The organism is Lacticaseibacillus boliensis (assembly GCF_054784775.1).
This window is the reverse complement of the sequence record NZ_BAAIHN010000002.1, coordinates 114,847-170,499: the sequence shown is the minus strand read 5'-3', so window position 1 is coordinate 170,499 and position 55,653 is coordinate 114,847. Positions and strand designations below refer to the sequence as shown.

General features: G+C 55.0%; 58 protein-coding genes, 1 tRNA gene, 1 pseudogene and 1 other annotated feature (1 of these 61 only partly in view). Of the genes and pseudogenes, 53 read left to right on the top strand and 7 right to left on the bottom strand.

What is annotated here, in order from left to right; all coding sequences use genetic code 11:
- Positions 1-598, top strand: the 3' portion of a protein-coding gene (locus ACYVRB_RS01975; RefSeq protein WP_461213238.1) for a sensor histidine kinase. The gene continues 467 nt to the left of window position 1, outside the view; only the last 598 of its 1,065 coding nucleotides appear in the window; its start codon lies off the left edge, out of view; it ends in the stop codon at positions 596-598.
- Positions 591-1,241, top strand: coding sequence for a response regulator (locus ACYVRB_RS01970; RefSeq protein WP_461213221.1), 651 nt, complete (start codon positions 591-593; stop codon positions 1,239-1,241). Before ACYVRB_RS01975 ends, ACYVRB_RS01970 begins: the two co-directional genes overlap by 8 nt.
- A gap of 68 nt (positions 1,242-1,309) precedes the next feature.
- Here the strand turns inward: ACYVRB_RS01970 and ACYVRB_RS01965 are convergent, their stop codons facing one another.
- On the bottom strand, positions 1,310-3,922 hold the full coding sequence (locus ACYVRB_RS01965; protein ID WP_461213220.1) for a YfhO family protein: 2,613 nt from the start codon (positions 3,920-3,922) through the stop codon (positions 1,310-1,312).
- 163 nt (positions 3,923-4,085) lie between these two features.
- Here ACYVRB_RS01965 and ACYVRB_RS01960 point away from each other — a divergent pair, with 163 nt between their 5' ends.
- The 5 genes from ACYVRB_RS01960 (at position 4,086) to ACYVRB_RS01940 (ending at position 8,687) form a co-directional block, all read left to right on the top strand.
- Complete coding sequence (locus ACYVRB_RS01960; protein ID WP_461213219.1) at positions 4,086-6,209, top strand: peptidoglycan D,D-transpeptidase FtsI family protein; 2,124 nt, start codon at positions 4,086-4,088, stop codon at positions 6,207-6,209.
- Positions 6,210-6,381: 172 nt separating this feature from the next.
- Positions 6,382-7,059 (top strand): rhomboid family intramembrane serine protease, encoded by a 678-nt coding sequence (locus tag ACYVRB_RS01955; RefSeq protein WP_461213218.1) that lies wholly within the window; start codon positions 6,382-6,384, stop codon positions 7,057-7,059.
- Between the two features lie 18 nt (positions 7,060-7,077).
- Positions 7,078-7,284, top strand: coding sequence for a YqgQ family protein (locus ACYVRB_RS01950; RefSeq protein WP_461213237.1), 207 nt, complete (start codon positions 7,078-7,080; stop codon positions 7,282-7,284).
- 16 nt (positions 7,285-7,300) lie between these two features.
- Complete coding sequence (locus tag ACYVRB_RS01945; protein WP_461213217.1) at positions 7,301-8,260, top strand: ROK family glucokinase; 960 nt, start codon at positions 7,301-7,303, stop codon at positions 8,258-8,260.
- Between the two features lie 19 nt (positions 8,261-8,279).
- Positions 8,280-8,687: a rhodanese-like domain-containing protein gene (locus ACYVRB_RS01940; protein ID WP_461213236.1), complete on the top strand. Its 408-nt coding sequence runs from the start codon at positions 8,280-8,282 to the stop codon at positions 8,685-8,687.
- Between the two features lie 50 nt (positions 8,688-8,737).
- On the opposite strand, the gene ACYVRB_RS01935 is transcribed toward ACYVRB_RS01940, so the two are convergent.
- The gene (locus ACYVRB_RS01935; RefSeq protein WP_461213216.1) at positions 8,738-8,917 is read right to left on the bottom strand and encodes a DUF3042 family protein; all 180 of its coding nucleotides are present in this window, start codon (positions 8,915-8,917) and stop codon (positions 8,738-8,740) included.
- Between the two features lie 103 nt (positions 8,918-9,020).
- Between ACYVRB_RS01935 and miaA the strand changes: the two genes are divergently transcribed.
- From miaA to glnA, 4 genes are all read left to right on the top strand, one after another.
- Complete coding sequence (gene miaA, locus ACYVRB_RS01930) at positions 9,021-9,947, top strand: tRNA (adenosine(37)-N6)-dimethylallyltransferase MiaA (RefSeq protein ID WP_461213215.1); 927 nt, start codon at positions 9,021-9,023, stop codon at positions 9,945-9,947.
- A 2-nt stretch (positions 9,948-9,949) separates the two neighbouring features.
- A complete protein-coding gene (locus ACYVRB_RS01925; RefSeq protein ID WP_461213214.1) occupies positions 9,950-11,215 on the top strand; it encodes a methionine gamma-lyase family protein in 1,266 nt (421 codons plus the stop codon).
- A gap of 258 nt (positions 11,216-11,473) precedes the next feature.
- Positions 11,474-11,833 carry a MerR family transcriptional regulator gene (locus ACYVRB_RS01920; RefSeq protein WP_461213213.1) on the top strand — a complete coding sequence of 120 codons (360 nt, stop codon included), beginning with the start codon at positions 11,474-11,476 and terminating at the stop codon, positions 11,831-11,833.
- A 27-nt stretch (positions 11,834-11,860) separates the two neighbouring features.
- Positions 11,861-13,204: a type I glutamate--ammonia ligase gene (gene glnA, locus ACYVRB_RS01915; protein WP_461213212.1), complete on the top strand. Its 1,344-nt coding sequence runs from the start codon at positions 11,861-11,863 to the stop codon at positions 13,202-13,204.
- A 355-nt stretch (positions 13,205-13,559) separates the two neighbouring features.
- Here glnA and ACYVRB_RS01910 read toward each other — a convergent pair whose 3' ends face one another.
- Positions 13,560-15,941, bottom strand: coding sequence for a Xaa-Pro dipeptidyl-peptidase (locus ACYVRB_RS01910; RefSeq protein ID WP_461213211.1), 2,382 nt, complete (start codon positions 15,939-15,941; stop codon positions 13,560-13,562).
- 116 nt (positions 15,942-16,057) lie between these two features.
- Between ACYVRB_RS01910 and ACYVRB_RS01905 the strand changes: the two genes are divergently transcribed.
- From ACYVRB_RS01905 to ACYVRB_RS01885, 5 genes are all read left to right on the top strand, one after another.
- Positions 16,058-16,131, top strand: a tRNA-Arg gene (locus ACYVRB_RS01905).
- Positions 16,132-16,179: 48 nt separating this feature from the next.
- Positions 16,180-16,332, top strand: coding sequence for a hypothetical protein (locus ACYVRB_RS01900; protein WP_461213210.1), 153 nt, complete (start codon positions 16,180-16,182; stop codon positions 16,330-16,332).
- Between the two features lie 22 nt (positions 16,333-16,354).
- Positions 16,355-17,215 carry a phage scaffolding protein gene (locus ACYVRB_RS01895; protein ID WP_461213209.1) on the top strand — a complete coding sequence of 287 codons (861 nt, stop codon included), beginning with the start codon at positions 16,355-16,357 and terminating at the stop codon, positions 17,213-17,215.
- Positions 17,125-17,529 carry an SH3 domain-containing protein gene (locus ACYVRB_RS01890; RefSeq protein WP_461213208.1) on the top strand — a complete coding sequence of 135 codons (405 nt, stop codon included), beginning with the start codon at positions 17,125-17,127 and terminating at the stop codon, positions 17,527-17,529. Before ACYVRB_RS01895 ends, ACYVRB_RS01890 begins: the two co-directional genes overlap by 91 nt.
- 740 nt (positions 17,530-18,269) lie before the next feature.
- A complete protein-coding gene (locus tag ACYVRB_RS01885; RefSeq protein ID WP_461213207.1) occupies positions 18,270-18,392 on the top strand; it encodes a hypothetical protein in 123 nt (40 codons plus the stop codon).
- 116 nt (positions 18,393-18,508) lie between these two features.
- On the opposite strand, the gene ACYVRB_RS01880 is transcribed toward ACYVRB_RS01885, so the two are convergent.
- The gene (locus ACYVRB_RS01880; RefSeq protein ID WP_461213206.1) at positions 18,509-18,769 is read right to left on the bottom strand and encodes a hypothetical protein; all 261 of its coding nucleotides are present in this window, start codon (positions 18,767-18,769) and stop codon (positions 18,509-18,511) included.
- Between the two features lie 129 nt (positions 18,770-18,898).
- Positions 18,899-18,967, top strand: a sequence feature (ribosomal protein L21 leader region).
- 29 nt (positions 18,968-18,996) lie between these two features.
- On the opposite strand from ACYVRB_RS01880, the gene rplU reads away from it, so the two are divergent.
- The 13 genes from rplU to recN all read left to right on the top strand — a co-directional run bounded on the left by rplU (position 18,997) and on the right by recN (position 28,333).
- Entirely contained in the window at positions 18,997-19,308 is a 312-nt protein-coding gene (gene rplU, locus ACYVRB_RS01875; RefSeq protein ID WP_125750593.1) for a 50S ribosomal protein L21, read from the top strand.
- Between the two features lie 11 nt (positions 19,309-19,319).
- Positions 19,320-19,664: a ribosomal-processing cysteine protease Prp gene (locus ACYVRB_RS01870; RefSeq protein WP_461213205.1), complete on the top strand. Its 345-nt coding sequence runs from the start codon at positions 19,320-19,322 to the stop codon at positions 19,662-19,664.
- A gap of 23 nt (positions 19,665-19,687) precedes the next feature.
- Entirely contained in the window at positions 19,688-19,978 is a 291-nt protein-coding gene (rpmA, locus tag ACYVRB_RS01865; RefSeq protein ID WP_054713775.1) for a 50S ribosomal protein L27, read from the top strand.
- A gap of 379 nt (positions 19,979-20,357) precedes the next feature.
- Positions 20,358-20,915 carry an elongation factor P gene (efp, locus tag ACYVRB_RS01860; protein ID WP_461213204.1) on the top strand — a complete coding sequence of 186 codons (558 nt, stop codon included), beginning with the start codon at positions 20,358-20,360 and terminating at the stop codon, positions 20,913-20,915.
- Between the two features lie 33 nt (positions 20,916-20,948).
- Positions 20,949-21,392 carry an Asp23/Gls24 family envelope stress response protein gene (locus tag ACYVRB_RS01855; RefSeq protein WP_461213203.1) on the top strand — a complete coding sequence of 148 codons (444 nt, stop codon included), beginning with the start codon at positions 20,949-20,951 and terminating at the stop codon, positions 21,390-21,392.
- 1 nt (position 21,393) lies between these two features.
- A complete protein-coding gene (gene nusB / locus ACYVRB_RS01850; protein WP_461213202.1) occupies positions 21,394-21,795 on the top strand; it encodes a transcription antitermination factor NusB in 402 nt (133 codons plus the stop codon).
- Positions 21,796-21,918: 123 nt separating this feature from the next.
- The gene (folD, locus tag ACYVRB_RS01845) at positions 21,919-22,776 is read left to right on the top strand and encodes a bifunctional methylenetetrahydrofolate dehydrogenase/methenyltetrahydrofolate cyclohydrolase FolD (protein ID WP_461213201.1); all 858 of its coding nucleotides are present in this window, start codon (positions 21,919-21,921) and stop codon (positions 22,774-22,776) included.
- Entirely contained in the window at positions 22,763-24,100 is a 1,338-nt protein-coding gene (xseA, locus tag ACYVRB_RS01840; protein ID WP_461213199.1) for an exodeoxyribonuclease VII large subunit, read from the top strand. The genes folD and xseA overlap by 14 nt, the downstream gene beginning before the upstream one ends.
- Positions 24,101-24,103: 3 nt before the next feature.
- Entirely contained in the window at positions 24,104-24,328 is a 225-nt protein-coding gene (locus ACYVRB_RS01835) for an exodeoxyribonuclease VII small subunit (RefSeq protein ID WP_461213198.1), read from the top strand.
- Positions 24,321-25,178, top strand: a complete 858-nt coding sequence (locus ACYVRB_RS01830) for a polyprenyl synthetase family protein (RefSeq protein ID WP_461213197.1) — start codon at positions 24,321-24,323, stop codon at positions 25,176-25,178. Before ACYVRB_RS01835 ends, ACYVRB_RS01830 begins: the two co-directional genes overlap by 8 nt.
- A 13-nt stretch (positions 25,179-25,191) precedes the next feature.
- The gene (locus ACYVRB_RS01825) at positions 25,192-26,013 is read left to right on the top strand and encodes a TlyA family RNA methyltransferase (protein ID WP_461213196.1); all 822 of its coding nucleotides are present in this window, start codon (positions 25,192-25,194) and stop codon (positions 26,011-26,013) included.
- A 163-nt stretch (positions 26,014-26,176) separates the two neighbouring features.
- On the top strand, positions 26,177-26,629 hold the full coding sequence (locus ACYVRB_RS01820) for an arginine repressor (RefSeq protein ID WP_461213195.1): 453 nt from the start codon (positions 26,177-26,179) through the stop codon (positions 26,627-26,629).
- A 3-nt stretch (positions 26,630-26,632) separates the two neighbouring features.
- A complete protein-coding gene (recN, locus tag ACYVRB_RS01815) occupies positions 26,633-28,333 on the top strand; it encodes a DNA repair protein RecN (protein WP_461213194.1) in 1,701 nt (566 codons plus the stop codon).
- 67 nt (positions 28,334-28,400) lie between these two features.
- On the opposite strand, the gene ACYVRB_RS01810 is transcribed toward recN, so the two are convergent.
- Positions 28,401-28,700 (bottom strand): hypothetical protein, encoded by a 300-nt coding sequence (locus tag ACYVRB_RS01810; RefSeq protein WP_461213192.1) that lies wholly within the window; start codon positions 28,698-28,700, stop codon positions 28,401-28,403.
- 95 nt (positions 28,701-28,795) lie between these two features.
- On the opposite strand from ACYVRB_RS01810, the gene ACYVRB_RS01805 reads away from it, so the two are divergent.
- The 12 genes and pseudogenes from ACYVRB_RS01805 to ACYVRB_RS01750 all read left to right on the top strand — a co-directional run bounded on the left by ACYVRB_RS01805 (position 28,796) and on the right by ACYVRB_RS01750 (position 41,243).
- Positions 28,796-29,452, top strand: a complete 657-nt coding sequence (locus ACYVRB_RS01805) for a patatin-like phospholipase family protein (protein ID WP_461213191.1) — start codon at positions 28,796-28,798, stop codon at positions 29,450-29,452.
- 72 nt (positions 29,453-29,524) lie between these two features.
- On the top strand, positions 29,525-30,139 hold the full coding sequence (gene gmk / locus ACYVRB_RS01800) for a guanylate kinase (RefSeq protein WP_461213190.1): 615 nt from the start codon (positions 29,525-29,527) through the stop codon (positions 30,137-30,139).
- A 32-nt stretch (positions 30,140-30,171) separates the two neighbouring features.
- On the top strand, positions 30,172-30,411 hold the full coding sequence (gene rpoZ, locus ACYVRB_RS01795; RefSeq protein ID WP_461213189.1) for a DNA-directed RNA polymerase subunit omega: 240 nt from the start codon (positions 30,172-30,174) through the stop codon (positions 30,409-30,411).
- Positions 30,412-30,542: 131 nt separating this feature from the next.
- Complete coding sequence (gene coaBC / locus ACYVRB_RS01790; protein WP_461213187.1) at positions 30,543-31,730, top strand: bifunctional phosphopantothenoylcysteine decarboxylase/phosphopantothenate--cysteine ligase CoaBC; 1,188 nt, start codon at positions 30,543-30,545, stop codon at positions 31,728-31,730.
- 40 nt (positions 31,731-31,770) lie between these two features.
- Positions 31,771-34,134: a primosomal protein N' gene (gene priA, locus ACYVRB_RS01785; RefSeq protein ID WP_461213235.1), complete on the top strand. Its 2,364-nt coding sequence runs from the start codon at positions 31,771-31,773 to the stop codon at positions 34,132-34,134.
- Positions 34,135-34,156: 22 nt separating this feature from the next.
- Positions 34,157-35,104: a methionyl-tRNA formyltransferase gene (gene fmt, locus ACYVRB_RS01780; protein ID WP_461213186.1), complete on the top strand. Its 948-nt coding sequence runs from the start codon at positions 34,157-34,159 to the stop codon at positions 35,102-35,104.
- On the top strand, positions 35,091-36,434 hold the full coding sequence (gene rsmB / locus ACYVRB_RS01775; RefSeq protein WP_461213184.1) for a 16S rRNA (cytosine(967)-C(5))-methyltransferase RsmB: 1,344 nt from the start codon (positions 35,091-35,093) through the stop codon (positions 36,432-36,434). The genes fmt and rsmB overlap by 14 nt, the downstream gene beginning before the upstream one ends.
- 2 nt (positions 36,435-36,436) lie before the next feature.
- On the top strand, positions 36,437-37,180 hold the full coding sequence (locus tag ACYVRB_RS01770) for a Stp1/IreP family PP2C-type Ser/Thr phosphatase (RefSeq protein WP_461213183.1): 744 nt from the start codon (positions 36,437-36,439) through the stop codon (positions 37,178-37,180).
- A pseudogene (gene pknB, locus ACYVRB_RS01765) lies at positions 37,177-38,931 on the top strand (Stk1 family PASTA domain-containing Ser/Thr kinase); the annotation flags it as partial. The gene ACYVRB_RS01770 and the pseudogene pknB, both read left to right, overlap by 4 nt.
- Positions 38,932-38,966: 35 nt before the next feature.
- Positions 38,967-39,872: a ribosome small subunit-dependent GTPase A gene (gene rsgA, locus ACYVRB_RS01760; RefSeq protein ID WP_461213182.1), complete on the top strand. Its 906-nt coding sequence runs from the start codon at positions 38,967-38,969 to the stop codon at positions 39,870-39,872.
- A gap of 61 nt (positions 39,873-39,933) precedes the next feature.
- Positions 39,934-40,578, top strand: coding sequence for a ribulose-phosphate 3-epimerase (gene rpe, locus ACYVRB_RS01755; RefSeq protein WP_461213181.1), 645 nt, complete (start codon positions 39,934-39,936; stop codon positions 40,576-40,578).
- Entirely contained in the window at positions 40,578-41,243 is a 666-nt protein-coding gene (locus tag ACYVRB_RS01750) for a thiamine diphosphokinase (protein ID WP_461213180.1), read from the top strand. The genes rpe and ACYVRB_RS01750 overlap by 1 nt, the downstream gene beginning before the upstream one ends.
- Before the next feature lie 90 nt (positions 41,244-41,333).
- On the opposite strand, the gene rpmB is transcribed toward ACYVRB_RS01750, so the two are convergent.
- Positions 41,334-41,519, bottom strand: coding sequence for a 50S ribosomal protein L28 (rpmB, locus tag ACYVRB_RS01745; RefSeq protein ID WP_054713751.1), 186 nt, complete (start codon positions 41,517-41,519; stop codon positions 41,334-41,336).
- 192 nt (positions 41,520-41,711) lie between these two features.
- Here rpmB and ACYVRB_RS01740 point away from each other — a divergent pair, with 192 nt between their 5' ends.
- From ACYVRB_RS01740 to ACYVRB_RS01700, 9 genes are all read left to right on the top strand, one after another.
- Positions 41,712-42,074 carry an Asp23/Gls24 family envelope stress response protein gene (locus tag ACYVRB_RS01740; protein WP_461213178.1) on the top strand — a complete coding sequence of 121 codons (363 nt, stop codon included), beginning with the start codon at positions 41,712-41,714 and terminating at the stop codon, positions 42,072-42,074.
- 109 nt (positions 42,075-42,183) lie between these two features.
- Positions 42,184-43,815, top strand: coding sequence for a DAK2 domain-containing protein (locus ACYVRB_RS01735; protein ID WP_461213234.1), 1,632 nt, complete (start codon positions 42,184-42,186; stop codon positions 43,813-43,815).
- A gap of 98 nt (positions 43,816-43,913) precedes the next feature.
- Positions 43,914-45,953: an ATP-dependent DNA helicase RecG gene (gene recG, locus ACYVRB_RS01730; protein ID WP_461213177.1), complete on the top strand. Its 2,040-nt coding sequence runs from the start codon at positions 43,914-43,916 to the stop codon at positions 45,951-45,953.
- Between the two features lie 18 nt (positions 45,954-45,971).
- Positions 45,972-46,976: a phosphate acyltransferase PlsX gene (plsX, locus tag ACYVRB_RS01725; protein ID WP_461213176.1), complete on the top strand. Its 1,005-nt coding sequence runs from the start codon at positions 45,972-45,974 to the stop codon at positions 46,974-46,976.
- A 57-nt stretch (positions 46,977-47,033) separates the two neighbouring features.
- The gene (acpP, locus tag ACYVRB_RS01720) at positions 47,034-47,279 is read left to right on the top strand and encodes an acyl carrier protein (protein ID WP_461213175.1); all 246 of its coding nucleotides are present in this window, start codon (positions 47,034-47,036) and stop codon (positions 47,277-47,279) included.
- A gap of 153 nt (positions 47,280-47,432) precedes the next feature.
- Positions 47,433-48,137 carry a ribonuclease III gene (rnc, locus tag ACYVRB_RS01715; RefSeq protein ID WP_461213174.1) on the top strand — a complete coding sequence of 235 codons (705 nt, stop codon included), beginning with the start codon at positions 47,433-47,435 and terminating at the stop codon, positions 48,135-48,137.
- 11 nt (positions 48,138-48,148) lie between these two features.
- Complete coding sequence (gene smc / locus ACYVRB_RS01710; RefSeq protein ID WP_461213173.1) at positions 48,149-51,691, top strand: chromosome segregation protein SMC; 3,543 nt, start codon at positions 48,149-48,151, stop codon at positions 51,689-51,691.
- A 15-nt stretch (positions 51,692-51,706) separates the two neighbouring features.
- The gene (gene ftsY / locus ACYVRB_RS01705; protein WP_461213172.1) at positions 51,707-52,708 is read left to right on the top strand and encodes a signal recognition particle-docking protein FtsY; all 1,002 of its coding nucleotides are present in this window, start codon (positions 51,707-51,709) and stop codon (positions 52,706-52,708) included.
- Between the two features lie 21 nt (positions 52,709-52,729).
- Positions 52,730-52,930 (top strand): hypothetical protein, encoded by a 201-nt coding sequence (locus ACYVRB_RS01700; RefSeq protein WP_461213170.1) that lies wholly within the window; start codon positions 52,730-52,732, stop codon positions 52,928-52,930.
- Between the two features lie 54 nt (positions 52,931-52,984).
- On the opposite strand, the gene ACYVRB_RS01695 is transcribed toward ACYVRB_RS01700, so the two are convergent.
- A complete protein-coding gene (locus ACYVRB_RS01695; protein WP_461213168.1) occupies positions 52,985-53,305 on the bottom strand; it encodes a hypothetical protein in 321 nt (106 codons plus the stop codon).
- Positions 53,306-53,462: 157 nt separating this feature from the next.
- On the opposite strand from ACYVRB_RS01695, the gene ACYVRB_RS01690 reads away from it, so the two are divergent.
- The 3 genes from ACYVRB_RS01690 (at position 53,463) to rpsP (ending at position 55,649) form a co-directional block, all read left to right on the top strand.
- A complete protein-coding gene (locus tag ACYVRB_RS01690; protein ID WP_461213167.1) occupies positions 53,463-53,804 on the top strand; it encodes a putative DNA-binding protein in 342 nt (113 codons plus the stop codon).
- A gap of 19 nt (positions 53,805-53,823) precedes the next feature.
- Positions 53,824-55,263, top strand: a complete 1,440-nt coding sequence (ffh, locus tag ACYVRB_RS01685; RefSeq protein ID WP_461213166.1) for a signal recognition particle protein — start codon at positions 53,824-53,826, stop codon at positions 55,261-55,263.
- A gap of 110 nt (positions 55,264-55,373) precedes the next feature.
- The gene (gene rpsP / locus ACYVRB_RS01680; protein ID WP_461213164.1) at positions 55,374-55,649 is read left to right on the top strand and encodes a 30S ribosomal protein S16; all 276 of its coding nucleotides are present in this window, start codon (positions 55,374-55,376) and stop codon (positions 55,647-55,649) included.
- Positions 55,650-55,653: the final 4 nt, after the last annotated feature.

Genomic DNA, 55,653 nt, shown 5'->3' with positions numbered 1-55,653 from the left:
GGAGTTGCATGATTCGGTGTCGCAGCAGTTGTTTGCGGCGATGATGATGCTTTCGGCCGTGCGCAGTGTCATGACCACCCAAGATCCTGATAATCCCTTGTTGAAACAGGTCACCACCATCGAAGGGGTCGTCAATGAAGCCCAAGCCGAGATGCGGGCGCTGTTGTTGCACTTGCGGCCGACGACGCTGGAAGGCAAGTCGTTGAAAAACGGGATCATCGCCTTGTTGCAAGAGCTGCAAACGAAGATCAAAATCGAGATCTCCTGGGAGCTGGCCGATGTCAAATTGGGCGCGGCGATGGAAGATAACTTGTTTCGGATCGTCCAAGAGTTGCTTTCAAACACGTTGCGTCATGCCAAGGCCCAAACACTTGAGGTGTATCTGAAACAAGTGGCCAACAACGTGGTCTTGCGCGTGGTCGATGACGGTGTGGGGTTTGACCCGGCGACCGAAAATACGACCGGCAGCTACGGCTTGTCCAACATCAAAGAGCGGGCCGCAAGCCTCGGGGGCACGGCGAAAGTGATCAGTTTTCCAAATCAAGGGACCAGTGTCGAAGTGCGGGTGCCGATAACGAAGGAAGTAGCAGATGATTAAGGTATTGATTGTAGACGACCACGAAATGGTGCGGTTAGGCATCTCGACTTATCTTGGGGTCATGCCAGATCTTGAAGTTGTCGGTCAAGCGACCGATGGCAAACAAGGGCTGGATATGGCGCTTGAGCTACGTCCGGATGTGATCTTGATGGATCTGGTGATGCCGAATATGGATGGGATCGAAGCGACGCAAAAGATCCTCAAGGCATGGCCAAAAGCGCGGATCATTATCTTGACGAGTTTCATCGATGATGAAAAGGTGTATCCTGCCATCGAAGCCGGTGCCGCGTCTTACATATTAAAAACCGCAACGGCAGAAGAAATCGCCAACGCGATCCGGCAGACCGCCAAAGGCGAATCCGTGTTGGAGCCACAGGTGACGACCAAGATGATGAATCGCCTGACCCAAAAACAGCAACCGGCGTTGTACGATGACCTCACCAACCGCGAGCGCGAAGTGTTGCAACTGATCGCCCAAGGCAAGTCGAACCAAGAGATCGCCGACGCATTGTTCATCACGCTCAAGACGGTCAAGACCCATGTGTCTAACATCTTGGCCAAGCTTGAAGTGGACGACCGCACCCAAGCGGCGATCTATGCCTTCAAGCACGGCTTGGTCAAAGAAGACCCAGACAACAACTGACAATAAATAAACAGGCACCCGCTAAATCGATCATCGATCTAGCGGGTGCCTGTTTATTTTGTCTGGCGTCACGCCGGCACGTGCGACTTGGCGTGGCGGCCAGTCGGGGTGAGCAACCACCAAGTCGCGGTGATGAACCCAGCGATCAGTGTGATCAGCAGGCCCCACCAAAGATAAGGTGGCGTGTAGGTCATGCTGACGGTGTGTTGCCCGCGCGCCAGCGGGATCGCCATGAACAGACCTAACACCCGTTTGGGCTTGGCGGGTTGGCCGTCGACGGTGACTTGCCAGCCGGCAGCTTCGGGAATCGTTGTCATCAAGACCTGCCGGCGGTGTTCGATCGTGATGGTGCCGCTGAGATGGCGATCGGTGCGCGTTGTGATGTGCCACGGGCTTTGCGCGAGGGTCGCCAACTTGGCGGTAACGGCGGCTTGGTTGAGGCGATACAGCGTCAGCTGACCGAAGTCTGCCGAATTTTTAAGGAGTGTGAACGTCAGCGTCTGTTTTTGATGCGGGGCGCTAGGCGTGACGTTGAGCAACAAGGGGTCGCGGAACGTGTCGTAGATCGGTACGCTGTGGCCGTTTTGTGTGAGTGAAACGACGCTGTCGGTGAAAGTGGCCGGGATCTGCAGGTAATACGGTTCCGTGGAACTGGCACTGAAGGTGTAGGTCACCGTGGCGAGGTTGCCATGTTTTTTGACGGTGCTGCCCGACCAGGCCGCGCCTTTGAGCACCGGCTCGGACAGCTCGGCTTGATGGAACAAGGTATCGAAACTACCGCCGCTCAAGTCGCTCAACAGCAACTCTTGGTTGATCACCGGCATCCCGTCGATCAGCTTGGTTTTGAGGATCTTGTCGCTGGCGGCAAAGCCCAGCCCTAGCGCATACGGATTCGTGTAGATGGTGAGGGCTTTGGTGCTGCCGGAACGCCCGTAACGCAAAAGGTCCGGACGCTCGGAAACTTGGGGGATGAACGGCGTCGTTGATGACGTGTCGGTCTTGGGGTTCAACCAGTATTTGAGATCCAAGAAGGCGTCGGTGATGAAGGTGCCGTTGGTGTAAGCGACAAAGCCGTCGCCGGCAGATTGACCGAGCTGGCCGAAGAGTTTCGGAACGCTGGGCTCAAACATCGAGTTGAACTGGTCGGTGCCCATGTAATCGACTTGCATGGCATCGTTTTTGGTTCGCAGCATCGTTTTGCCGATCCGATAGGTGCCGCTGTGTGCGTGTTGAATTTTGTCGACGCCGGCCCGTAGCGTTTCCGTGTAGGTATGGTAGTCCGAATGGCTGACGTAGCTGATCTGATTGAGGGTCAGCGCGGCGTTGGTGGCACTTTCTGCCACCATGAACACCATAAAGACCAACGGCGTGAAGCGGCGGCTGTCGTTGCGAATGGTGAGCAACAGCAACGCGAACAAGGCAAAGCCGATGGAAGTCGCCAACAAGGTGTTGTTCAAAAACGGAAATTGTTTGGGATGTTGCCAGATGTAGCCGCCGACGCCGAGATAAGCGGCCAAGCCGATGATCAGCTCACCCCAGTTGATCCCGTTGCGTAATTCTGCCAGGCCGCGCGTCGCCAGCACAAGCAGCCAAAACACGACCACAAACGAGAAGCGATACGGGTACCACACCGGAAACTGCATGCCGTGCCAAAAGAGGTCTAGCGGCTCCAACATCAGGGATAAGGCCAGAAATGCCGTCCAGAAAAAGGCGAACAGGCGCTCACGCCAAGGAATGTGGCGGCAGACGAAGTAGAGTAAAAACCCGATCGTCGCGAGACTGCCGACGAAGATGTTGGCTTGGCCGCTGGGCATCTGATCGAAGTTGAAGGTGCCGAAGAAAAATTTGCCGAGCAGTTTAACAGGGGCGTACTCAAACCGCCAGTGGATCTTGGTGACGGTGTAAGTCCCCTTAGACTGCGTGATCTGATAAAGCGTCGGCAACAACACCACCGCGGCCATGGCGCCGGCCAATAGTGCCCCAACGGCAAAACGCCAGATTGCCCGCCAAGCCTGGCGGAAGTTGCGCCAATCGCGAACCAAGGCGTAGCCGAAGTAGCCGATGACGAAGAGACACAGCATGTAGCCCATGTAATAGTTCGTGACGATCCCGGCAAGTAGCCAGCCGATGAAGGCCCAAGGTTTGGCTTGCGTGACCAGCGTGTCGATCCCGGCGGCAACCAACGGCAAAATGATGACGACGTCAAACCACATCAAGTTAAGCTGATTGGCGAGCATCCAGCCGCTCAACGCATACACGGTGCCAAAGCCCGGAAGCCACCAGCCCTGCCAGCCATGTCGGCGTAGCCAGTAGGCGAAAGCCATGCTGGCACAGCCGTATTTGGCCAGGGTGATGACCGCGATGGCGACGTCGAGCATGGATTTAGGAAACAGGCAGACGATGAAGTTGAAGGGACTCAGCAGATAATAGGCGAAAACCCCATACATATCGCCGCCGAGGTCCTTGTTGAACGCATAAAAAAGCTGTCCGGGATGCCCCAGAACGGTTTGGCGAAAATAGCTATAAAAATCGATGTATTGTTGTCCCATATCGACCGTCAATAGGCTGCTGTTGCCGAATGGATAAACGCCACGGCCGATGAAATAGGCCCCCATGATGATGATCGGCAAAAGGCAAGCGACAAGCAGCGGATGGCGGGATAAGTTGCGGTAGATGCGCATACTTCCTCCAAGATCACAAAAATTCGGTTAAAATAACGGGTTGTGGTGTCTCAATTCGTAACTTTACTATATCATAGAAGCGAAGCCATGGCGTTGTGGGCGTGATTTTGCTACACTGACATGGATAGCCGCAAAGGCAAACGTTCACTAAGGAGCTTGATTCGTGAAATATATTCGCACTCCGAAACCGAAGCGTGCCAAGTCGCACATTCCGTTTCGATTGAACCTTTTGTTTTTCTTCGTTTTCCTGTTGCTGGCAGCCTTGGTCGGCCAACTGGCCTATCTGCAGATCGTCAACGGCGGCCATTTTGCCGCTGAAGTCGATCGTACCGATCAAAGGGTGGTCACCGGGGCCGTGCCGCGTGGGCTGATCTACGACAGTCAAGGGCGCGCGTTGGTTGAAAACAAAGCCAACAATGCGGTGACGTTCACCAAAAGCGTGAATGCGACATCGCAGTCGATGTATGATACCGCCAACCAGCTGGTTCGCTATTTGCGCGTTGATGCCAGTGGCTTGCAGAAGCGGGATTATGCCGATTACTATCTTGCCGACAGCAAAGCCGCCAAAGCGGTGGTGAAGTCGCTACCGAAGGCGCAACAAAAAGAAACTTCTGCCACCAAGCTGTACAAGTATGAAGTCGCCTACGTGCAAAAGCACCTCCCGACGTACACGGCCAAGCAGAAGCAGGCCGCCGCGGTTTACAAGATCATGAACGGCGCGACTCAGCTGACGACCGTTTACATCAAGAATACCGGTGTGACGACCGACGAAAGTGCCAAAGTCGGGGAGCATCTCACCGACATACCTGGCGTCAATCTCGGCACCGATTGGGAGCGGTCCTATCCTAACGGGGATTCGATGACCAGTGTGATCGGGACGGTCAGCTCGACAAAATCCGGCTTGCCTTCAGACGGGTTGAATGCCTATCTTGCCCAAGGCTATGCGCGCAACGATCGCGTCGGGATCTCATACCTCGAAAAGGCCTACGAAAGTGTCCTCAAAGGCGCGAAGTCGCGGACCCAAGTCGAGTTGGGGACGAACAACCAGATCGTCAAGCAGGTGCAGACCTTCAAAGGTGAGCAAGGGGCTAATCTCAATCTCACCATCGACTCTGCTTATCAAAACAAGGTCGAAGCGATTTTGAAGTCGACCTTCAATTCGGCGCTGTCCTCAGGGGATGCGGCGCATTCTGACGGGGCGTTTGCCGTGGCGATGAATCCTAAAACCGGCGCCATTTTGGCACTGGCAGGGGAATCCCACAACGTCAAGACCGGCAAGACTTCAGACGATGCCTTAGGGGTCTTGAATCGCTCCTTTGCGATGGGGTCTGCCGTCAAGCCGGCGATGGTGTTAGGGGCCTTGCAAGACGGTGTCATCACCGTCAACAACAACACCCAACCCGATGTGCCGATCTATCTGCCAAGCACGCCGGTGAAGAAGTCTGTTTATCCGGTCGGGACGTTCAGCTCGCTGAACGCAACCACCGCGTTGCAGGTTTCCAGTAACATCTACATGATGCGCTTGGCGATGAAGGAAGGTAACGCCAAGTATGTCCCTCGAGAAACGATGACCATGGACAATGGCGTCTTCAACAAGATGCGGCGATACTTCTCCGAGTTTGGTCTCGGCCAGACGACCGGCATTGATCTGCCGGGTGAGGTCAAAGGGGTCGAAGGCTCGACGATGCTGAACGGGTCACTGGCCGTCGGTTCTGCGCTTGACTTGTCTTATGGGAACTATGACACGTACACCTTGATGCAGATGGGGCAGTACGTTTCGACAATCGCCAACAACGGTTACCGGATGAAGCCGTACATCGTGAAGTCGATTTCGCAGACCCTCCCCAACGGGACCAACGGACCGACGATCGAGACGACCAGCCCGCAGGTACAGCTCAAGATTCCAAACACCCAAGCACAGATCAACTTGGTCAAGCAAGGGATGTGGCAAGTCGTTCACGGCACTAACGGCTGGACGACCGCCACGGCGCTGAACACCTTGAACCCTGGGGTCGCGGCTAAAACCGGGACGGCGCAGACCTTCACAAGAAGCGATCCGACGAACGACAGCTCCGAATTGTTGGAAACGACAACGCTGAGTTTTGTTGGGTTTGCCCCGGCGAAGGATCCGCAGATCGCCATCGCGGTCGTCGTGCCAAACTTGACGTCTGATTCAAGCAACTACAACTTGACGATCGGCAAGCAGATGATCAGCGACTATTACAGCATGCACAATATCAAGAAAGACAGCTCATACAGCGCCCACCAATCCAGCATCAACAACTAGGCAGACTGCTGAAAAAATGCTACACTGAATAAGTCTGTTGGCAAAGCCAACAAGGGTAGCAGGACTTGTTTGTGGACGTGGTCGAAGACAACAGGTTCGCCTGTTGTTTTTTTGTGAAACTGATTCATCTGAGTTGTACTCGGAATGAATAAGAACGGAAAGGAGCGCCCGAATGCGTAATCGATCTTGGCAAGACACGCCAATCGTGACCTATGCGCTGTTAGCGGTGACGGTCGCGATGTTCATCCTCGAAACCGTCGTTGGTGGTAGCCAAAATCCTTGGGTGCTACTCGAACTCGGCGCCCGTAGCAACCAGCTGATCATGGCAGGTCAATGGTGGCGGTTGATCACCCCAGTGTTTTTGCACATCGGGTTGGCTCACATCGTCATCAACGGGTTTTCACTGTATTATCTGGGCATGATCTGTGAGCGAATCTTTGGCCATTGGCGGTTTGCGGTGATTTATCTGGTTTCAGCGCTTACCGGGAATGTCGCCAGCTTCGTCTTTTCGTCATCGGCGCTTTCTGCCGGCGCCTCGACCGCTATTTTCGGTTTGATGGGCGCGTTTTTGATGCTCGGTGACACGTTTCGGCACAATCCTGTCATCAGCCAGCTGGCACGACAGTTTGCGCTGTTGGCCGGGATGAACCTGATCTTCAATCTTTTTGCGCCTGGGATCGATATTGCAGGGCATATCGGCGGTTTGGTCGGCGGCTTTTTGATCGCCGGTTTGGTCGGCGCCCCGCAACTAGGTAAAACCAGCCTCGCGCGGCGAACGGTGATGGGAGTCGTGTTGGTGGCGGCGGTCGTCGCCTTGATGGCGATGAGAATGACAGGACAGGTGGGCTAAATGCAACTATATCCGACGATGTATACATTCTATGATGTCTTACAGTTGCTGAAGCGCTTTGGGACCTATATTCATCTAGGCAACAGGCTGTGGGATATTGAAATGGCGGCATCAGAAGTTGATCGCCTGCACCAGTTGCGGTTGATCCCCAATGACACGTACGCGAACGCCAAAGTTGTCTTGCGCCATGTCCATGAACAAGAAAAAAAGCACCCATTAATTTAAACTACGGAGGAACACGATGACTGACAAGAAGTTATTAGGTGTCGACTTAGGCGGGACCACTGCAAAATTTGCGATCTTGACCCAAGACGGTGAGATCCAACAACGCTGGAGCATCGATACCAATATTATGGACGAAGGCGCCCACATTATCCCCGATATCATCTCATCGATTCAAGAGCACTTGAGCCTGTACAACATGACCGCAGATGATTTCCAAGGGATCGGGATGGGGACGCCTGGGACAGTCGATACCAAAGCCGGCACTGTGATCGGTGCGTACAACTTGAACTGGAAGACCCTCCAACATCCAAAACGTGACATCGAAGCGGCAACCGGGATTCCTTTTGCCATCGATAACGACGTCAACGTCGCTGCCATGGGTGAACAGTGGAAAGGCGCCGGCGAGGCTGCAGACAATGTGACCTTAGTTGCCTTAGGTACCGGGATTGGTGCCGGGATCATTTCCGACGGGCATTTGTTGCACGGTGTTGCCGGTTCTGCCGGTGAAGTCGGCCATGTCACCGTCGATCCTAACGGGTACATGTGCACCTGCGGCAAGCGTGGGTGTTTGGAAACCATCGCCAGCGCTACCGGTGTCGTGCGTGTCGCGCGTGACATGGCAGAAGAATTTGCCGGTGATTCCGCATTGAAGCAGACGCTTGATGACGGTGAAGAGATCTCCAGCAAGATCGTGTTCGACGCTGCCAAGGAAGGCGACAAGCTGGCCTTGATGGTCGTTGATCGCGTGGCATATTTCTTAGGCCTTGGGCTCGGCAACCTGGGGAACATGCTCAACCCTGAATACATCTTGATCGGTGGGGGCGTCAGCGCTGCCGGCGACTTCTTGTTGACACGGGTAGAACAATACTTCAAGCAATTCACATTCCCTAACGTTCGGGAGACAACCAAGTTACGTTTGGCCACACTCGGCAACACTGCCGGTGTGATCGGTGCTGCAAGCTTGGCTCGCCACTAAGGAGGCAATCATGCAGACCATTTTCGCTTATTTATTCATTCTGATCGGTGCCGGTTTGATCGGCTACGCCGGGAATTATCTCTGGCTGTGGTACCGCAAATCTCAGCTCAAATCGATCGGCGGAGAAATCGATCCGGCGGAATTTGAGGCGAACATGCGCAAAACGCAGATCATCGATCTTCGCGAGCGTAAAGACTTTGACGCTGGCCACATTTTAGGCGCGCGCAACATGCCTTATTCCGTGATCAAAGAGCGGATGACTGAGTTGCGCCCGGATTTGCCGGTGTATCTATACGATGCCGCCGGTGAGCTGTCGGTGCGTGCCGCAACGCGGCTGAAGAAGGCCGGTTTCACCGATGTGCACTGGCTGAAAAAAGGTTATCAAAACTGGTCTGGCAAGACCAAGAAAAAGAAATACGCCAACTAGGCCACTAAAAAACCCGCCAAGTGGCGGGTTTTTGTATGCGGCTGACCAAACTAGCCCATGTGTGCAGCGTGACGCTTGCGGTTAGCTTTGGCCCGGTTTTCGTTGATTTCTTCGACTTTGGTTTCGACAGGCTCGATGTAGCTCTTCTTAAATGCTAAGACACTGCCGGCAACGGCGGACACAGTCATGATCGTACCGAAAAAGAAACCTTTAGCAAATTTATGTTTCATAGATATCCCTCCAGTGATTCGTTTTTGTCTTGCTGACCTTATTATACTAAGAAAATCCGATACATGCCACTGAGGGCTATCGGAAGAAGGGGAGACGTTGAAGATGCAACCCAAGCTATTAATGATCGGCGGCCCGACCGCGGTTGGAAAAACAGACTTATCCCTTCGTCTGGCCAAAGCCTTCGATGGCGAGATCGTCAATGCAGATGCCTATCAAGTCTATCGTGGGATGGATATTGGTACGGCCAAAGCAACGCCTGAAGAGCGCGCAGGGATCCCCCATCACCTCTTGGATATCATCGCGCCGAACACACCGTTTTCTGTTGCGCAGTTCAAACGTCGTGCTGAAGCGGCGATCCAAGACATCACAAACCGCCAGAAGCTGCCGATCATCGTCGGTGGCACCGGCTTTTACATGAATGCCTTGCGGCTGGGCTTGCCGCTAGGGGGAGAAGCGCCGCCTAGTCCGTATCGCCAGACGTTACACGATGCCTTGGCCGCAAACGGACCAGAGTGGTTGTGGCATCAGCTGGCAGACAAGGACCCGGCGGCCGCCGCGGCCATTCCCGTTGGCAACAGCCGGCGGGTGATTCGGGCGCTGGAGGTGATCCACGAAACAGGGCGGTTATTTTCGCAGCAACCAGAACCAACGCCCCAATACGACACACTCGTCATTGGCCTCACCACCGAACGTTCTGTTTTGTACGCACGTATCAACGCGCGGGTGCAGTCAATGATCGCGGCCGGCTTGGTCGACGAGGTCAAGGACGTGGTTGCGATTGCCGGGCCGGATGCCCAGGCGCTTAAGGCGATCGGGTACAAAGAGTTGTTGCCTTATCTTGCGCATACTGCGTCGTTGGCAGATTGCGTCGCCGTCATTCAGCAGCACTCGCGCCAATACGCCAAGCGGCAGTTGACCTATTGGCGACATCAGATGCCGACCCACTGGTTTGATCTGATCGCCCACCCAGAGCAATATCAAGCAATACTCAGCCAGGTGACTGCCTGGCGCCAACAGGAGGAAATGTAAAATTGAGTTGGAAAGATGATTATGATCCAAAGCTCGTTGATGTCGTCGCCAAGGTAGACGCTAAGATTGCGCCGCGCCTGGCAGAAATCGATGAGCAGATCGTTGAAAACCAAGCAAAGGTGTTGAAAAGCTTCCAAGCCCACCACGTCGCCGAAAGCGATCTGTACGGCTCGACGGGTTATGGGCACAGCGACGAAGGCCGCGACAAACTCGAGGCGATCTACGCGGATGTGCTAGGCGGCGAAGACGCCTTAGTCCGGCCGCAGTTTGTTTCCGGCACCCATGCCATCGGTGTTGGGTTGCTGGGCCTGGTCCGGCCAGGAGATGAGATCTTATACATCACCGGCAAGCCATATGATACCTTACAAGAGGTGCTGGGCTTGGCCGGCAACGGTGTTGGATCACCAAAAGAATATGGCATCAACGTCGACTATGTGGATCTGCTGCCGAATGGTGAGGCTGATCTTCCTGCCATTCAAGCGCGCCTGCGGCCTGAAACTAAAGTCGTTGCGATCCAGCGCTCGCGCGGCTATGCGACAAGAGATTCGTTCACCGTTGCCAAAATCGCCGCGATGGTCAAGGCGGTCCGTGCGGTCATGCCAGACGTTTGGATCTTTGCTGACAACGCTTATGGTGAGTTCTCGGAAACGCAAGAGCCGTTACACGTCGGCGTCGACGTGATGGCAGGGAGCCTGTTCAAAAACGCCGGCGGTGGTTATGCCAAAACCGGTGGCTATATCGTTGGCCGCCAAGACTTGATCGAACGCATCAGCTATCGCTTTACTGTGCCTGGTTTAGGCGGTGCAGAAGGGGCGACCGTCGGCGCGTTACGCGACATGTATCAAGGGTTCTTCGTGTCGCCGCAAACCACCGGCAACGCGATCAAGGGCTCGATTTTCGAAGCCGCGTTGCTTGAAGAACTCGGCTTGACGGTTAGTCCGAAGTGGGATGCACCGCGAACCGATCTGATCCAGACGGTGAACTTCGGCAACCCAGACGACATGATCCGCTTCGCCGCGGCGGTGCAGGCCAATTCACCGGTCGATTCGTTCGTGACGCCGATTCCAGAAAAGATGGCAGGTTATGAAGATGAGGTCATCATGGCCGGCGGGTCGTTTGTCGCCGGGTCGACGACCGAATTTTCCGGTGACGGCCCGCTACGCCCACCTTACACGCTATACATGCAAGGTGGCCTGACGTATGCGCATGTCAAGATTGCCATCATCGGGGCGGCGCAGGCAACTTTTTTTAACAAGCAAACGAAGTAATGTTCGGCTTTTCGTTGTGACCCCGGATGGTTTATCATCCGGGGTTTTGTGATATAACGGTGAGAGTATCATGGGTGAATAATTGGTCAATTATGGCAATAGATTTGAGATAGTCCCGATAATCAAGGAAAATTCGGTCTAATCCAGGTAAAATTTTCACATTTTTTCGGATAGATGTCAATTATCCTGACATCTGCCATTGACGCCGGCCGGTCTAGTTGCTAGTATAAACCCTGTTATCGGAAGGAGGCCTTGTTGATGCCAGATATCGGCGATTTAAGAACACGGTGTGTCCTGCCCATTGGTACAGTGATTCAGTTGACTGATCTTACCGCGCGTCAGATTCGGTATTATGAGGCTCAGGATCTCGTTCATCCCGAACGTACGCCGGGCAACCATCGGATGTATTCGCTTAATCATATCGACACGTTGTTAGAAATCAAAAGCCAGTTGGCAGATGGTTTCACGTTGGCCGATATCAAGCAGCTGATGCATCCGCGGCATCGTGAAGCAAATAGCGATGAGGAAGTCCGCCAGATGTTGCGTGATGAGTTGATGAATCAGAGCCGCCTGAATCCAGGCGGCCATATCCGACAGGGATTTGGCTTTCGGCCGTAACAACAACTAAAAAGGAGTCCAACAAGAATGGCAAAGAAGACGATCACAGCCGACGAAATTCGGCAAAGTGTTAAAGAAGAAAATGTAAAGTTTCTCCGATTGATGTTCACTGACGTCAATGGGATCATCAAGAACGTCGAGGTGCCGATTTCTCAACTTGAAAAGGTACTGACTAACAAGATTGCGTTCGATGGCTCGTCCATCGATGGCTTTGTTCGGATTGAAGAAAGCGACATGCGCCTTTACCCAGACTTCAACACGTGGTTGTTGTTCCCATGGGGTAACGAACACGGCAAAGTCGCACGGCTGATCTGCTCCGTGCACAAGTCTGACGGGACGCCTTTTGCCGGCGACCCACGCAACAACTTGATCCGCGTGGTCGACAAGATGAAGAAGGCTGGCTTCTCTGCTTTCAACATCGGTCCCGAACCCGAATTCTTCTTGTTCAAACTCGATGAAAATGGCCAGCCAACGACGCACTTGAACGATAAGGGCTCCTACTTCGACTTCGCGCCACTGGATCTTGGCGAAAACTGCCGGCGTGACATCGTGCTTGAACTGGAACAAATGGGCTTTGAAGTGGAAGCTTCTCACCACGAAGTCGCACCTGGACAACACGAAATCGACTTCAAATACACTGATGCCTTGGATGCTGCCGATAGCATCCAGACCTTCAAGCTGGTTGTGAAGTCCATCGCCCGCAAGCATGGTCTGTACGCGACCTTCATGCCAAAGCCACTGCAAGGCATCAACGGCAGTGGGATGCACATCAACATGTCCTTGTTCGCAGACGACAAGACCAATGTCTTCTACGACGAAGCCGGCGAAGATCAACTCAGCATGACGGCTAAGCATTTCTTGGCTGGTTTACTGGAACACGCTCGTGGCTTGACCGCCATCAACAACCCAACGGTCAACTCCTACAAGCGTCTGGTCCCAGGCTTTGAAGCACCTGTTTACATTGCTTGGTCTGGTACCAACCGTAGCCCGTTGATCCGTGTGCCACAATCTCGCGGTTTGTCGACACGGCTGGAATTGCGTTCTGTTGACCCGACTGCTAACCCATACTTAGCGATCGCTGCCATCTTGGAAGCAGGGCTTGACGGGATTGGCAACGCCTTGACGCCTGAAGATGCGATCGATCGCAACATCTACCGTATGCAAGACGACGAGCGTAAAGCCAACCATATCCAAGATCTGCCATCGACCTTGCACAATGCTTTGAAGGCCTTGGCCGCAGATCCGATCGTCAAGGGCGCTTTAGGTGACCATTTGTATCAATCTTTCAAGGACTCCAAAGACCTCGAATGGGCAGCCTATCGTCAGTCTGTTTCCGAATGGGAACGTGATCAATACCTCGAATTATACTAATTCGAACACGAAGCTCTCGCTTACGCGGGAGCTTTTTTGATGCACACGGTGACGGTAAAGACTTTGCAATTTGCGAACGAAAAATCGTCGCGTTCCCGGGAAAATGGCATCCGACAAATTTTTCATTTGGTGCAAGCAAGCGGTGGATCGGCCAGTTGCGAATATAATTTTCATCGCACCAGCATGTGTGGCAAAATTGATGCCGCAGATGACCGGTCAAGTTTGGGGAGACGAGCGTGCCTTCTCAACAAAATGGCGCTGGCGCCAAACTGGACGAGAGGCTTGTGCGCTACGGCGAATCTCTCGTCAATAACAAATAAGGACCCAAGCTCAGCTTGGGTCCTTATTAGCGTTGTTACGCATCAGTTTCTGCCGGATGGCTTGGTAGCATCAATGTCGACGACGCGAGATCGAGGTGGTAGTTAACGACATCGACTGGCCGGATGGTTTGCGCCATGTCGGCGCCGTGGATGATCAAGCCGAGTTGCCGGCCGGCCGGTAGCAGGTAGTGCGTCGGTTGCAGGTCAAGATCGACGGCGAAAGGCTTGCCTGGAGTGATTTGTTGAACCTCGTAAGCGTTGTGGGGGTTTTGCAGATTTAAGTGGCCATAGCTGATCAGCTTGCTGGCTGTCGGTTTGTCGGCCTGCGTGAATTCGCGGATGTCGACGTGTTTGCCGTCATAGGCGAATTGGTAGGTCCCGCGGTCGACGATGGTCGCTACCGGATTGAAGCGCTTGGCTTCTCCCAGGTCGATCAGTCGCACGCTGAGGATTGCGGTGGGGGCATCGATCCACAGCTTAAGGTGTAGATGCGGCGTGCCTTCGATCACCATTGGTTCGGTTTGTGCGGCCGCGGTCAACCACAACCGACTGGCTTGATACGCGCTTTGAGGTTGAATGATCGCCTTTTCAAAACTGGCCGAGGTATCGCCGACGCGGTTGAACGTCGCGGTGCTGTCGTCGGCAAAGCTTGCGCGATTTGACGTGAAGTCTTTGGCGAGGTTGAAGGCACGCGTGACGCTGCCCTGGCCAAAATCGTCTGCGGTGTGCCACACTTCCGGGGTGATGTTGTCTTGAATGGTAACGTTGGGGAGTTGGTCATCGGCGCCGTTGTCAACGTCCAGGAGCTTGGCACTGAGCCAGAGATTCATCATGTCGGTGAAATCGAGTGAACGAATGTCGTTGAGGTAGACGTGTTGGCCTTGATGCAAAAAGAGTTTCTTGTGGATCGGCAGATCGCGCAAGCCTTCCCAGAAGCGGATAACATTGGCGGGTTTGACGTTGGTGTCGTTGAGGCCATGAACACAAACGACGTCGCAGCGGATATTTTTGATCTGGTTGCGATAGTTGCGTTCATCCCACCATGCGTTATAGTCGCCGGTTGTCCGATCTTGGGCGGCAGAGATCGCCGCAAGTGATCGTTCCCACTGGGAGTTGATGCTCAGCATGTCGCCGGCTTGTTGGAGTCGAGAAAAGGTATCAACGGCCAACACGTCGGCGTCTTCGCCTTGGAACCCACCGGGGGCGACCACTAACCCGTTTTCGCGGTAGTAATCGTACCAACTTGAGATGGCCGATTCGCTGATCACCGTTTTGAGACCTTCGACGCCACTGGTCGCCGCCGCGATGGCGAGGGTGCCAAGGTAAGACTTGCCGGTCATCGCGATTTTGTGGTTACACCACCACGCATCGATTGTCGTGGTGCGGGTGCGGTCGGTGAAAGCACGTCTGGATCCGGCTAGCCACTCGATCACCGCGGTGGCACTAGCGGTTTCGCTTCGCCCGCCGATGCTTCTGAGTCCATCTGAACCTTGCGTGCCAACGCCGCCAGAGTAGACGGTGGCGAATCCACGCGGTAAAAAGTAGTCGTTCAACGAATAGATGCCGTGTTCAGCACCGTAAACCGTAGCGGTATGGGTTGTCGCCTGCGCTTGAGGCTTGGGTAAGCTGACAGATGCTTGCGGCTGAAACGTGACTTCTTGGCGGGAATGCGAGGTGGTTTTTACCGCCAGATGTGATTCGGGCACATGCGTCGCGGCTTCGACTTGCGCGTCGTTAGTGCCGTGAAAATAAGGGTTGGCCGTGAACAGTGCTGGCATCTTAACGCCATTGGCGGTGGCTTGGGGGCGGAAAATGGTCGTTTCAAGCAGGTCGCGTTGGCCGTCGTGGTCGGTATCGAGGTCTGACTCGACCCACACCACCTCACGGATCAACTGCCGTGCGTCAAACACTGGCAGACTTTTACCGTTGAAGAAGCGATATTGTTCCGGAAGATCTTTGAGTAGGCCGCGGTTGGCGAGGTCATCGAGATAGTTGACCAGATTCGGCGTACGCGTGGTCAATAGCAGGTACAACGCCTCAAGCCATTCTTGGCTTGTGTGCAGATCATGGTCGATCACCGGCAACTTGGCGGCGCGCATCTGGGTGACTGCGTCTGTTAGCGTGGCTAGTTCAGGCTGGAAGCCGAGCAACTGTAGCGCAACGGCATAAAAAGCCGTTTGCGTCATCTGCGTCGGGGCCGTCGCAAGCCAATCGGCCAGGGTTTGATGCTGATCGACCGCAATCATTGCCAGTGTTTGGGCAACGGCGGCTTGGGTCGACGCCTCTGGGAAAAGGTGCGCGTAATTGGTCCGTACAACCTTGGCGAAGTCGCCGGTCGTGGTGAAGCCGAGGCTGGCCAGTTCTTCAAGCTGCGTGTCAGGCGTGACGGTGATGCGTCCATATTGGTTTAATTGCATATTGATCCCTCGTTTCGTGTAAAAGGCTACCTTCAGTGTAGCCATCTCGATCAAGCGGGGCAAGGATTCCAATTGACAGCCGAGTTGGCCTTTCCTATAATGAGTAAGTTAGTTATGCGTCAGTAGCTCAGTCGGATAGAGCAATGGTCTTCTAAACCATCGGTCGCGGGTTCGAATCTCGCCTGACGCATCATTGCCATTAATAAGCTATACGACGAAGGGAGGTTCAGCTACTACCATGAAGCATAAACTTGATTTCACCTTGCAAGATGATAGTCACAAGCCATCAAAGGCTGAGGAAGCAGAACTTCAGCGGCGTATTGCTGAGCGTGAGGCCCAACATCCGGAAATCAAGCGGATGGAAGAACGTGTGGCAAAGGAACTGCTATGAAATAGCACTCGCCATCAGGTGGGTGTTTTCTTTTACCCAAAATCATGAGCATTCGCCTAACAGCGGGCGTTTTTTCTATGCCCAAAATATCGCCTGTGATGGCATACAACTCACCGTCGCTGTGGCGCGCACAGCACAAATCCTTGAGTGCGGTCATCCCTCGTTACAAATTACGAGAGAGGTGTATCACATGAAACGTGAAGATTTGCAAAAGCTTGAGTTGATCGACGAACAGATCGACAAGGTCATGAAATTGCATGGCGTCGATATCCAAGAAGAACAAAAGGCCAAAGAGGCTTTGGAAATCTTAACCACAGAGCATTATGGGTTCAAAGAGCAGATCGCGCAGCGCGATAAGGACCTCAAGGCAATCAAGAAGAGTGCAGCGGATAGCGAAGAGCTGACCACTAAGCTCAACGACTTACAGTCCAAATACGACACCGACGCTGCAACCCTCAACCAGCAGTTGGAATCGACCAAGCTTAATGCGGCGTTGACAGCTGGCCTTGCTGGGTCTGGTGCTCGTGACATTGCCGACATTCAACGGTTTTTGAAGTCTGACGAGCTGAAGCTTGGGGTGCAGGCAACGTCAATCTCTATGCGCCGGTCCAGATCGAGCTTTGCAACTTCACTGACAAGGCGCGTGCGCTCAAGGCCTACTCCAATTACATTGAGCTCATCACTGAGATGCGCAAAAAGTACAACATCCCGGCGACGCTCGATGATGGCAACCGCACGGCTGGGGTCAAGACCCACAACTGGTGCAGTCGAAACTACGGCGGATCAGATTACGTGGATCCAATCGGTTACCTGGCAAGCCTTGGCATTTCGCAAGCGCAGTTCGCCGCTGACATCAAGCCCAGCAAGGCTAGCGCTAAGGTGACGACCAGCTCCAAGCCAGCCACTCAGTCCGTTGCCAAGTCTGCATCAAAGTCGTCCGGTCTGCCGGCAGGTGCCACTGCTGAATCTGGTACCTTCGTCAATGGGGACACCAAAATCATGAACCGGGTGGGCAAGCCATCCACGTCTGCACAAGAAGGCGGGTATCTGCCAGCTGGCGCGTCGTGGAAGTACGACGGCTTTATCAAGACTGGTGGCTACACGTGGATCACCCATGTCTATCAAGGGCAGCGGATCTATCTGCCAGTGCGGCAATGGAACGGTAATAGCTCGACCCCTTGGGGAACATTTAAATAGCATCATTCTAACCTGGTCGATTTCGACCAGGTTAGAATTGCCTCACTCTGCTAACGCAGCGTGGGGCTTTTTTATTTTACAATTCAATACAAAATAGTGTTGTAATTGCATACACTATAGTGTCCAAGGAGGTGATAAGAGATGTTGAAAAAGGGCAACAAAAGAAGCCCAAAGGACTGAGCAACAACACCACGTTGCCATTGGTAGCACTCATCACAGCACTTGGACCAATAGCCAACACATTCATCAAGTGGTTGCTTCGTCGATAGGACTTCTGGGGTAAGGGCTAAGGGGCCCTTACTCATAGTGTATCATCGCCCAGGCATCTCGTCATCATGAACAAGAAAACACAACGACGTGTCCTCTAAGTTGCCAAGTCACTCAAAAAGACACCGAGTACAGTGCTCGATGAGATGATTGTGCTTGAAGAAAAATAGCCCCTGACGCGATCGACGCCAGAGGCTACTTTTGTGGGCGGATTTTTTGGAGTGCCACGTCACCAGAAAAAAGGTAAGGTGATGAGTGAGGGTGTGGGGTGGCACCTCGATTTATTTTACCCAGGAATTTGGGCAGATAGGACTTAAGGCTGATGGTATTTATGTTGCCGTGTGTTAACATAATGTCTGATGTTAATTGACTAAACAATGTTGATAACACTTGACGAGCTTACTATTATATAGTATTATAATGACATCGCTACCCAAAGACCATTCACGTGTTATCGAATGGAGGTAATATTTATGACTTATCGAATTCAACTCGATATGACCACACAACAGTTCATCGCAATCGATACCAAAAACCAGAAGCATACTGGTGTTGGCCGGACGATCGAACAGGCTGTGGCACAATTAAAAGCTTAAACCAAATGACGCGTCGGACACTTGTCTGGCGCGTTTTTGTGGGTTACACTTAAGTTCCTTGGCAGGGGCAGGCGCGAGAACTTTTCGCGCCTTTTTCTATGAAAAAAGCCGCTAACTTAGCGGCGATGGGCAGACTTGCTACTACGAAGCCAAGCGCGGAAGCCAAAAAGGCCGCCGACGATGAGTAGCATCCATAATATGTAGAGAATCAAGAAGACGCTGGTCCAGCTGAACAAGGCCCCAGCAATGATAGCCAAGACAATACCAACCACGACGCCACAGACAATGTTTAACGGCGTCGGGATCCGGGCGATGATCGTGATCAATAGCCCGCCGGTGATCAGAAAGATTAAGATATCGATGAGTGCAATGAGCATGAGACACCTCCTCATGATGATAGTATACCGGTGAACTTAAGACTGGACAAGCACTGTCAAGAAGTTTTTCTTGTCGTGCTTGCACGCAAGGGGGATTTTTGATACAATCAGAGCGTTGTATTTGTCACCCCTCATCTGCAACCGCACAATGTCAGGTATCCAAGCATAGCACCTGACTTGGCGAGTCATCAGGGGAATCGCCTTAGGGCATACAGGAGGTGCACAAGATGTACGCAATTATCAAGACTGGCGGTAAGCAATATAAAGCTGAAGTCGGTGAAGCACTTTACGTCGAGAAACTCGATGCAGAACAAGGTGCGACCGTTACCTTTGACCAAGTAATTTTGGTTGCAGGTGAAGGCGACGCCAAGATCGGCACACCAACGATCGACGGCGCTACCGTTACCGGTAAGGTTGAGAAGCAAGGCCGTGAAAAAAAGGTTGTTACCTATAAATACAAGCCTAAGAAGCATTCTCACCAGAAGAAGGGTCACCGCCAACCTTACACCAAGGTTGTCATCGACGCGATCAACGCCTAAGAGGCCAACTCATGATCAAAGCACGCTTCACGCGCGATGCGCGGGGTAACATCAAACAATTTGCGATGACTGGTCACGCCGATTCCGGCGCGTATGGCCAAGATATTGTTTGTGCGGCGGTTTCCGCCGTATCGATCGGTGCGGTCAACGGGATCGAGGCCTTAGCCGGCTTTGAACCGACTGTCGACGCTGATGAGGTCAACGGTGGCCACATGGTAGTCACCGTTGAACAGGAATTGACGGGTGAACAGAGTCATATTGCCCAGATTTTGCTTGAAAACCTGATGTTGTCCATGCAGAGCATCGCCGAATCGTATGGCGATTATGTTCAGATCGAAACTTCTAATCAATCCTAACTCTACATTCGGAGGTGTAACTCATGTTAAAGATGAACTTGCAATTCTTCTCTCACCATAAGGGGGGCGGCTCGACTTCCAACGGCCGTAACTCCGCTGGTCGTCGTCTGGGCGCTAAGCGTGCCGATGGCCAAACCGTATTGGCTGGGAACATCTTGTACCGTCAACGCGGCACGAAGATCCATCCGGGTCTGAACGTCGGTATCGGCGGCGATGATACCCTTTTTGCTAAAGCTGATGGCGTCGTTAAATTCGAACGTCTTGGCCGCGACAAGAAGCAAGTATCCGTTTATCCAGCGGCACAAGCTGAATAATCAGAAACGCTCCGGCGACGGGGCGTTTTTTTGTCGGATGCCGCTAGCTGCTGGACGGCTACCAACGTTCCAGCAGTTGGTTGCACAGAATGGTGCGCGTTAAGTTTTTCCTATTCTGTGTTTTGTAAGCCCGCGCGTGTGGGGGTCAGGTGCCACACGCACCAAGCGATTGGGTAATATTGAAACTGTCTTGCCAAGCAATCTGTTGCTTGGTATTGGAGGTGTGCGTATCGAAGACTCGGTTTTGATCACAACAGACGATCCGATCGTCTTGACGTCACAAGCCCCGCCGACCCCAGAGGTCGTGCCGGTTTGACTTGCGCGCGAATCACCCGCTTGCTATAGTTAATCTAGTACGAGACAATAATGGAGGAAACACATGATTTCTGTTAACGATTTTAAGAACGGTTTGACCATTGAAGTCGATGGTAACCTGTGGCGTATCGTGGAATTCCAACACGTTAAGCCTGGTAAAGGTTCCGCCTTCGTGCGGTCGACCCTGAAGAACTTGCGTACCGGTGCGGTTCAAGAAATGACGTTCCGCTCAACTGAAAAAGTTGAAAAGGCGCAAATCGACACCAAAACCATGCAATATTTATATGCTGATGGCGACTCGTACGTCTTCATGGATATGGAAACCTACGAGCAATTGAGCTTGCCAGGCGACGAGATCCGTGAACAGCTGAAGTATATGAAGGAAAACATGGAAGTCAAGATCATCATGCACGGTGCCGAAACCCTTGGTGTTGAAGTGCCAAATACGGTGGATCTTGAGGTCAAAGCAACCGAACCCGGCATCCGTGGGAACACTTCTTCAGGTGGTTCCAAGCCTGCAACCATGGAAACTGGCTTAGTGGTTCAGGTGCCGTTCTTTGTTAACGAAGGTGATGTGTTGACCATCAACACGCAAGACGGTACGTACATTTCCCGAGCATAGATGTTGGGACAATAATTTCAAGGAGGCTGTCACATGGCTGAAGAATCGAATATCATCCTCGCCAACCGGACGGATGCAGAAGGATCGATCGAGATCGTTCCAGAAGTGTTAGAGGTGATTCTAGGAATCGCAGCGGGGCAAGTGGATGGGGTCTACCAGATGCGTGGCAGTCTAGCGTCCACAATCAACGCTTGGTTTGGCCGGGCTAATCACGGCAAAGGCGTTGAATTGACTGTCGATGGCGATAAGCTTGAAGCAGACGTGTATGTGTATTTGAATTATGGTGTCGCTGTGCCAAAGGTGGCGATGGCGATGCAAGAATCTTTGCGCGAGCAGTTGCTTTATATGACAGATTTGACGCTCGACACGGTCAATGTGCACGTGGTTGGTGTGGTGCCTGAAAAGGCCACTCAAGTCGACCCTAATGATCTGTTCAAAGACGACGATGATGACAATGAAACCGAGGAAGACGACTAACATGCTAGGCAGACACGAAAGCCGCGAAGCAGCCTTCAAGGCGTTATTCGCATTAAACGCAAATCCTGAAGCCGAACGCGAGGCCGTCTATGCAGATGTGCTTCCAGAAGGTGAAGCCGTTCCTGCCTACATGGTCGAATTGGTTGACGGTGTCTTGGCGCATCAAGAGGCACTGGATACGACCATCGCCGGTAAGCTCAAAACAGGCTGGCGCATTGAACGGTTGACGAAAACAGATTTGATCTTGTTGCGACTCGGATTGTATGAATTGCAATATGAAGAGATCGCAGACAAGGTCGCCATCGATGAAGCCATCGAATTGGCGAAGAAGTACAACGATGATGCGTCGGCCAAGTTTATCAATGGGATCTTGGCGCACTTCGTTACCAATGATCAGCAATGATCGTGAAGCCGGGACGCTAACGCGTCGCCGGCTTTTCGTATTTTTGCCCGAAACACTAGATTTTTCATAACGACTAATAGCATAATTAATGGCATGGGTTTACCCCTTTCGGAGGAGATTAAATTGACGATCGTACTTGATGGCAAGAAAACTGCCGATGCACTGATGACCGATTTACAAGCAACCGTGAGTGACCTAGAAGCACAAGGGGTGACACCAGGCCTAGCCGTGATTTTGGTCGGCGAAGATCCTGCCAGCGCGATTTATGTGCGCAACAAGCATCGCCGCGCCAAAGCGTTGGGAATCCGCTCGATTCAGATCACTTTGCCAAAAACCGCCAGCCAAGAAGAAGTCTTGGCGGCGATCGCCAAACTGAATGCAGATCCGACCATCGATGGGATCTTGGTGCAGCTGCCGCTGCCTGAGGGCATCGACGAGCAGGCAGTGATTGCGGCAATTTCGCCAGATAAAGATGTCGACGGGTTTCATCCCGTCAACGTCGGCAAGCTTTGGAACAACATGCCATCGGTGGTCGCATCGACGCCGTATGGTATCATGGCACTATTGAAGCATTATGATATCGATGTTACCGGAATGAACGCAGTGATTATCGGGCGTTCTAACATCGTTGGTCGGCCGATGGCGGCATTGCTGTTGAATCACCATGCGACCGTGACGATCGCGCACAGCCGCACCAAGGATTTGGCGGCAACTGCGCGTAACGCTGATTTGTTGGTCGTGGCGACCGGACGTGCGGAAATGGTGACTGCGGCGATGGTCAAACCAGGGGCTATCGTGATCGATGTTGGGATGGACCGCAACGCCGCAGGTAAGCTGGTCGGGGATGTCGATTATGCCAGCGTGGCGCCGATCGCCGGTGCGATCACCCCAGTGCCTGGCGGTGTCGGCCCGATGACGATCGCCAGCTTGATGTTACAAACAGTTGAATTAGCAAAGAGGCGAGTACATGCCAACGCATGATTATCTCAGTGTGACGACGCTGACGGCGTATCTCAAACGTAAATTTGATCAAGATCCTTATCTCGGTCGGGTGTATTTGACCGGTGAGCTGTCGAATTTTCGATTGCGACCGGGCCACCAATATTTTTCTCTAAAAGATGACCACGCCAAGATCAGTGCGGTCATGTTCAAGACTGCGTTTGCCAAGTTGAAGTTCCAGCCCGAAGAAGGGATGAAGGTGATGGTTGTCGGCCGCGTGACGATGTACGCGGCTTCCGGCCAATATCAAATCGTCATCGAGCACATGGAACCAGACGGCGTCGGCCAGTTCTATCAAGCCTATGAGCAGTTACGCAAGAAGCTTGATCAAGAAGGTTTGTTTGCCAAAAACCAGCGGCCGCTGCGGCAGTTTCCGAAGCGGGTCGCGGTGATTACCAGTCCCAGTGGCGCGGTGATCCAAGACATCCGCACGACGGTGGCGCGGCGTTATCCCGTGTTGCAACTGGTGCTTTTCCCCGCCCTTGTGCAAGGCGATGCTGCCGCAGATTCGCTGGTGAAGCAGTTGCGACGGGTCGAAGCAATGGGGGACTTCGATGCCCTCATCATCGGCCGCGGCGGTGGGTCGATCGAAGACTTATGGCCGTTCAACGAAGAAGTCGTCGCCCGGGCGTTGGCTGAGATGTCAATGCCGGTGGTCAGCTCTGTCGGCCATGAAACCGATACGACGATTGTCGACTTTGTCGCCGACCGGCGCGCGGCGACACCGACGGCTGCTGCTGAGTTGGTGACGCCGGTCACGCTGGTGGATGCGCTCAACGGCATTGCCCAATATCGCCAGCGCGCGACTGCGGCGATGCAAAACCGCCTGGCGACGGCGCGCCAGCGTGTCGAACGGGTCAGCAACAGCGTCGTGTTGACCCAGCCCAGCCGGTTGTATGACCAATACGCCCAGACTGTCGATCAATTGCACAACCGACTGGAGCAGGCAATCACGACGAAGCTGGCGGATTGGCGGCATCGCTTGTCACTCTGTCAGCTGTCGTTGTCACCGCGGGGCTTGCAACAGCGCGTCAGTGCAGATCGCCACACGGTCGTCACCGACCAAGAGCGGCTGAACAACGCGATGGCCACGTTAGTCGCCCAGCGGCGCGCTCGCGTGCAAACCGCAGAAGGGGCGCTTGATCACCTCAGCCCGTTGAAGATCCTCGGACGAGGCTACACATATGTGACTGACGATGCGGGAAAGATGTTGAAGCAAAAAGCCGATTATCATCCCGCAATGGCGGCAACAATTCACACGGTCGATGGCGAAGTGCCGGTTGTGGTACAGCCAGAAAGGAAGTAAACGATGGCGGAACCAACTTTTGAAGAAAATCTCGCGCACTTAGAAAAAATCGTGGCGCAACTGGAACAAGGGGATGTCCCTTTGGAACAGGCCCTCGCGCAGTTTAAAACTGGCGTGCAGCTGAGTCAGAAACTCGAGAAGACGCTCAAAGAAGCCGAACAGGCAGTGACTTTGGAAGTCACCGACGACGGTGAGACTAAGCGCTTGGACACGAAAACCGATGCTTAACGCTAGGACGCAAGCCTTCGTCGCGCCTGTGATGGCGACAATCGAAGCCCATCTTAAGACGATCACGACCGCACCGCTTCAAGAGGCAATGCGGTATTCGCTAGAAGCAGGCGGCAAGCGCCTACGCCCGCTGCTGTTGTTGGCGGTCGTCGACAGCTATCAAGGCGACGTCGCCGCGGCCTTGCCGGCGGCCGCGGCGCTGGAGTGTTTGCACACTTATTCGTTGATCCACGACGACTTACCAGCGATGGATAACGACGATCTGCGGCGCGGTAAGCCGACCAACCACAAGCGCTTTGGTGAGGCCTTGGCGATCCTTGCAGGTGATGCCTTGCAGGCGTCTGCCTTCACGCTGTTAGGCCAGACGGCAACCACGCCGGCACAACTGGCGGAATGTCTGCGGTTGTTTGCTCAGGCGGTCGGGGCCCAAGGCATGGTCGGCGGGCAGGTGTTGGATATTGAAGGCGAACAGCAACACCTCGATCTGCCAGCACTGCGGCATCTGCATGCGTTGAAGACTGGGGCTTTGATCGAGGCTGCGGTCAATCTCGGGGCCGTGTTGGCGGCGGTACCGGCGGCTGATCAAAAGGCCTTGGCGCAGTTTGCCTCGGCGTTTGGAATCGCGTTTCAGATTCAAGATGATATCAACGATGTGACAAAAACAAGCGCGGAGTTAGGGAAAACCGCCAACAAAGATGTTGCGGAACACAAGAACACCTATCCGGAACTGTTGGGTCTGGCCGGTGCGCAAACCGCACTGGCTGAACAAGTGGCCACAGCCCGGACCGCGCTGATGTCGTTGTCGCGGCCGGTACCACAGCTGGTGGCGTTTTTAACCTATTTCGGGTAATTCAGGAGGATGCATGAGTAAAGAGCGAGTCGATGTCTTATTGGTCGAGCAGGGGTTGTTTCTTTCCCGGGAGCAGGCCAAGCGCGCGGTGATGGCCGGCGAAGTGTATGATCAAAACAACGAGCGGTTGGATAAGCCCGGCGTCAAGATCGCAGACGATAGCGTCTTGCATGTCAAAGGCAAAAAGATGCCGTATGTTTCCCGCGGTGGGTTGAAGCTCGCCAAGGCACTGGATGTGTTCGGGATCGATCTGGCCGGTAAGACCGTTTTGGACATCGGGGCATCGACCGGTGGCTTTACCGACGTTGCGTTGCAGGCCGGCGCGAAGATGAGTTACGCCTTAGACGTCGGCTATAACCAGCTCGCCTGGAAGTTGCGCGAAGACCCCCGGGTGGACGTGATGGAGCGGGTGAACTTCCGGTACAGCAAACCCGAAGACTTCACCAAAGGGCCGGTTGAATTTGCGATGACCGATGTCTCTTTCATCTCCTTGAAGCTGATCTTGCCGCCGCTGAAGGCGATTTTGATCCCTGAAGGTCACGCGGTCGCCTTGATCAAGCCCCAGTTTGAAGCCGGACCGGCGAACGTGGGCAAAAAAGGGATCGTCCGCGATCCTGCGGTGCACAAGGCGGTGTTGACCATGATCGTTGAGTTCGCCTTGGCACACGGCTACAACGTTCTCGGCCTCGACTTTTCCCCAATCAAAGGTGGCGAAGGTAACATCGAGTTTTTGATCCACCTTCAAAACGGCGGTGAAACCGGCATTAAAGCGCCGAACGTCGATGTCGATACGACGCTCGCGGCCGCATACGCAGAATTAAAGCCTAAACATTAACCTGACACCCCTGCCGTTGTGCAGGGGTGTTGGCGTCTGGATCGTTAATAACCCTGTGAATAACTATGCATAAGCTAGCCAAACATTTGTTTTTGCGTTAAGCTTAAGTGAGCATCACCTCGCCACTCAACGGTGAGCGCAAATTCGTTAAGCAGGTGACATTATGCAAAAAAATGAACGTCAGGCGTATATCCGCCAGTTGATCAAAGAACAGATTATTGAACGTCAAAGTGACTTTGTGACGGCACTGGAAGCGCGTGGGGTGCCGGTGACGCAGGCGACGATTTCACGCGATATCAAAGACATGCAGCTCGTGAAGGTACCGACTGCTGATGGGCGCTATCGCTATAGCATGCCGCTGGAAAAACAACTTTCACCGTTGGATAAGCTGCAGCGGACCTTGGCGGCAGCCTATCGTAGTGGTGATCAGATGGATCAATTCATTCATCTCGAGATGAATCCTGGAACTGCACCGGCGGTCGCGACGCTGATCGATCAGCTCGGCGATCGGCGGATCTTTGCTTCGATCCCCGGCGACGCGGCAATCTTGATCGTTTGTCGCGGAACGGCGCAGGCCAAAGAAGTGCTTGAGATGATTGAAGCCATGGTGGGGTAGCCAATGTTACAAGAACTTGTGATCCATGATTTTGCTATCATTGAGCATCTGGAACTCAGCTTTGACACCGGGATGACGGCCTTGACCGGGGAAACCGGCGCCGGCAAGTCGATCATCATCGATGCCGTCAGCTTGCTGGCAGGCGGTCGCGGAAGCGCGGATTTTGTGCGCACCGGCACGGCTAAAGCTGAGCTACAAGGCCTGTTTGACGCGACCAGCAACCCGAAAACTGAAGCGGTGTTGGCCAAGTACGACCTGACCAGCGACGATGACGCCGTGTTGTTGCAGCGAGATATCTATGCCAGTGGTCGCAACTTGTGTCGGGTGAACGGGCACCTGGTGAACACTGCCACGCTACGCGAAGTCGGTGAGACGTTGGTCGACATTCATGGCCAAAATGAGCATCAACAACTCATCCATCCCGAGTCCCACCTAGGCCTCTTAGATCAGTTCGGAGCGGCGACGATCGCCCCATTGCGTGCAGATTACGCAGCGACTTACGCGGCTTACCAACAGGCGGCCAGTGCGTTGAAAAAGAAGCAGACCAACGAGCAAGAATGGGCCCAACGGCTGGATATGTTGCAGTTTCAGGTGCAAGAGATCCAAGCCGCCGATCTGCATGCCGGTGAAGAAGATGAACTGATGGCCGAGCGGGATCGACTCGCCAATTTTCAGAAGATCTCTGAGGCGTTGAACGCCAGCGCCGCGGTGTTAGGCGACGAAGACGTCAACCCCTTGGATCAAGTCGCAGAAGCAATGCGCAACATGCAAGACATCGCCGATCTCGATGACGCCTTTGCCGGTATCGCCAGCGAGCTGGAGTCAGCCTATTACAGTCTGCAAGACGTGCAAGGCGATCTGGCGCGTCAAGTCGATGATCTATCATGGGATGAAGGCCGCTTGGATGCGGTCGAAAAACGCCTCGAGCTGTTTTTGCAGTTGGAACGCAAGTATGGCGATTCGCTGGACGCTGTGATTGCGTATGGTAAGCAAGCCGCTAAAGAGCTTGCTTCGATGCAAGCAACCGAGGCCGACGCTTCTGGGCTGGAGAATCGCGTCGCGACGCTGCATGAGCAGTTGCTAACGATCGGCGGCAAGCTCACCCAAGCGCGCAAGCAGGCGGCAGGCGAGCTGGTCGAAGCGATCCATCAACAGCTGGCGGCGTTATATATGGCCAAAACGGTTTTTTCGGTGCAGTTCTCACCAGCACACACCCTGCGGCCAGATGGCGTGGATGTCGTCGAATTTTATATTCAAACCAATCCCGGCGAAGCCGCGAAACCATTGGCAAAAATCGCCAGCGGCGGTGAATTGTCACGGATCATGTTGGCGCTCAAGACAATTTTTGCCAAATCTGATGGCGTCACCAGCATTATCTTTGATGAAGTCGATATCGGTGTGTCCGGCCGGGTCGCCCAGGCGATCGCCAACAAGATCTCGGTGATCTCGCAGCGCTCACAGGTGCTGTGCATCACGCACTTGCCGCAAGTCGCAGCGATGAGCGATCATGAGTACCTGATTCAAAAAGACGTCGTTGGCGGCCGCACCAAAACCGTCGTGACGCCACTTGACCAGACGCAACGGGTCAGCGAAATTGCGCGGATGCTTGCCGGCGAAGAGGTCACGACGCTGGCCATCGAGCATGCGCGCGAACTGTTGGCGATGGCCGCCAAGACGCGCAAAGGGCTCAACACCGAGTCTTGAGACACAAATAAGCCGCCCAGATCATTGACCAAAATGATGTGGACGGCTTTGATTTATATCCTTAAGCTCAGACGCGCTTGAGGTAGGTGAGCTGATCGAGGCTGATGACCCGGTACAGATTACTCTGGTAGGCGGTCAACAGATAGCGGTCAGCATCTAAGCGCCGAGTGATTGTCCCGACCAAGGCGTTAGGCGTGTCTTTGAAGAAAACCGCGACGCGGTAATGGCGAGTCAGGCTTTGTTCAATGAACAGGCGGCGCTGGGAGACAGGCATGGTGAGCACCGGTGCTTCCAAGGCGAAGAATTGCCGATATGATGCAATGAGGTTTTGTTTGACGGCTGAGAAAGTCTGGGCTGTGTTTTCCATGATGAGTCCTCCCGAACACTTGTTTGATTTAACAAATTCATTATACGAACGTCTGTTCCAAATTGCAACCCCCAAAAAATAAGGCAGGTGATTGGATGACTTTGGCAGTGGTTTTTGGCGGCGGTGGGGCGCGTGGTGCATTTCAGGCCGGCGTCTGGGCGACTATCGCTAAGTATGTGAACCCGAGGTTTGTGATCGGCAGCTCCATCGGCGCGATCAATGGCTGGGCGACGACGCGTTTGACACCGGAAGCATTGGTCAGCTGGTGGCTGACACAAGCGCCAAGCGCCTTGCCGCCGTACCGGCTGGCGGGATTGCGGCCGGTTTTGACCGACCTGCTTGCCTTGCCCCAAACTGCCTCTTGGCCTGCGTTGGCCGTGTGCACGCCAGTCGGCCAGCGCTTGCCGCATGTCGTCACCTTGACGCCTGACAACGGTTTGGCGTGGCTTCTGGCCAGCAGCGCGTTGCCTGGCTGGTATGCGCCGCGGCGCATCGGGCAGCAGTGGTATGTGGATGGCGGGGTCAAAAACGACCTGCCAGTCGCGATCGCGCGCGAACTCGGGGCGACCAAAGTCATCGCCATCAGTGCAGCAGGCCTAGGTCCCAAGCCTGCAATTGGCGACGCCACAGTGATCTCGCCTTCTGAGAAGTTGACCAGCATGTTGGATTTTTCGCTGGTTAATCGGCGCGCATTGGTCGCTCAAGGTCGCCGCGCCGGAGTGGCTTGGTTGCGTCGTGAGCGTTTTGCCTAAGTAGCGGTTGAAATATCGGTGAAAAGAGTGCAGAATGGAAAATAACACTATAAGGATGAAAGAGGTTAAAGCATGCAGGAACGGGGAATGCTGATCGTATTGTCGGGCCCAAGCGGGGTTGGCAAGGGGACAGTTCGGCAAGCCATGCTCGCAGGGGATTATCGCGACTTCCAATATTCGGTTTCGATGACCACCCGCAAGATGCGGCCTGGCGAAGTTGACGGCGTTGATTATTACTTCCGGACAAAAGAAGAGTTCGAACACGAGATCGCCACAGGCGGGATGCTCGAATACGCCCAGTATGTCGGCAACTATTACGGTACACCGTTGAAGTATGTGAACCAGACGTTAGACTCAGGCCGCGATGTGTTGTTGGAAATCGAGGTCAAAGGGGCGATGCAGGTTCGTGAAAAGTGTCCAGACGGCGTGTTCATTTTCCTCACACCGCCTGATCTCAGCGAGCTGAAGCACCGGCTGACCGGTCGCGGCACAGACTCAGCCGAGGTGATCGAAAAGCGGATCACGCAAGCTGCTGACGAAATTCAGATGATGGAAAACTATGATTATGCCGTCGTCAATGATAAAGTAGACTTAGCTGTGCGCCGCATCGAGCGCATTATCGAAAGCGAACATCTGCGTGTACCGCGAGTGATCGATCGGTACAAGACGATGCTCGCCAATGCCTGAGTCAATCGCAATCAATCAAAGGAGCGTTAAGCATGATTATCTATCCATCAATCGATAAGTTGTTAGACAAGGTGCCTTCTCGTTATTCGCTGGCAGTCTTGGCCGCAAAGCGTGCGCATGAATTGGAAAGCAATGGCATTAAGACGCTGCCTTCCTACAAATCATATAAGACAGTTGGCCAAGCCCTTGAAGAAGTTGCCGCCGGTGATGTGATCATCGACCCTTCTTCCAAGCTCAAGGAACGCGAAGCCGAGAAACTCGACCACGAATAAACTGTTTCCAATGCCAAGCCGCAATAGTGGTTTGGCTTTTTTTGTGGCCGGGCAATCCGCTACCCGTTCTTTGCGCGCGCCCACGCCGGGTTCATCTTTGGTATAATGAAGGTTCGAAGGGAGTCGTTGAGATGACACAGCAAAAGATCGGGATATTTGTGACCGGTGGTATTGCCGCATACAAAATACCGCTACTGGTACGGCAGCTGGTGCGGGCGGGTCACGAGGTGCGTGTGGTGATGACGCCTGCCGCTAAGACGTTCGTGACGGCGCAGACATTGGAAACGGTATCTAAACACCCTGTGCTGACAGATGAAACCGAGTTTGCCCAGCCGGCACATGTGGCGCATGTTGAACTGGCGCACTGGCTGGATCTGGCGGTGGTGGTGCCGGCAACGGCCAATACGATCGCAAAGCTTGCCGTCGGGCTGGCGGACAATGTGGTCACGACCACGCTGTTGGCGTTCAACGGCCCGAAGCTGGTGGTGCCGGCGATGAACGATCAGATGTGGCTGAACGCCCAGACGCAAGCAAATGTTGCGCACTTGGTGGCCCAAGGTTTTCACGTCTTGCCGCCGGCGACAGGCTTTTTGGCAGAAGGCTATCAGGCGGTCGGGCGGTTGCCTGAACTCGACGTGATCGCGGCGTTCATCCGGTGTTTCCAGGCCACGCCGTTTCTTTCTGGCAAGCGCCTGGTGATTACCGCCGGAGGCACTAAGGAACGAATCGATCCTGTGCGGTACATCGGCAACGACTCGTCCGGGAAAATGGGCACGGCCTTGGCCAATGTCGCCGCGGCGGCGGGGGCGTCTGTGACGCTGGTCACCACCGCAACGCTGCCGACGCTTCCTCAAGTTCGCGTTCAGCAGGTGCAAACGGCGACGCAAATGCAAGCGGCGGTGTTTGACGCCTTTGACGATTGCGATGCCGTCATCATGGCCGCGGCGGTGGCAGACTATCGCGTCGCCACGCCGAGTGCGCACAAGCTTAAGAAGACCAGCACGACCAGCGGCTTGACGCTGGACATGGTCCAAAATCCCGACATCTTGGCGACTTTAGGGGCGAAGAAAACGCACCAGCTGGTGGTCGGGTTTGCGGCAGAGACCAACGATTTGTTGGCCAACGCCCAAAAGAAGTTGGCTAAGAAGCGTGCGGATCTGCTGGTCGCTAATGTGGTCGGTAACGGCCATGGCTTTAATCAAGAAACCAATGCGGTGTGGCTATTGCGGCCGGATCAACAACCAAAAGCGGTACCTGAAGCCAGCAAAGAAGACATCGCGACGGTGATCCTTACCGCGGTGCAGCAGATGATGGGGTGATGCGGTGCAAGTGGCAAAAGTAATCGTTGATGTCCCGACGATGCAAACAGATCGACCGTTTGACTACTTGGTGCCAGCGGCCTTAGAAGATACGATTCAACCGGGCATGCGTGTTTGGGTGCAATTCGGCAAAGGCGCGCGCAAAGTCATGGGCATGGTGGTTGCACTCAGCACCACGCCCAGCTTCGAAGGCACCCTGAAACCGATCTTGGCGCTGCTTGATGCCACCCCGGTGCTGAACGCCGAGCTCTTGGCACTGTCACATTGGTTGGCGAAGAGCACGTATGCGTTTTGGATCACGTGCATTCAAACCATGTTGCCTGCACAGCTGAAAGCGGAGGCGGATAAGTTCTTCCATCCCGTCACGGCTGCAGGCAAGGCGCTGCTCGCCGGCCAAGACAGCTTGGCGATGGCAGATGTTTCAGAAACCGCGCTGGCGCCGTTACTCAAGGCGGTGCAACACGATGATCTCGAGGTGGAATACCGCCTTCATGACCGGGCGCGGGTGAAGACCATCAACCACGTGGTGCCTATCCTCGATGATGACGGCTATGCCGCAGAAATAGCGGCGTTGAACCCGTGCGCCAAGCAACAAGCCCACCTGCTAAAACAATTGCGGCAGTGGCACCAACTCGGCCAGACCCCAGCGTTGCCCGCCGTCTTGGCTGAGATCCCGCGGACGCAGATCACCCACGGCAAGAAAAAGGGCTGGTTGAAACTGGTCGCCAAAGAAGTCTATCGCGATCCTTATCCGCAGATGGCAGGCGCGGCATTGACCAAGCCGTTGACTCTGACGGCTGAACAGGCGCCGGTGGTGGCGGCAGTGACCGATGCCATCGCTACGCAAAAAGCGCGCACCTTCTTGCTTGAAGGGGTGACAGGCTCGGGGAAAACCGAGGTCTATCTGCAGATCATCGCCAAAGCCTTGGCGGCAGGCCGCACAGCACTAATGCTGGTGCCGGAAATCGCGTTGACACCGCAGATGGTGCAGCGCGTGCGTGGTCGGTTTGGCAGCCAGGTGGCGGTGTTGCATTCAGGACTGTCCGATGGTGAGAAATTCGATGAATGGCGGCGGATCCAGCGCGGTGAAGCCCAGGTGGTTGTCGGTGCGCGCTCGGCGGCGTTTGCCCCGTTACAAAATCTCGGGGTCTGTATCATCGATGAGGAACACGAGTCGAGCTACAAACAAGACGACGCGCCGCGTTACCATGCGCGAGATGTCGTGTTGCACCGTACGGCCAGCGCACAAGCGCCAGTCGTGTTGGGCTCGGCGACGCCAAGCCTGGAGTCGCGGGCGCGGGCGGAGAAAGGGGTATATACCCTGTTGCGCCTGCCGCATCGGGTGAATCAACAGCCGTTGCCGGCAGTGCAGTTGATCGACATGCGGACCGCCTATCAAGACGGTGGACGTGATGATTTTTCCAAACCGCTGCTCGATGCGTTGCAGGTGCGGCTTGAGCGCCACGAGCAAAGCGTGTTGTTGTTGAATCGGCGTGGATTTTCGTCATTTGTCATGTGCCGCGAATGCGGCTACAAGGTGCAGTGTCCCAATTGTGATATTTCGTTGACGTTGCACATGGACACCCATTCGTTGAAGTGTCATTATTGTGGGCATGAGGAGCCGATCCCGCATGTTTGTCCGCAGTGCGGCTCCAAGAAGATTCGCTATTATGGCACCGGCACGCAGAAGGTTGAAGCAAGCCTCGCGCAGTTGTTGCCCCAAGCGCGGGTGTTGCGCATGGATGTCGATACCACCCGCAAAAAAGGCGGCCACGCCAAGATTCTCAAGGCGTTTGGCGAGCATCAAGCCGACATTTTGTTGGGGACGCAGATGATCGCCAAAGGGCTGGATTTTCCCGATGTGACGCTTGTCGGGGTGATCAACGCTGACACCAGCCTGGGGTTGCCGGATTTTCGGGCCAGCGAGCGCACGTTTCAGTTGTTGACCCAAGTTTCTGGCCGTGCCGGCCGCGCAGATAAGCCCGGCGAGGTGTTCATTCAAACGTTCAACCCGGAACACTATGCGATCCGCTTCGCCCAGGCGCATGATTATGAAGGCTTCTTCTACGCGGAGATGGCGGTGCGGCATCGTGGCGACTATCCGCCGTATTACTTTACGATGAAGCTCACTGTCAGCCACCAAGACGAAGGCGAAGCGGCCAAGGCAATCTACAGTTTGGCCGCGCAACTGAATCAGGCGCTGTCAGATTCTGCGCGGGTCTTGGGGCCAACACCCGGGGCAATCGCGCGCTTGAAGAACCGTTATTATTATCAGATGGTGATTAAATACAAAAAAGAACCTGCACTGGCGTCGACGCTGACGCGGATCCTTGATGAAACGCAAGCGAGCGTTCGCCAAGGCTTCCAAGTCGCCATCGACCGTGAACCACAATCGTTCATGTGAGTGCAGGACAATGGAGGAACCCATGACATCAGTGATTTTTCTCGGCACCCCGGCATTTGCGGTGCCGATCCTAGAGGCATTGCACGCAGACTATGACGTCAAGCTGGTCATCACCCAGCCTGATCGCCGGGTCGGGCGCAAGCAGGTCTTGCACCAAAGTCCGGTGAAGCAGGCCGCAGAGGCATTGCACTTGCCGGTGTTACAGCCGGAGAAGCTGTCTGGCAGCCCGGAGCTTGATGAGGCGATCGCCTTGGCGCCGGATCTGCTGATCACGGCCGCTTACGGGCAGTTTTTGCCTGACCGTTTTTTGGCGGCGGCCAAGATCGCCGCGCTGAATGTTCACGGCTCGCTATTGCCCAAGTATCGCGGCGGCGCCCCGATTCAATACAGCATCATCAACGGGGATGCCGAAACTGGCGTGACGATCATGGAGATGGTCCACGCCATGGATGCCGGCGACATGTACGCGCAAGCGACGCTGCCGCTGACACGAGCCGACGATACCGGCACCGTGTTTGACAAGCTGAGCCTGCTCGGGCGCGACTTGTTGCTGAAGACGCTGCCTGCTATTATCGCCGGGACGGCTACCAAGACGCCACAAGATCCGGCACGCGTAACGTTTTCACCAACGTTGACCAAGGCCCAAGAGCATCTGGACATCACGCTGTCGGCCACGGCCTTAGACCAATGGGTGCGCGGCTTGCGCCCGGCGATCGGCGGCTGGGTGTTGCTTGATGGCGTGCGCACCAAGCTCTGGGCGATCACCCCGCAAACCACGACGACGACCCAACCCGCCGGCACGGTGGTGTTGCGTGAGAAGAAGCAACTGCATGTCGCGGCCGGCAACGGGACGGTGTTTGCGATCGATGAACTGCAACCAGCCGGTAAGGCCAAACAGCCGATCGCGGCGTTTTTGAACGGTGCTGGCAAGAAGATACAAGAAGGAGACCACATCATTGGCGAAGCCTAAACCTCGTGAACTAGCCGTTGACATTCTCGAAAAAGTCATGAAAAACGGTAGCTATTCTAACCTGACGCTCGATGCCACCTTGAAGGCAAACGATCTCGAAGCCAGAGACGCGCACCTGTTGACGAACATCGTGTACGGCGTGATCCAGCATCAACTGACGCTGGATTATGACCTGCAACCGTTCGTCGGCAAGCGCAAGCTCGATCCTTGGGTCCGCGTGTTGCTGCAAGGGGCGGTTTACCAGATGGTCTATCTGGACAAGATCCCGACGCGCGCGATTTTTTATGACGCGACCGAAATCGCCAAGCGCCGCGGCCACGCCGGGGTTGCTAAATTTGTCACCGCCGTGTTGCGCAACATGCAGCGCCAAGGGGTGCCGAGCGTGGCAGACATCAAAGACCCGGTCGAGCGCCTGAGCATCAGCGCCAGCACCCCGCGGTGGTTGGTTGAAAAACTGATCGATCAGCTCGGTCAGGCCAAAACCGAATCTATCTTGGCAGTAATCAACCAACCGGCTAACGCCTCGATCCGGGTCAACACGACCAAGATTTCTGTCGCTGAGTTGCAAAGCCAACTTGCCGAGCGCTTCGAGGCGATCCAGCCATCAGCCGTGTCGCCGGTTGGCTTAGTCGCACCAGGCGGCTTTTTCGCCGGAGCGCCAGAATATGATTATGGGATGTTCACGGTGCAAGACGAAAGCTCGATGCTCGTGGCACCAAGCCTTGAAGTCAAACCCGGCGATCAGGTGTTAGACGCCTGTGCCGCGCCAGGGGGCAAGACGACCCACATCGCGCAATACCTGGATCCTGAAGCCGGTGGCAAGGTAACTGCGCTTGACCTCCATCCGCACAAGGTCCGCTTGATTGCCAAAAATGCGGCACGCTTGGGCTTGGCCGATCGGGTCGAGGCCTACGCGATGGATGCCCGCCAGGCACAAGACCAGTTTGCGCCTGAAAGCTTCGATCGCGTGCTGGTCGATGCGCCTTGTTCAGGCCTGGGGTTGATCCGTCGCAAGCCTGAAATCAAATACGACAAAAAGCCTGCCGATCTCGAGCATCTGCCGGAGATCCAACTGGCGATTTTAAACAGCGTTGCCGCCTTGGTCAAAGATGGTGGCCGCTTGACCTATAGCACCTGCACGATGGCCCGCGAAGAAAATCAAGACGTGGTGGCGGCATTTTTGGCCGCCCATCCCGATTTTGAACAGGTGCCAACGCCAGGGCGTGAACGGCTGACCAAGGCGCATTCGGCGCCGGCTTTGCAACTATTCCCTGATGATTATGGGACCGACGGGTTCTTCATCGCGACGATGACCCGGCATGAGGATTAACCATGGAGTATGCATACCGAACAGATATCGGACGCAAGCGCCCGAATAACGAAGATTACGTGGGCGTTTTTGCCAACCAAAGCGATGCCACCTTGGCAATCGTTGCCGACGGGATGGGCGGCCACCTCGGCGGGGATGTGGCCAGTGAAATGGCAGTGTCTCATATCGGCTACGCCTTTGAGAAGACGACCACCGGCGATATTGAAAAAATCGTCCGCTGGCTGGTGTTTGAGTTGCAACGCGAAAACAGCCTGATTCTCGAAAAAGCGCACAAATACACAGATCTGACGGGAATGGGGACGACTCTGGTGGCCGTGATCATTTCCGGCACGCGGTTTGTGGTCGCCAACATCGGCGACTCTCGCGGTTACTTATATCGCAACGGGCATCTCGTGCAGATCACCGAAGACCACAGCCTCGTCAACGAGCTGGTGAAAACCGGCGAGCTAACGCCGGAAGAAGCCAAACGCTTCCCGCAACGCAACGTGATCACCCGCAGCCTCGGGGTGTCAGACGACGTAGATGCGGACGTGACGATCTACGACATGGAATATGATGACTATCTGCTGTTGTGTTCCGACGGGTTGACCAATCAGGTGCCAGACGCGCAGATCGCCACCGTGATCGCTACGGCCTTGCCTTTAGGGGACAAGGCCCAGCAGTTGATCGATATGGCCAATGCCGCGGGCGGCCCGGATAACATCACCGCTTTGATCATTCACCAAGATAGGAGGGAAGCGGATTGATTGAGCCAGGTTTCACGCTGAATGAGCGTTATCAGCTTAAACAGACCCTCGGTGAAGGCGGGATGGCAAACGTTTATCTCGCCCATGACCTGATTTTGGATCGTGACGTCGCCGTGAAGGTCCTACGCTTGGATCTGCAAAACGATCCTGACGCGGCACGCCGCTTCCAGCGCGAGGCGATGGCGACCAGCGAGCTCGTCCATCCCAATATCGTGGCGATCTATGATGTCGGTGAATCGCATGGCCAACAATATCTGGTCATGGAATATGTGCCCGGCAGTGATCTGAAGAAATACATTGTCGAACACTTCCCCATCCCGTATCAACGGGTCATTGAGATCATGGAACAGATCTTAAGCGCAGTGCAGGTGGCGCATGATCACAACATCATCCACCGGGATCTGAAGCCGCAAAATATTTTGATCGATATGCAAGGCAATGCCAAGATCTCCGATTTTGGGATCGCCGTGGCGCTGTCGGATAATTCGATGACACAAACCAATTCGCTCTTGGGTTCTGTGCACTACCTGTCCCCAGAGCAGGCGCGCGGCGGGATGCCGACGCGGCAAAGCGATATTTATGCCTTGGGGATCATCTTATTTGAGATGTTGACGGGAACCGTGCCGTTTGAAGGCGATTCGGCGGTGTCGATCGCGCTGAAGCATTTTCAAGAAGACATGCCAAGCGTCCGCCAATTTGATCCTAGGATCCCGCAGGCGCTGGAAAACGTTGTGTTGAAGGCGACGACCAAGGATCCCGCAGAACGCTATACTTCCGCAGATGCGATGGCCAGCGACCTCAAAACGTCGTTGTCACCGCAACGTGCACATGAGCCCAAGTTCACGCCTAACGCAGACGACCTCGGGGAAACCAAGGTGTTGCCGGTGATCAAAGACACGCCGGAACCGGAGCCAGAAGTTGCGCCTAAGGTGGCCCCTAAGCGGCCAGAAGCCGCGACCAAAAAGAAAAAAGGTGGTTGGCTGAAGCAACGCTGGCCATTTTTGGCGGCGGCGATCGCTGTGGCGGCCATCGTGATCGGGATCGTTGTCGCGCTGTCTGGCGGCAATACTGAAGTCACGGTGCCGGACCTGCAGGGGATGACGAAGCAACAGGCGCAAACCGCCTTAGACAACGTCGATCTCAAGTTAGGCAGTGTCTCGAAGCAGACCTCGAGCACGGTTGACAAAGACCGCATCATTCGCAGCAATCCCGCCAACAAGGCGACGGTCAAGGCGCAAAGCAAGGTCGGGATCGTTTTATCCACCGGCCAAAAGCGGGTCACCCTTGACGACTATACGGGACAAACGTATAGTGACGTCGCCAAAGACCTGCGCAAGAAAGGCTTCACAGTGCGAGCGGTGCGTGTTGAAAGCACCGATGTCGGCAAAGGCGAGATTATCAGCCAAGATCACAAGGCGGGCAAGCAGGTGGTGCCGGCAGCCACGACAATCATCTTTACGGTTTCCAAAGGTGACGGCAACGAAGACGTGCAAAGCAGTTATTATGATCCTAACCAAACAGCGCCGAGCACGCCGACCAGTCCCACCCCGCAACCTGATAGCGATAGTTCGTCGGTAGAACAACAAGGTGATGGCGAAACCACGCAAAATAGTGAAAGCGGCCAAGATAAGTTAACCGAAACCTCTGGGCCGCAGACGAATAGCAGTTCAACGCAGAACGCCTCGTCATCGTCATCAAGCAGCCAACCGACCGTACCGTCAAGCAGCAGCAGTAGTGCCAGCAGCGCGGCCAGCAGTCACTGAGCGATAGTAGAAAAGGAGTGTTCATGAGTTCAAATCTAGTCGGTCGCATCATCAGACAGATCAGCGGCTTTTACGATATTGATGTCGACGGGGTCGTGTATCGCACCCGTGGGCGAGGAAAGATGCGCCAGCAGAAGATGTCGCCGTTAGTCGGTGACTGGGCGGAATTCACGCCTGGCGAAACCAATGCAGAAGGCGGATATTTGTTGCGTGTCTTACAACGGCGCAACGCTTTGGTACGGCCGCCGGTGGCCAATATCGACCAAGCGATCTTGGTGGTGGCCGCAGCCCAGCCGGATTTTTCGCTGAACCTGTTGGATCGGTTCTTGGTGTATCTTGAAGGCAAGGCGATCCACGCGGAGATTTACCTCACCAAGACCGACTTGGTGACACCAGAGGCGCTGGCAAAGATCCAAAAGGCGCTGGATGGTTATGCCGCCATCGGCTATGAGATTTTTATCAGCACGCCGCCGTTTGCGCCTGCGCTGCTTACCGAAGTGCGCGCGACGTTTGCAAACCGCCTGACGATTTTTACCGGGCAAACCGGGGCGGGCAAGTCGACGCTGATCAATCATCTGGTGCCCGGCCTGACGCTGGCGACCGGCGAGATCTCTAAGGCCCTCAACCGAGGCAAGCACACGACCCGCACCACCGAGCTCTTCGCCGCAAACGGCGGCTTGGTCGCAGACACGCCGGGCTTTTCTTCGCTGGGCTTGTTGGGCGTGACCCTCGATGATCTGCGGGATCGCTTTCCCGAGTTTGTGGCGGTCGCCGGCGACTGCAAGTTCCGCGGCTGTCAGCACCTCAAGGAGCCGCAATGCGCGGTCAAGGCGGCTGTCGCAGACGGGAAGATCATGGCGAGCCGGTATGAGGATTACGTTCAGTTTCATACCGAACTGGCCGGCCAGCGACCGACTTACCGCAAATAATTGCGTGCAAAAACCTGGCAAGGGCTGTTATACCAATTGATATCATACTGGAGGGATTACTATGAAAATTGCACCGTCGATTCTAAGTGCAGACTATGCTAACCTGCAACGGGATGTGCAACGCGTTGAACAAGCCGGTGCCGACTTGTTGCACGTTGATATTATGGACGGCCATTTTGTGCCAAATCTGACCTTTGGGCCGGGCATCGTGTCCGCATTGCGGCCGATCACGAATCTGCCGCTTGATGTCCACCTGATGGTCGAGGCGCCTGAACAATGGATCACACCGTTTGCACAGGCCGGTGCAGACACGCTACTCGTGCATGTCGAAGCGACACCGCACATTTTCCGCGTGATCCAACAGATGAAAGAAGCCGGGGTCAAAGCAGGCGTCGTGGTTAACCCAGGCACGCCTTTGGCGACGCTGGAAGAGCTGTTGCCGCTGGTGGATCAGGTCTTGATCATGACGGTCAACCCCGGTTTCGGCGGCCAGAAGTTCCTGCCGGCGATGGCGGAAAAAGTCGCCCGGCTGGCTAAGGCGCGCAAAGCGTTAGGGCTGGCTTTTGCCATCGAGGTCGACGGTGGCATCAACGATCAAACCATTCAGCAAGTCGCCAAGGCCGGGGCGGATATCGCCGTTGCAGGGTCGTATGTCTTCAAGGCCGATCCGCAGCATCAAATCGAAACCTTGCAGGCGTTCAGCTAATGCGTGTGAATCTGTTATTAGGTGGTCCCAGAGAAAATTATCCCCAAGGCTGGCAACAGTTTGCAGGCGCATGGGTCGGGGTCGATCGTGGCGGGTTGCACCTGTTGCAGGCGGGCATCACACCGGTGATGGCCGTTGGCGATTTCGATTCCCTGACGGCCTCAGAGCACGCGCAGCTCACGGCGGCGGTTGCCAATGTCCACACCGCCCCTGCGGAAAAAGACGAGACGGATACGGAGCTCGGCGTCCGGTTGGCTTTTGAGACGTTGCAGGCGACCGAAGTGGTGTTGGTCGGAGCGACTGGCGGGCGGCTGGATCATTTGCTAGCCAACCTGTTTTTGCCGACTCAGCCGCGGTTTGCGGCGTATACCAATCGGATCAGCCTGTGCGACCGGCAGAACCTGATCCACTTCTACCAGCCAGGGGCGTATCGGCTGACGCCGCGGGCCCAATACCGGTATCTTGGGATCGTGCCACTGACGGCGATGGCACATCTCAACATTCATGGCGCCAAATATCCGTTGACAGATTGGTCGAGCGCCACGCCGTTTTCGTGGGCCTCCAATGAGTTTGTCGGCCAAACGCCTGTGCAGATCGATTGGCAAGCCGGGGTGGTGGCGGTGATCTACAGCCGCGACCGCGTCGGCCAGCAGGTAGACAACTGAAAACAGGGCTTGAGACGACTGTCTCAAGCCCTGTTTTTGGCGACAAAAAAAGCCCCAGTCATTGACTGCGGCTTTTGAAGTATCTCCGGATTAGACCCGGGTCACTTTACCTGATTTCAGTGCGCGAGCAGAAACCCAAACGCGCTTCGGCTTACCATCAACTAAAATGCGAACCTTTTGGAGATTTGCTTTCCAAGCGCGCCGGCTGGAGTTTAAAGCGTGAGAACGCTTGTTACCAAATACGGTGTGGCGCCCAGTGATTACGTCTTTTGCCAAAATGCTGACCTCCTTGCTTATTCGCCATCTGCGAATTTTTCACTAGACCAACTTATCATAACCCCAGGGGGAATGCAAGAAGTTTTGCAAAGGAAAATTACTTGACACGGCTATAAATGACAAAGTTCACGGCCTATGCTAAACTAATTGGGAAATGCTACCGCAGTTCGAATAGATCTAGGAGGTTATAGCATGGCGGTCAAAATTCAGACCAAGTACGGAACGATCGATATTTCCAACAACGTCATCGCGACGGTGGTTGGCGGTGCGGCAACGGATATCTACGGCATCGTCGGGATGGCCAGTCGCAATCAGATCCGCGATAATCTCAACGATATTCTCAAACGTGAAAATTATGCCCGCGGCGTCGTCGTTCGGCAACAAGACAATGGCGTTACGGTTGAAGTGAATATCGTCGTCGGTTATGGCACGAAGATTTCAGAGGTTTGCCGTAATGTGCAAGCCAAGGTAAAATATAACCTCGAATCAATGCTCGGTGTCACTGCTAACGCCGTCACGGTAATCGTGCAAGGCGTGCGGGTGCTCGGCGACTAAGACGCCATCAACTTTTTTGATGGCGTTGGAATACACTGGTAGGCATTGCCTGCTGGAGGAGGACCAGTTAGTGGAAGTATCAGTAATTAATGCGGCGAAATTCCAAGATATGATCCGCGCGGCAGCGCATCGGATCGCTAAGAATGCGGAATTCGTCAACTCGTTGAACGTGTTTCCGGTGCCTGATGGCGATACCGGGACGAACATGAACCTGACGTTCCAAACCGGCGCTAAGGCCGTTTTGGAAGCAGATAATGACCATGTCGGCCAGCTGGCGCAAAAGCTCGGTAAAGGCCTGTTGATGGGCGCACGCGGGAATTCCGGCGTGATCTCGTCTCAGCTCTTCCGCGGCTTTGCCAAAAGTGTCGAAGCCAAGCAGACGCTGACGGCGCAAGACTTGGCAGATGCCTTTGCCAACGGGGTGGAGACGGCTTATAAAGCGGTCATGAAGCCTGTTGAAGGGACGATCTTGACCGTTGCGCGCGAAGGCGCCAAGGCCGGCTTGAAGGCGGCTGCGGATTCTGACGACGCGCTCGTCGTCATGAACGCTGTGGTCAAGTCGGCTAAGCGGGCGTTGGCGAAGACGCCAGACCTGTTGCCAGTGCTGAAAGAAGTCGGCGTTGTCGATTCTGGTGGCCAAGGGCTGTGCTTCATCTATGAAGGTTTTCGTGAAGGGCTGGCCGGTGAAGCCGATGCCGACGAATACGTCCCTGACGAAGCCGAGATGAACGAGATGGTCAACGCCACGCATCATCAAGGTGCGCAGACCAAACTCAACCCGGACGATATCGTCTACGGTTATTGCACGGAGATGATGGTGGAGCTGGGTGTCGGCGATGGCCCCAAGAAGCCGTTTGATTATGAACCCTTCCGGAACTACCTCAATGAACTCGGTGATTCGACGCTGGTCGTTGCCGATGACGAAGTGGTCAAGGTGCACGTGCATACCGAACATCCCGGGACCGTGTTCAAATACGGCCAACAATTCGGGGCCTTGGCGAAGATCAAAGTCGACAACATGCGCCTGCAGCACGAAAGCATCATCGAGCGTGAAGCCGAAGAACAACAGAAGCCACAGCCACTGGCAGAATCTGCGGTCGTTGCGATCGCAGCCGGTGATGGCCTGGCAGAACTGTTTAAGAGCTTGGGCGTCAGCTATGTGTTGAACGGTGGTCAAACGATGAATCCGTCGACCAACGACATTCTCGAAGCAATCACCACCGCCCACGCCAAGAACGTGATCGTTTTGCCGAACAACTCCAACATCTTCATGGCGGCCCAAGAAGCGGCCAAAGCTGCTGAAGTCGACGTGGCGATCGTGAAGACCAAGACGATCAACCAGGGACTCACCGCTATGCTCGGATACAACCCAGAGGCGGCGTTGGCGGATAACCAAGAGGCGATGACCGATGAACTGGCCAATGTCGTGTCTGGTTCCGTGACTCGCGCGATCCGCGACACCACCATCGACGGGCTGACCATCCACACTGATGACTGGATGGGCATCATCGATGGCAACATCCGGATCACTAATCCCGATCGGGTGCAGGCAACCGTTGCCATGGTCAAGGCGATGCTCGATGAAGATTCCGAGATCATCACCTTGATCATCGGTGCGGAAGGCTCTAAGGCCGAAGCAGAGACGATCGCGGCGGGCATTGAAGCGCTGGATGACGACTTGGAAGTCGAGATCCATCAAGGCGATCAGCCGGTATATCCGTACCTGGTTTCGGTTGAATAATAGCGATCGTTCAGACAAGGCGGTTTGCACCTTTCCTCGAATTGAGGAGCCGGTGTAGGCCGCCTTGTCCGGTCCCATTTGTGCTAGGAGGTGAGCATGTGGCGTTAAGTGATCCTGTGACGGTGTTGCCAGGCGTCGGTCCCAAGCGGCAGGCGGCACTTTTGAGCCTTGGGCTTGAAACCGTCGGCGACGTCTTGTTTTATTTTCCTTTCCGGTATGATGATCTGCAGGTGAAGTCACTTGAAGAAGCGGCAGACCAAGAAAAGCTGACGATCAAAGGCGTCGTCGTTGCCGATCCGGTCGTCTCGCGTTTCGGGCCGCGGAAGAACCGGCTTAATGTCCGCGTGCAAGTCGAACGCAGCGTCGTGATGGTGACGTTTTTCAACCAGCCGTGGTTAAAAGACAAGTTTGCCCAAGGCACGGAAGCCGCGATCTACGGCAAATGGGATGCCAAGCGCCACACCATGACCGGCATGAAGGTGCTGGCGACGCAGACTGAAGACCAGCCGTCGGTGGCGGGCATCTATCCCGTGAACAAAAATATCCGCCAAAGCACGCTGGTCGAGCTGGTGAAGGCGGCTTATGCACGCGATGCCGACAACATCTTGGACGTGGTGCCGGAGATGATCCGCACGAAGTTCAAGTTGTTGACAGACCGCCAGATCGTACACGGGATGCACTGGCCGGCGACCCCGGTCGAAGCCAAACTGGCGCGGCGATCGGCGATTTTTCGCGAGTTTTTCTTGTTTGAATGTCAGATCCAGGCGCTTCGTGAAGACAACGCGATGGCGACCAACGGCCTGGCGATCCCGTATGACAACCAGCGGCTGCGGGCGCTGATCAAGACCCTGCCGTTTGCGCTGACCAACGCCCAAAAACGGGTCGTCAATGAAATCTGTGCGGATATGCGAACGCCTGCGCACATGAACCGGCTGTTGCAAGGCGATGTCGGCTCAGGGAAAACGATCGTGGCCGCCATTGTCATGTATGCCGCGGTCACGGCGCGCTACCAAGCGGCGCTGATGGTGCCGACGGAAGTGCTGGCCGAGCAGCATTATGCCAAGCTGACCAAGACCTTCCAAGCCTTCGATGTCCACCTGGCGTTGCTGACAGGATCCACCAAACCCAAGCAGCGGCGGGAGATCTTAGCGGGATTGGCGAGCGGGGAGATCGATATCGTCATCGGGACGCATGCCTTGATCCAAAAAGGGGTCGATTTTTCCGCCTTGGGGTTGGTCATTATCGACGAACAGCATCGCTTCGGGGTACAACAACGCCGAATCTTGCAAGATAAAGGCTTGCATCCCGATCTGCTGGCGATGACGGCGACGCCGATCCCGCGGACGCTGGCAATCACCGCTTATGGGGAGATGGATGTGTCCTCAATCGACGAACTGCCGGCAGGGCGGCAACCGATCACGACGAGCTGGGTGCGGCGCAACCAGATGCGCTCAGCGATCGACTGCATTCACCAGGAGCTCGCGGCGAAGCATCAGATCTTTGCCATCACGCCGCTGATCGCTGAATCCGAGAAGATCGATCTGCAAAATGCGGAGCAGCTGTATGAAGACATGCAGCAGGCTTTTGGCAAGATCGCCAAGGTGGCGCTGTTGCACGGTCAGATGAAAGCTGATGAAAAAGACGCGATCATGCGGGCGTTTTCCGCCGGTGAGATCGATATCTTGGTGTCCACGACGGTCGTGGAAGTCGGCGTCGACGTGCCTAACGCGACGGTGATGCTGATTATGGACGCGGATCGCTTCGGTCTCGCCCAGCTCCATCAGTTGCGGGGACGGGTCGGCCGAGGCCAAGCGGCGGCGTACTGTATCTTGGTCGCAGATCCCAAAAACGAAATGGGCGTCGAGCGCATGCAGACGATGGTCACCACCACCGACGGTTTCAAACTGGCGGAAAAAGATCTGCAACTGCGCGGGTCAGGCGACATCTTCGGCGACAAGCAAAGCGGGTTGCCGGAGTTCAAGGTGGCCGATCCGGTCACAGATTTTGCCACCTTGTCTGCCGCGCAACAAGTCGCGTCGGCCTTGTTCAAGGCCGATCCGGGTTTGTCGGCAACTGAGTTTGCGCCGTTGCGTGCCTATCTGGCCAAACGGCAACGCGCGCTAGGCACGCTGGATTAACAAAATGGAGGAATGTTCATGAAAATTGCAGTAGACGCTATGGGCGGCGATCACGCGCCGCAGGTCGTGATCGAAGGCGTGTTGCGCGCTCGCGATGAATATCCGGATCTGGAATTCACGCTGTTTGGTGACGAAGCGCAACTCAAGCCCTTGATCTCAGACATGACGCGGCTGGCGATCGTGCACACGACAGAAAAAATTGCCGGGGATGATGAACCCGTTCGTGCCGTGCGCCGCAAGAAGCAGGCGTCGATGGTGCTGGCCGCCCAAGCCGTGAAAAACGGTGATGCCGACGCGCTTTTTTCGCTCGGGTCTACAGGAGCGCTGCTGGCCGCGGGGTTGTTTATCGTCGGACGGATCTCAGGCATCGATCGGCCAGGGTTGATGCCGACGCTGCCAACCACAGACGGCAAAGGCTTCATCATGCTCGACGTCGGCGCCAATGCGGAAGGCAAGCCGCAACAACTCGTGAACTATGCGGTGATGGGCGACTTTTATGCGCGTGATCTGCGCGGGTTGACCCAGCCGCGGGTGGCGTTGTTGAACAACGGTACCGAACCTAACAAAGGCGACACGCTCCATCAAGAAACCTACAAGTTGTTAAGCGCACTGCCGAACATCAACTTCATCGGGAATGTCGAGTCGGATAAGTTGCTGACCGGGGTCGCCGATGTGATCGTGACCGATGGCTTCACCGGCAACGCCGCGTTGAAGGCAACTGAAGGCACCGCCAAGACGATCTTGAAGCTGGTGAAGGCCGCGATCATGGATTCTGGTTTAAAAGGCAAGCTCGGCGGGTTGCTGTTGAAAGACGGCATCAAAGGGATCGCCAGCACGTTTGACGTCTCCAGTTATGGCGGGGCGGTGCTGTTAGGCCTCAAGGCGCCGGTGGTCAAAGCCCACGGTGGGGCCGATGCCGATGCGGTTTACTACACGGTTCGTCAGATCCACGACATGGTCACGAACAATACGGTGGGCAAGGTCCAAGAATATTTTGCCAAACAAGAAGTCGCCAAAGCATAGACAAGCCGACTAAAAACCGTTATATTAGACTGCGTGTTAAGAAACGGAGGACCCGTCATGACTGAGCAAGAAGTATTCGCAAAGATTTCAGGTTTGATTCAAGATCACTTCCAAACACCGGAAGACCAGATCACGAACGATCTGAACTTCAAGAAGGACTTGGATGCCGACTCGATCGACATTGTCGAATTCGTGTTGGAGCTCGAAGATACTTTCGGAGCCGAGATTCCAGATGAAGATGCGGAAAACATTGTGACTGTTGGCGACGCTGTGAGTTACGTCATGGCCCATCAAACCAAATAAACAGTTCGCCCGGCCTGGTGCCGGGCTTTTTTGTCTGTCCAAAAGGCCTTGGTTTCCTGAGTTTTGGGTGGCCTGTCCGGACCAATCCACGGGTGTCATTTTGGCTAGGCTCTAGTATAATGGAAGAGAGAAAATAAGGAGGAGTTAGCAATTATGGTCGCTTCAGAATTTGTAACGGAACTTAGGAATCGGTACGGGATCGAGTTTCACGACCTTTCCATCCTCGACGAAGCGTTCACGCATTCCTCTTACGTCAATGAGCATCAAGAACTGGGCCTCAAAGACAACGAGCGCCTCGAGTTTTTGGGCGATGCGGTGTTGGAACTGACGGTCAGCGATTATTTGTATCGCCAATATCCTGATCTGCCAGAAGGCAAACTGACGCGGATGCGCGCGGCGATCGTACAGACGAAGAGTTTTTCGGCATTTTCTAAGGAAGCTCACTTTGACAAATATATCCGCTTGGGCAAAGGGGAAGAAAACGCCGGTGCCCGGCAACGCAAGACCTTGCTGGAAGACCTGTTTGAGGCGTTCAACGGGGCTTTGTATCTGGACCAAGGCCGCGAAGCAGTGATCGGCTTCGTGGAAAAGGTGATCTTCCCGAAGATCGCGGCCGGTCAGTTCGATGCCAATATGGATCATAAAACCGCCTTGCAAGAATTTTTGCAAAAAGACGGTGAAGTGAAGATCGAGTATCACCTGTTGTCTGAATCCGGTCCCGCCCATGCGCGCCAGTTTCAAGTGGATGTGACCGCTGAAGGCCAGGTGCTCGGTTCTGGCTTCGGCAAGAACAAGAAGGCCGCAGAGCAAGCCGCAGCCGAAGCGGCGTTGGATAAGCTGACGGCAAATCAACAGTAGGACGTGGACACATGCAGTTAAAGAGTCTTTCGATCAACGGGTTCAAATCTTTTGCAGATAAGACTCAAATCGAATTCGTACCCGGACTGACCGGAATCGTCGGTCCCAACGGCAGTGGTAAGAGTAATATCACCGAGGCGATCCGCTGGACGCTCGGCGAACAAAGCGCCAAGAGCCTGCGTGGGGAGAAGATGGGCGATGTCATTTTTGCCGGCACCGCCAGCCGCCCACCGCTCAATCGGGCAGAAGTGGTCATGACGTTTGATAATAGCGATGGTTACTTAGCCAATCAGCCGGCAGAGGTCAGCGTGACCCGCCGGCTTTATCGTGACGGCGAATCAGACTTCTTGATCAACAATCAGCCGGTGCGCCTCAAAGACATCGTGGATCTGTTCATGGATTCCGGGCTGGGCAAGGAAAGCTTTTCCTTCATCTCCCAGGGACGCGTTGAGGCCATTTTCAACAGCAAGACTGAAGAGCGCCGCGGGATCATCGAAGAAGCCGCCGGGGTGTTGAAATACAAACAACAAAAGGCCAAGGCCAACAAGCAACTTGGTGACACCGATGACAACCTGGAGCGGGTCAACGATATCGTTCAAGAACTGCACCGGCAGTTAGGCCCGCTTGAAGAGCAGGCGTCCATCGCCAAAGACTATAATCGCCAGTCCGCGGCGTATCGGACCGCGCACAAGGCGGTATTGGCGCTTGAGATCAAGCAGCTGGCCGCGGAACAAGACGCCACCGCCGCGCAAGCCGAGGTGACGACCAAACTGGTCGCCGGACTCAAAGACAAGGTGGCCAAGCTCGAGGCACGGTCTGAAGCCATGACTGCCACCGATGTGGACTATGAACAGCAGGTGGCGGCGGCCAATGACGCGGTGTTGAGCACCTCGATGAAACTCGAAAACCTGACCGGCGAAACCAAGCTGTCTAGCGAGCGCGTCTCTAACGCGCAAGCGACGCTGGCAGACCTTAACCAGCAACTCGACACGGCGACGGAACAAGTCGCCTCAGCTGAGACGCAGCTGGCGGCGTTGGCGGATAAGGCCAAGACGCAGGCTAAGGCGCATCAAGACGCCACCGCAGAGCTTGCCGCGGCCACCGCCGCCGCGGCCGATCCGGAAAGCCTCAGCGACCAACTGGATGCGGCGCAGGCGGATTACATCGCGTGCCTGCAAAAACAGGCCAGCGTGAACAATGAGCTGGCGGCCGCCAAGAAAGATCAGCAGGTCGCAGCCAATCAGAGCAAGGCGCAGAGCCAGCGGGAACAAGAACTCAGCCGCCGCCTGCAGACCCAAAAGCAACAGGTCGCCGCGCTTCGAGAACAATGCGTCGCGGCCCAGGCCAAAGCCACGGCTGCACACGCGCAAGCGCAGGCGCGACAAGCGACTGCACAAACGGCGCAGGCCGACTTAACGGCGGCCAACGCCCGCTATCAAAAAGCAAATGGCGTGTTCTCAGCGACCCGGTCGCGTTACGAGACGCTCAAAGAACTCAAAGAAGACTACAACGGCTTTTTCGCCGGCGTGCGTGCGGTGTTGCAACATAAACATCAGCTCGCCGGTGTCGTCGGGGCGGTGGCAGAGCTGATCACCGTGCCTAAGCAGTACCAGCTGGCTTTTGATATTGCCTTGGGCGGCAGTCTGCAGTCGATCGTGACCGAGTCGGAACAGGCGGCCAAGGCCGCGATCGCTTATCTCAAGCAAAAGCGCGCAGGCCGGGCTACTTTTTTGCCGATCAGTGTGATCCGTGCGCGGCGGTTGCCGAGCCAGGTGCTGGCGACGCTGCAGGCGCAACCCGGATTCTTAGGCGTTGGCGTCGACTTGATCCGGTATGCTGACAATGTCGGTGAGATCATGGCCAATTTGGCCGGGAGCCTAATCGTGGCCGATAACCTCGACCACGGGATCGCCATCGCCAATGCCACCAACCATCGCTACCGGATCGTCACCGTCGACGGCGATCTGCTCAACGTCGGCGGCTCGATGTCTGGCGGGCAGGTCAAACAGCACGGTTCCACGCCGCTGGCACGGACGCAAGAGGTGCAGACCTTGGCTGCGCAACTGAAACAGATGCAAAGCGCGCTGGCGGCCAAGCGCACGGAACTCGCGCAACTCGAGCAAGCCGCCACTCAAGCACAGACGGCTGCCAATGACGCCCAACAGGCGGCCAACGTGGCCGATGCAGACGCCAAGGCGCTGGTTGCACAGTGTGAGACGCAACAGGCCCAGCTTGATGTGCTCGACCGTCAGCGCCAGGCAATGGGTCTGAGCGCAACGACGGAAGAAGACTTTGTGGCCAAGATCGCTGAGTTGAGCAAGCAGGCCGCGCAGGTGCAACAAGCACTGGCTGACGCCCAGGCCCAGATCGACACGACCAAAAAGGCGTTGAGCGCTGCGACGGCGGCCGCCGCGGATCAACAGGCGCACCTCAGCGAGCTCAAGGCCCAAGTCGCCGTGCTCAAAAGCGCCCAGGCAACCACCAAGTCGCAAACGACGCAGTGGCAGGCGAGCCTCGCTGCGGCCAAGAAGCGCCACAGTGAGCTCCATGACCGGATCGCCAAGATCAAGGCCGACGCCAGCGCCAACACGGCGACGACGCAAGATCGGCAGGCGACCATCAAAGACTTGAAGCAAGAACTTGCCAAACTCAAGCGGCATCAGACCCAACTGACGCAGGCCAAGGCGAAAAACCGCGGTGAGCTCAGCCGCGTCTCTGCTGAAATCACCACCGCCAACCGCCAACAAAACGCGGCCATGGCAGATGCCCAGCAACAAGCTGTTGCGCTGAACCGTTTGAAGCTGAATCTCGACAGCCGGCTGAACACGCTGGCAGAAGACTACCAATTGTCTTATGCCGCCGCGCTGGCAGACGTCGACGCCAGCCCGGAAGACTTGCCGATGCTGCGGTCGAAGATGAAACTGTTGCGGCGGGGCCTCGATGATCTGGGGCCGGTGAATCCCAACGCGATTGCTGAGTACGATAACGTGCGCGAACGGTATGACTTTTTGACCAAGCAACAAGACGACTTGCTCGATGCCAAAAAGCAGCTGTTGGCGACCATGGGCGAATTGGATGATGAGGTCCGCCGGCGCTTCAAGACGATGTACGACGCCACCGACAAGGCCTTCCAAGAGATCTTCCCGAAGATGTTTGGCGGCGGACACGCGCACCTCAGCCTGACGGATCCAGACGATTTGTTGAACACCGGCTTGGAGATCTCGGCGCAGCCGCCTGGCAAGAAGCTGACGCGCTTGTCGCTGCTATCCGGAGGCGAGCGGGCGCTGACGGCGATCGTCTTGTTATTTGCCATCTTGCAAGTACGGCCGGTGCCGTTTAGTATCTTGGATGAAGTCGAAGCCAGCCTTGACGATGTGAACGTCAATCGCTTCGGGGAATTCTTGAAACACTATGCCAGCGACACGCAATTCATCGTCATCACGCACCGGCGTGGGACGATGCTGGCCGCCAATGTTTTATACGGGGTCACGATGCAAGAATCTGGGGTCAGTCGGATGATGGCGGTGTCGCTAGACGAAGTCACCCACCAATAGCACAAGGAGATAAGCATGGGATTATTTGATCGAATCAAAGAGGCGTTCACCGGGGAACCGGAAACGCCGGAAACCGAAAAATATGATGCTGGCCTGGAGAAGTCACGGACGACCTTCAGCGAGCGGTTGAACCAGCTTTTCGCCAACTTCCGCACCGTCGATGAAGACTTCTTCGACGACCTCGAAGAAATGCTGATCGAAGCCGATGTCGGTTTTCAAACTGCCGTCGATCTTACCGACTCGTTGCGCGAAGAAGTGAAGCTGAAAAACGCCAAGAAGTCGTCGGAGGTGGCGCAAGTCATCGTTCAAAAGCTGGTTGACCTGTATGGCGAAGCCGGCGAAGACGAAGACAACAGCTTGCACTACGCCGAAAACGGGCCGACAGTGTTCTTGTTCGTCGGCGTCAACGGGGCCGGTAAAACCACCACCGTTGGAAAGCTCGCCCATCAGCTCAAGGACCAAGGCAAGTCCGTGTTGTTGGCGGCCTGTGACACGTTCCGGGCAGGGGCGATCGAACAGCTGCAGGAATGGGGCCGCCGCGATGGCGTTCCCGTTGTTGCCAGCGAAGCCGGGGCCGATCCGGCCAGCGTCGTTTTTGACGCCGTGAAGAAGGCCAAAGAAGACGGCGTCGATGTGTTGTTGGTCGACACCGCCGGGCGCCTGCAAAACAAGGTCAACTTGATGAAAGAGCTCGACAAGATCAAGCGGGTCATCGTGCGGGAGCTGCCAGACGCGCCGCAAGAAGTCCTCTTGGTGCTGGATGCCACCACCGGCCAAAACGCCTTGAGCCAAGCCAAGCAGTTCAACGAAACCACGGATATTTCCGGGATCGTGTTGACCAAGCTCGACGGTACCGGCAAAGGTGGGATCGTGTTGGCGATTCGCAACGAGTTGCACGTGCCGGTGAAGCTGGCCGGGCTAGGTGAGCGTATGGACGATCTGCAGGTCTTTGACCCCACGAAGTTTGCTTACGGGCTGTTCAAGGGTCTGATCGACACACCGGCCGCTAAAGACTAGCACACTCAAAGGAGTAAGCGGATGGACCACTTGTCATATCAGGAACTGCAGGCCAAGCTTAGTGATGAGTACGGCGTCCAATTTCCCTGGCAGGTCAAGCGCAACGCGGCGTTGACTGCTGGTGAGCGCTATGAGCTGGCCCGGTTGTGGGACGCCATGGCCAATCATGTTGATGACGCGCCGCAAAAGCCGCGTGAATTGCAATGGTTTGAAGCATTCTGACCACAAAAGATCCCCCCACAGCCTTGATGGTCGTGGGGGGATTGTCATGTCAGCTTAAGCTGCGGCTGGTTTGTCTTTCGGGGTGCGGCCTAAGACGACCTGCAACACGATCAAGACGATGTAGGCGATGATGACATACAGCAACCAGTTGCCGGTGTTGACGGAGCTGGCGAACCAGTACTTTTGCCAAGCCGTGTTGCTCATGATCCAATAGAAGAGCGCTGCGGCAATCAAGCCAAGGGTGTTCAAGATCGCGAAGAACCACAGATTCCCGTTTTCTCGATGTCCGATGTAGATGAGCGAAAAGATCAATGTCCATGCCCACCAGCCACACAGTGCGGCAACGATGCCCCAGTATAATATCGTAGCGACCATAATTTTTCCCTCCAATTGTGTGTGTCTCTATTTTATCACAATGTAAGCGGAATCCCCACGCTTTTGTGAAAACTCTAACGTACCGCGAGAGTGGCGGCTGAGCATTGACGTGGTGCCGGCATATCGGTATTCTGTATAGAGTGAACGAGGTAAAAAGATGGAAATTGAAAAAAACAACCGGATGAACTCGCTGTTTGAATTCTACGGCGCGCTGTTGACGGATAAACAACATAGCTACTTGGAGCTGTACTACGGGGATGATTACTCGCTCGGCGAAATTGCGACCGAGTTTGATGTTTCCAGGCAGGCGGTGTATGACAATATCCGCCGCACCGAAGCGAGTCTTGAAGAATATGAAAGCAAGTTACACCTGCTGGCGAACTATCAGGCGCAAAACCAAAGCGTTGACGCGCTTGTGCGCTATGTTCGCGAGCATTACGCCCATGATGCCGCCCTCAGCACCTTGCTGACGCGCGTGGCAGATCAAGTGGCACGATAGAACGAATTAGGAGGCAGTTATGGCATTTGAAGGGTTATCCGAACGCTTGCAAAAAGCGTTCTCTGGTTTGCGTCGCAAAGGCAAGGTGACCGAGGCCGACGTCCGCGATTCGATGCGGGAGATCCGGCTGGCTTTGCTCGAAGCCGACGTTAACTTTGGCGTGGTCAAGGAATTCGTCAAAAACGTCCGGGAAAAAGCGGTCGGGGCTGAGGTGCTGGAGTCGTTATCCCCGGCACAACAGATCATCAAGATCGTCAACGACGAGCTGACCAAAACGATGGGCGATGCCGCGGTACCGCTGAATAAGTCGCCACACATCCCGACAGTCGTCATGATGGTCGGGTTGCAAGGGGCCGGGAAGACGACCACCGTTGGGAAACTGTCCAAGCGCCTGATCGAACAAGAAAAGGCCCGCCCGCTTTTGATCGCCGCCGACGTTTATCGGCCGGCTGCGATCGATCAGTTGCAGGTCGTCGGCAAATCTGTCGGGGTACCGGTTTTTGAAATGGGCACCGACACCGATCCGCGGGAGATCGTGCGCCAAGGCCTGGCGCAGGCCCAGCTGCAACACAACGACTATGTGATCATCGATACCGCCGGGCGCCTGCAGATCGACGAAAAGCTGATGACCGAGCTGGCGGATATCAAAGCCATCGCTGAGCCTAACGAAATCCTGCTGGTCGTCGATTCGATGACCGGCCAAGCCGCCACCGATGTCGCCAAGGGCTTCGATGAGCGTCTGGATATCACCGGGGTCGTCTTGACCAAGTTAGACGGGGACACCCGTGGCGGGGCGGCGCTGTCGATCCGCAAGGTGACCGGCAAGCCGATCAAGTTCGTCGGGCAAGGCGAAAAAATGGATGCGCTGGATGTCTTCTATCCAGACCGCATGGCCAACCGGATCTTAGGCATGGGCGACATGCTGACCTTGATCGACAAGGCCCAGCAGAACTTCGATGAGAAACAAGCGACCGAAATGGCCGACAAGATCAAAGAAAACACGTTTGATTTCAACGATTTCTTGGATCAGATGGAACAAGTTCAAAACATGGGGCCGATGGAAGACATCATGAAGATGATCCCGGGGATGGCCAACAATCCGGCGTTGAAGAACTTCAAGATGGATCCCAAAGACATCGCGCACATGAAGGCGGTCGTTTATTCGATGACGCCGGCAGAACGCGAAAATCCCGATCTGCTGAACCCGTCACGGCGGCGGCGCCTGGCTGCCGGTGCCGGCCGCCCGATCGTCGAAGTCAATCGCCTGATCAAGCAGTTCAATGCGTCTAAAAAGATGATGAACCAGATGTACAAAGGCAACTTCCAAGGCATGGAAGGCCTGATGGGCGGTGGGGTCAAAGGCCGTCTGGGCAAGATGGCGATGAACTCCATGGTCAAGAAGCAAAAGAAGAACAAAAAGAAGCGGCTCAAGCACGCGAAGAACTTCAAATCGCATTAAGCCAAGGCGATTGTTTGCGGGAACTTTGCGTTGTAAAGAAAAAACTCTTTACACGCCCCCAATAATTTGCTATTATTTTGAAGTTGAGAAATTTACAGGAGGTGGACTTAATGGCAGTTAAAATTCGTTTAAAGCGGATGGGTTCCAAGCGTAAGCCTTTCTACCGTGTCGTGGTTGCTGATTCTCGCTCCCCACGTGACGGTCGGTTTATCGAATCCGTCGGTTACTACAACCCATTAACCGAACCAGTTGACTTAAAGCTGGATGAAGATTCAATTCTAGATTGGCTTCAAAAAGGCGCACAACCTTCAGATACTGTACGTACCTTGCTGACAAGCAAAGGACTTATGCAAAAGTATCACGAAGCGCGCTTCGCTAAGAAATAAGGGC

Excerpts from the sequence above, each read along its gene's own strand:
- ACYVRB_RS01810 (WP_461213192.1), bottom strand. The coding sequence starts at position 28,700 with ATGGAAAACACAGCCCAGACTTTCTCAGCCGTCAAACAAAACCTCATT.
- miaA (WP_461213215.1), top strand. The coding sequence starts at position 9,021 with ATGCAACCCAAGCTATTAATGATCGGCGGCCCGACCGCGGTTGGAAAA.
- ACYVRB_RS01700 (WP_461213170.1), top strand. The coding sequence starts at position 52,730 with ATGGACCACTTGTCATATCAGGAACTGCAGGCCAAGCTTAGTGATGAG.
- ACYVRB_RS01690 (WP_461213167.1), top strand. The coding sequence starts at position 53,463 with ATGGAAATTGAAAAAAACAACCGGATGAACTCGCTGTTTGAATTCTAC.
- rsgA (WP_461213182.1), top strand. The coding sequence starts at position 38,967 with ATGAGTTCAAATCTAGTCGGTCGCATCATCAGACAGATCAGCGGCTTT.
- ACYVRB_RS01880 (WP_461213206.1), bottom strand. The coding sequence starts at position 18,769 with ATGCTCATTGCACTCATCGATATCTTAATCTTTCTGATCACCGGCGGG.
- ACYVRB_RS01965 (WP_461213220.1), bottom strand. The coding sequence starts at position 3,922 with ATGCGCATCTACCGCAACTTATCCCGCCATCCGCTGCTTGTCGCTTGC.
- ACYVRB_RS01920 (WP_461213213.1), top strand. The coding sequence starts at position 11,474 with ATGCCAGATATCGGCGATTTAAGAACACGGTGTGTCCTGCCCATTGGT.
- rpoZ (WP_461213189.1), top strand. The coding sequence starts at position 30,172 with ATGATTATCTATCCATCAATCGATAAGTTGTTAGACAAGGTGCCTTCT.
- rpmA (WP_054713775.1), top strand. The coding sequence starts at position 19,688 with ATGTTAAAGATGAACTTGCAATTCTTCTCTCACCATAAGGGGGGCGGC.
- ACYVRB_RS01750 (WP_461213180.1), top strand. The coding sequence starts at position 40,578 with ATGCGTGTGAATCTGTTATTAGGTGGTCCCAGAGAAAATTATCCCCAA.
- ACYVRB_RS01805 (WP_461213191.1), top strand. The coding sequence starts at position 28,796 with ATGACTTTGGCAGTGGTTTTTGGCGGCGGTGGGGCGCGTGGTGCATTT.
- rpsP (WP_461213164.1), top strand. The coding sequence starts at position 55,374 with ATGGCAGTTAAAATTCGTTTAAAGCGGATGGGTTCCAAGCGTAAGCCT.
- coaBC (WP_461213187.1), top strand. The coding sequence starts at position 30,543 with ATGACACAGCAAAAGATCGGGATATTTGTGACCGGTGGTATTGCCGCA.
- priA (WP_461213235.1), top strand. The coding sequence starts at position 31,771 with ATGCAAACAGATCGACCGTTTGACTACTTGGTGCCAGCGGCCTTAGAA.
- glnA (WP_461213212.1), top strand. The coding sequence starts at position 11,861 with ATGGCAAAGAAGACGATCACAGCCGACGAAATTCGGCAAAGTGTTAAA.
- efp (WP_461213204.1), top strand. The coding sequence starts at position 20,358 with ATGATTTCTGTTAACGATTTTAAGAACGGTTTGACCATTGAAGTCGAT.
- smc (WP_461213173.1), top strand. The coding sequence starts at position 48,149 with ATGCAGTTAAAGAGTCTTTCGATCAACGGGTTCAAATCTTTTGCAGAT.
- ACYVRB_RS01870 (WP_461213205.1), top strand. The coding sequence starts at position 19,320 with ATGATCAAAGCACGCTTCACGCGCGATGCGCGGGGTAACATCAAACAA.
- ACYVRB_RS01910 (WP_461213211.1), bottom strand. The coding sequence starts at position 15,941 with ATGCAATTAAACCAATATGGACGCATCACCGTCACGCCTGACACGCAG.
- recN (WP_461213194.1), top strand. The coding sequence starts at position 26,633 with ATGTTACAAGAACTTGTGATCCATGATTTTGCTATCATTGAGCATCTG.
- rpe (WP_461213181.1), top strand. The coding sequence starts at position 39,934 with ATGAAAATTGCACCGTCGATTCTAAGTGCAGACTATGCTAACCTGCAA.
- ACYVRB_RS01740 (WP_461213178.1), top strand. The coding sequence starts at position 41,712 with ATGGCGGTCAAAATTCAGACCAAGTACGGAACGATCGATATTTCCAAC.
- rnc (WP_461213174.1), top strand. The coding sequence starts at position 47,433 with ATGGTCGCTTCAGAATTTGTAACGGAACTTAGGAATCGGTACGGGATC.
- ACYVRB_RS01855 (WP_461213203.1), top strand. The coding sequence starts at position 20,949 with ATGGCTGAAGAATCGAATATCATCCTCGCCAACCGGACGGATGCAGAA.
- ACYVRB_RS01945 (WP_461213217.1), top strand. The coding sequence starts at position 7,301 with ATGACTGACAAGAAGTTATTAGGTGTCGACTTAGGCGGGACCACTGCA.
- ACYVRB_RS01950 (WP_461213237.1), top strand. The coding sequence starts at position 7,078 with ATGTATACATTCTATGATGTCTTACAGTTGCTGAAGCGCTTTGGGACC.
- gmk (WP_461213190.1), top strand. The coding sequence starts at position 29,525 with ATGCAGGAACGGGGAATGCTGATCGTATTGTCGGGCCCAAGCGGGGTT.
- ACYVRB_RS01695 (WP_461213168.1), bottom strand. The coding sequence starts at position 53,305 with ATGGTCGCTACGATATTATACTGGGGCATCGTTGCCGCACTGTGTGGC.
- ACYVRB_RS01735 (WP_461213234.1), top strand. The coding sequence starts at position 42,184 with ATGATCCGCGCGGCAGCGCATCGGATCGCTAAGAATGCGGAATTCGTC.
- acpP (WP_461213175.1), top strand. The coding sequence starts at position 47,034 with ATGACTGAGCAAGAAGTATTCGCAAAGATTTCAGGTTTGATTCAAGAT.
- ACYVRB_RS01955 (WP_461213218.1), top strand. The coding sequence starts at position 6,382 with ATGCGTAATCGATCTTGGCAAGACACGCCAATCGTGACCTATGCGCTG.
- ftsY (WP_461213172.1), top strand. The coding sequence starts at position 51,707 with ATGGGATTATTTGATCGAATCAAAGAGGCGTTCACCGGGGAACCGGAA.
- ACYVRB_RS01900 (WP_461213210.1), top strand. The coding sequence starts at position 16,180 with ATGAAGCATAAACTTGATTTCACCTTGCAAGATGATAGTCACAAGCCA.
- ACYVRB_RS01935 (WP_461213216.1), bottom strand. The coding sequence starts at position 8,917 with ATGAAACATAAATTTGCTAAAGGTTTCTTTTTCGGTACGATCATGACT.
- nusB (WP_461213202.1), top strand. The coding sequence starts at position 21,394 with ATGCTAGGCAGACACGAAAGCCGCGAAGCAGCCTTCAAGGCGTTATTC.
- ACYVRB_RS01885 (WP_461213207.1), top strand. The coding sequence starts at position 18,270 with ATGACTTATCGAATTCAACTCGATATGACCACACAACAGTTCATCGCA.
- plsX (WP_461213176.1), top strand. The coding sequence starts at position 45,972 with ATGAAAATTGCAGTAGACGCTATGGGCGGCGATCACGCGCCGCAGGTC.
- rplU (WP_125750593.1), top strand. The coding sequence starts at position 18,997 with ATGTACGCAATTATCAAGACTGGCGGTAAGCAATATAAAGCTGAAGTC.
- ACYVRB_RS01970 (WP_461213221.1), top strand. The coding sequence starts at position 591 with ATGATTAAGGTATTGATTGTAGACGACCACGAAATGGTGCGGTTAGGC.
- ACYVRB_RS01825 (WP_461213196.1), top strand. The coding sequence starts at position 25,192 with ATGAGTAAAGAGCGAGTCGATGTCTTATTGGTCGAGCAGGGGTTGTTT.
- ACYVRB_RS01770 (WP_461213183.1), top strand. The coding sequence starts at position 36,437 with ATGGAGTATGCATACCGAACAGATATCGGACGCAAGCGCCCGAATAAC.
- fmt (WP_461213186.1), top strand. The coding sequence starts at position 34,157 with ATGACATCAGTGATTTTTCTCGGCACCCCGGCATTTGCGGTGCCGATC.
- ACYVRB_RS01835 (WP_461213198.1), top strand. The coding sequence starts at position 24,104 with ATGGCGGAACCAACTTTTGAAGAAAATCTCGCGCACTTAGAAAAAATC.
- xseA (WP_461213199.1), top strand. The coding sequence starts at position 22,763 with ATGCCAACGCATGATTATCTCAGTGTGACGACGCTGACGGCGTATCTC.
- ffh (WP_461213166.1), top strand. The coding sequence starts at position 53,824 with ATGGCATTTGAAGGGTTATCCGAACGCTTGCAAAAAGCGTTCTCTGGT.
- ACYVRB_RS01820 (WP_461213195.1), top strand. The coding sequence starts at position 26,177 with ATGCAAAAAAATGAACGTCAGGCGTATATCCGCCAGTTGATCAAAGAA.
- ACYVRB_RS01830 (WP_461213197.1), top strand. The coding sequence starts at position 24,321 with ATGCTTAACGCTAGGACGCAAGCCTTCGTCGCGCCTGTGATGGCGACA.